We start from the raw sequence: 56363 nt of genomic DNA on the forward strand, positions 1-56363 counted from the left end.
GATCACCTCCTTAATCGAAGACATCAGCGTCTTCATGAGCATCCACACGAATTGCTTGATTTATATATGTAATGCGATTGGGTCTACACCCAAGTGATAATTGGGTCTGTAGCTCAGTTGGTTAGAGCGCACCCCTGATAAGGGTGAGGTCGGCAGTTCAACTCTGCCCAGACCCACCAATTTTATCTTACCCTGCGTTATTTAAAGCCTCGTTTAGTTTGACTAAACTTCGCCTTTAAATGCCTTGGTTAACATAAAATTCAGTGTATAAACACTGTCAGTTATCAGATGGGGTAACGGTTCTTCAATACGTTGTATTGGGGCCATAGCTCAGCTGGGAGAGCGCCTGCCTTGCACGCAGGAGGTCTGCGGTTCGATCCCGCATGGCTCCACCAATACATTACATGTAACTGTGACGAGAGATCAGAAATGAGTATTTCTTTGCTTGATTGAAATATTGATTTCTGATTTTTTAATCAGAACTGTTCTTTAAAAATTTAGGTATGTGATAGAAGTAAAAAAGACTAATTCATTACTTTCACTGGTAATGATTAGGCTAAGGTAAAATTTGCGAGTTCAAGCGAATTTTCGGCGAAAGTATCAAACCATTCACGACTGACTTTGAATAATCGCTGTGAAGCAGATTGTTTGGGGTTATATGGTCAAGTGAATAAGCGCATACGGCGGATGCCTTGGCAGTCAGAGGCGATGAAAGACGTGATAGCCTGCGATAAGCTTCGGGGAGGTGGCAAATAACCTTTGATCCGGAGATCTCTGAATGGGGAAACCCACCTAACATAAGTTAGGTATCTTGTACTGAATACATAGGTGCAAGAGGCGAACCCGGGGAACTGAAACATCTAAGTACCCGGAGGAAAAGAAATCAATTGAGATTCCCTTAGTAGTGGCGAGCGAACGGGGACCAGCCCTTAAGCTTCTTTAACGTTAGTAAAACACGGTGGGAAACGTGACCATAGTAGGTGATAGTCCTGTATACGAAAACGTTATAGAAGTGAAATCGAGTAGGACGGAGCACGAGAAACTTTGTCTGAATATGGGGGGACCATCCTCCAAGGCTAAATACTACTGACTGACCGATAGTGAACCAGTACCGTGAGGGAAAGGCGAAAAGAACCCCGGAGAGGGGAGTGAAATAGAACCTGAAACCGTATGCGTACAAGCAGTAGGAGCAGACTTTGTTCTGTGACTGCGTACCTTTTGTATAATGGGTCAGCGACTTATATTCAGTGGCAAGCTTAACCGAATAGGGAAGGCGTAGCGAAAGCGAGTCTTAATAGGGCGAATAGTCGCTGGGTATAGACCCGAAACCGGACGATCTATCCATGGGCAGGTTGAAGGTTGGGTAACACTAACTGGAGGACCGAACCCACTAATGTTGAAAAATTAGGGGATGACCTGTGGATCGGAGTGAAAGGCTAATCAAGTCCGGAGATAGCTGGTTCTCCTCGAAAGCTATTTAGGTAGCGCCTCATGTATCACTGCTGGGGGTAGAGCACTGTTTCGGCTAGGGGGTCATCTCGACTTACCAACCCGATGCAAACTCCGAATACCAGCAAGTGCGAGCATGGGAGACACACGGCGGGTGCTAACGTCCGTCGTGGAAAGGGAAACAACCCAGACCGTCAGCTAAGGTCCCAAAGTTATGGTTAAGTGGGAAACGATGTGGGAAGGCTTAGACAGCTAGGAGGTTGGCTTAGAAGCAGCCACCCTTTAAAGAAAGCGTAATAGCTCACTAGTCGAGTCGGCCTGCGCGGAAGATGTAACGGGGCTCAAACCATACACCGAAGCTACGGGTGCACTCTTTTGAGTGTGCGGTAGAGGAGCGTTCTGTAAGCCTGTGAAGGTGAGTTGAGAAGCTTGCTGGAGGTATCAGAAGTGCGAATGCTGACATGAGTAACGATAATGGGAGTGAAAAACTTCCACGCCGAAAGACCAAGGTTTCCTGCGCCACGTTAATCGACGCAGGGTGAGTCGGCCCCTAAGGTGAGACTGAGAAGTGTAATCGATGGGAAACAGGTTAATATTCCTGTACTTCTAACTATTGCGATGGAGAGACGGAGAAGGCTAGGCCAGCGCGGCGTTGGTTGTCCGTGTTTAAGGCAGTAGGCTGAGATCTTAGGCAAATCCGGGATCTTAAGGCCGAGAGCTGATGACGAGTCCTCTTATGAGGATGAAGTGGTTGATGCCATGCTTCCAAGAAAATCTTCTAAGCTTCAGATAGTTAGGAACCGTACCCCAAACCGACACAGGTGGTCGGGTAGAGAATACCAAGGCGCTTGAGAGAACTCGGGTGAAGGAACTAGGCAAAATGGCACCGTAACTTCGGGAGAAGGTGCGCCGGCTAGGGTGAAGGACTTGCTCCGTAAGCTCTGGCTGGTCGAAGATACCAGGCCGCTGCGACTGTTTATTAAAAACACAGGACTCTGCAAACACGAAAGTGGACGTATAGGGTCTGACGCCTGCCCGGTGCCGGAAGGTTAATTGATGGGGTTAGCGCAAGCGAAGCTCTTGATCGAAGCCCCGGTAAACGGCGGCCGTAACTATAACGGTCCTAAGGTAGCGAAATTCCTTGTCGGGTAAGTTCCGACCTGCACGAATGGCGTAACGATGGCGGCGCTGTCTCCACCCGAGACTCAGTGAAATTGAAATCGCTGTGAAGATGCAGTGTATCCGCGGCAAGACGGAAAGACCCCGTGAACCTTTACTATAGCTTTGCACTGGACTTTGAAGTTGTTTGTGTAGGATAGGTGGGAGGCTTTGAAACTGTGACGCCAGTTGCAGTGGAGCCAACCTTGAAATACCACCCTGGCAACTTTGAGGTTCTAACTCAGGTCCGTAAGCCGGATCGAAGACAGTGTATGGTGGGTAGTTTGACTGGGGCGGTCTCCTCCTAAAGAGTAACGGAGGAGTACGAAGGTGCGCTCGGGCCGGTCGGAAATCGGTCTAAGAGTATAAAGGCAAAAGCGCGCTTAACTGCGAGACCAACAAGTCGAGCAGGTACGAAAGTAGGTCTTAGTGATCCGGTGGTTCTGTATGGAAGGGCCATCGCTCAACGGATAAAAGGTACTCCGGGGATAACAGGCTGATACCGCCCAAGAGTTCATATCGACGGCGGTGTTTGGCACCTCGATGTCGGCTCATCACATCCTGGGGCTGAAGCCGGTCCCAAGGGTATGGCTGTTCGCCATTTAAAGTGGTACGCGAGCTGGGTTTAGAACGTCGTGAGACAGTTCGGTCCCTATCTGCCGTGGACGTTTGAGATTTGAGAGGGGCTGCTCCTAGTACGAGAGGACCGGAGTGGACGAACCTCTGGTGTTCCGGTTGTCACGCCAGTGGCATTGCCGGGTAGCTATGTTCGGAAACGATAACCGCTGAAAGCATCTAAGCGGGAAGCGTGCCTCAAGATGAGATCTCACTGGGATCTTGAATCCCCTAAAGGGCCGTCGAAGACTACGACGTTGATAGGTTGGGTGTGTAAGCGCTGTGAGGCGTTGAGCTAACCAATACTAATTGCCCGTGAGGCTTGACCATATAACACCCAAACAATTTGGGTCTGGTTGATACCAAACAAACGAAAATTTAGTTGAACTCAAAACACCGAATCAACTACTATTACATACCTAATTCGAAGGCACGACAAAGCCGAGGCACACCTGCCCAGCCCACAACGGACCTTCTAAAGAATTGCTTGACGACCATAGAGCGTTGGAACCACCTGATCCCTTCCCGAACTCAGTAGTGAAACGATGTATCGCCGATGGTAGTGTGGGGTTTCCCCATGTGAGAGTAGGTCATCGTCAAGCGCCAAACAAAAATCCCCTGTACGCACATCGCGACAGGGGATTTTTTTTGCCTGCCGTTTCTTATGCTTCTAAATGGCCTGCTTCTACTTATATTTATTGCTGTTGATGAGTCAAGTGACTTTGTAATTGAATAACATCAGAGTATGGCCTCTGAAATAGAGGGGTTAATTAGAAATTTGAGGCGAGCTTGCTGAGGTTTTTTATTCGCTTTCTTTTAAAGGGGCTAAAACTGCTGCTATAACGATTTTGTGCTTACCTTCTAAATGCATCAGTGTTCGATGTAGGTACTTGTGAAGAGGTTCTGCTCTGTTCTGGTGGCTCAGGTTGAAGGGTGGATATCATAGTTGCAGTTGAGTCATTGAAAAGCCAAATCAAGGAGGAAATCTTATACTCAGTAGTGCATGATGGGATAGCTTCTCATCCAATTGTGCTAGGCATGATTGCTACAGTAGATATTGGGACCGATGAAAAAACTATTTTTGATTATCTGGTATAACCGCTCAATTATGCCAAAGAGGCACTATGTGAGCGTTAATTACTGAGGCTGGTTTGGGTAATTAATTAAGGCGCTGGCGTTGATGCGTCAGGGCCTTAATTATTTTCAGGGCTTGCAGCGTATTAGTGAATGAAAATATGCTACTTTGCCATATTTATTTATGGCTAAGAATACATATGTTTCAGTTACTGCAGTTACTTAATGATGGTCAGTATCACTCTGGTGAGGCAATTGGTAAGCACCTAGGTATCTCTCGGGCGGCAGTCTGGAAGCGGATTGAAGCACTGGAGCTGAGCATGGGGCTGCCAGTTGAACGCTTGAAAGGTAAAGGCTATCGTCTACCACAGGGGCAATGGCTGCTCGATCAGGCATTGATTGAGCTGGCGGTAGCGATGCCGGTAACGGTGTATCAGAGCACTGACTCCACTAACCAAGCAGCAACCCATTTGCTGGCTAAACAAGCCGCGCCTTTTTTAGTATTGGCCGAGCAGCAAACTGCCGGCCGAGGCCGACGTGGGCGAGACTGGGTAAGTCCGCCGGCGCAAAATATTTATCTCAGTTTAGTGTGGCCTGTGAAACACAGCTTTGCCCAGTTAGAAGGTTTGAGCTTAGTCGTTGGCTTGGCGTTATATCGGGTCTTGAAGCAGCGATTGCCTGAGCTGGAGCTAGGACTTAAGTGGCCTAATGACTTACTGCTCAATGGTAGTAAGTGTGCTGGTATTTTGCTGGAAATCGTTGGTGATCCTTCAGACAAGTGTCATGTCATTATTGGTGTTGGTATTAATGTCAATATGCAGCAGGCTGAGATTGACCAAGCTTGGACTTCATTGCGTGAGGCAGGTCAGCAGTTACTAAATCGCAATCAGCTGGTGCAGCAGTTTATTGTTGAGCTGCAAGGCATGCTTGAGCAGCACTTTAGTCAAGGCTTTAGTGGTTTTCGAGAAGAGTGGCAGCGTGCCAATAGTTGGCAGGGGCAAGCTGTTAGTGTGTCAACCGCCAGTCAAGTGATTCATGGCCAGTTAGCGGGAGTAGCCGATACCGGGGGCTTGATCGTAACGCTAGACAGTGGTGAGCAGCGGGTATTTAGCGGTGGTGAAATCAGTTTGCGGAAACAACATGATTCTTGAGTTAGATTGCGGAAATACACGGGTAAAGTGGCGGCTATTAAATGCAGCCCAGACAGTCGTTGCCCGAGGTAGCCTAACGCCGAAACAGGCGGTTGAAAAAAGTTTGCCGGTAGCTGCTACGCAAATTAGCGCCTGTCGTATGGCGAGCGTGTGGCAAGAACCAGCAGTGGTTGAATATGCTGCAGCTATCGAGCGTTTAGGGATTCCGGTGCATTTGGCAAAATCTACAGCTGAATTAGCCGGAGTAAAAAACAGCTACGTGCACCCTGAGAAGTTAGGAGTTGACCGCTGGTTAGCTGCAGTAGCTGCTCATAGTCAATATCAGAGCCATTGTTTAGTGCTAGATTTTGGCACTGCAGTAACAGCTGATTTTGTCAGTGCCGCAGGCGTATATTTGGGCGGAGTAATTGCCCCAGGACTAGAGTTGATGCGTTCGACACTGATGCAAAAAGCTCAGCGATTGAATGTAGCTCTAGAAGAGCAAGCGCCCAATCTATTATTGCCGCAAACAAGCACTGCAGCAGGTATTGAGGCCGGAGTGCGGCAAATGATGAAGGGGTTCATTGCTCAGCAGTTAAGGGTTGCGGAGCAAACGTTCTTAGCAGAATTTAAGTTAGTGGTGGTAGGCGGTGATGCCGAGTTGCTAGCTGAGCTAGGGTTTGCAGCGATTCAGGCGCCTGACTTAGTGTTTGCAGGTCTCGCACTTGCTTGTCCCTTATCAATCTTGTAGTGATTTGGCGCACAAGCTGGGTCTAAGGCTTGTATATACGTTGGTTATGTATTGGTTTGTGGTTGGTGAATGCGGGGGTATTGTTTTAGTTGGGGAGTAGGTGCAGATTGGTTTGGTAATATGCATTCGTAGTTATTTCCCCAGCAGTTGGTTCAGCTGCATCGTTGCGGCAGCGTTTAGCAAATCTAGATGTAGCACACTGGTTGAGCATTAAGTTGATCAAACGCTAAGTTATCTAGTTTATCTTGCTGAAGAGGATACAGCAGGGGTACTTAAGGGCTATCGTTTGTGGCAAGACAGCCAGCTATGAAGAAGCATTGCGAATCAAGCAGCAGTTGAATCAGCAAGGAGTTGTTAAAACCTTGATTCGTGAGCGGGTCGAGCAGCAGTTATCCTGCTGGCTAAATGTTGATCAAAGAACACGGGCTTTATTGGATGCTGGCCTAGTTTTAGCGCTATTTCATGATTATCCCCAGATGAAACTCGGTCGAGTTATTGAATAATTGCAAAATAATTAAGATTAGGCTTGACAGATGATTGAAGTGAAGGCAATATAGCGCCCTGTAAATCGGAGGGGTTCCCGAGCGGCCAAAGGGATCAGACTGTAAATCTGACGTCTACGACTTCGAAGGTTCGAATCCTTCTCCCTCCACCATTTTCTAGCGAGTTGCAGTTGCGGGTATAGTTTAGTGGTAGAACCTCAGCCTTCCAAGCTGATGATGCGGGTTCGATTCCCGCTACCCGCTCCAAATTGCAAGTTGTTTAAAAGTATAGACGCTCATGTAGCTCAGTTGGTAGAGCACACCCTTGGTAAGGGTGAGGTCAGCGGTTCAACTCCGCTCATGAGCTCCATTCTCATAAAGGCAGATATAACTATATATCTGCCTTTGTGCTATCTAGCTATCTATAAAAGTGCTTTCTGAATACTAAAGGAGCGTATCAATGGCTAAAGAAAAATTCGAACGCAGTAAACCGCACTTAAACGTTGGTACTATTGGTCACGTTGACCACGGTAAAACCACGTTAACAGCTGCATTAACTCGTGTATGTGCTGAAGTTTTCGGTGGCGCAGGCTCTTCTAAGGGCTATGACCAAATCGATAACGCTCCAGAAGAGAAAGCACGTGGTATCACCATTAACACGTCACACGTAGAGTACGATTCTCCGACTCGTCACTACGCGCACGTTGACTGCCCAGGTCACGCCGACTACGTTAAGAACATGATCACTGGTGCTGCTCAGATGGACGGCGCTATTCTGGTTTGTTCAGCGGCTGATGGCCCTATGCCACAGACCCGTGAGCACATCCTGCTGTCACGTCAGGTAGGTGTTCCGTACATCGTTGTGTTCCTGAACAAAGCGGACATGGTTGACGATGAAGAGCTGTTAGAGCTAGTTGAAATGGAAGTGCGTGACCTGCTCAGCACTTACGATTTCCCAGGCGATGACACCCCAATCATCACCGGTTCTGCGTTAATGGCGCTGAACGGCGAAGATGAAAACGGCCTAGGTACTACTGCGGTTAAGACTCTGGTAGAAACTTTAGACGCGTACATCCCAGAGCCAGTACGTGCAATCGATCAGGCGTTCTTGATGCCAATCGAAGACGTATTCTCAATTTCAGGCCGTGGTACTGTAGTAACTGGTCGTGTTGAGCGCGGTATCGTTAAAGTAGGTGAAGAGATCGAGATCGTTGGTCTGAAAGACACCACTAAAACTACTTGTACCGGTGTTGAGATGTTCCGTAAACTGCTCGACGAAGGTCGTGCGGGTGAGAACTGCGGTATCTTACTGCGTGGTACTAAGCGTGAAGACGTTCAGCGTGGTCAAGTACTGGCTAAGCCAGGCACGATCAAGCCGCACACCAAGTTTGAAGCAGAAGTTTATGTTCTGTCTAAAGACGAAGGTGGTCGCCATACTCCGTTCTTCAAAGGCTACCGTCCACAGTTCTACTTCCGTACTACGGACGTAACTGGTAACTGTGAACTGCCAGAAGGCGTAGAAATGGTAATGCCAGGCGATAACGTTAAGCTAGAAGTTACTTTGATCGCGCCGATTGCGATGGAAGAAGGCTTACGCTTTGCAATTCGTGAAGGCGGTCGTACCGTAGGTGCGGGCGTTGTTGCGAAAATTATTGCTTAAGTAGTTGCTAATACTAGATTAGGTCTGTATCATGCGTGACCTAATCTAGCTACAGGCCACTAGCTCAATTGGCAGAGCGACGGTCTCCAAAACCGTAGGTTGGGGGTTCGATTCCCTCGTGGCCTGCCACTTTAACTCTAAAGTGGCTTTTTGAAACGGGATTCTGATTCATGAATGCAAAAGTTGAAGCTCAAGAACCCCGCTCCGATCTTATAAAGTGGATTGTTGTTGCGCTTCTGGTTGCAGTGGGAGTGGTAGGCAATTACTACTTTTCCGGAGAATCTGTTTTTTATCGTGCGATTGGTCTCGTTGTCTTAGCAGTTGCTGCTGGTTATGTGGCGCTTCAGACTGCAAAAGGACGTGCATTTGCCAAGTTGGCAAAAGAGTCGCGAGCAGAGATCCGTAGAGTTGTCTGGCCCACACGTCAAGAAACCACGCAAACTACTTTGATTGTAGTGGCTGTCGTATTAATTATGGCGCTGATCCTTTGGGGTATTGATACCTTTATTGGCTTCATCGTCTCGAAGATTCTAGGGTAGGTGCTCAGTGTCTAAAAGATGGTACGTTGTGCATGCCTACTCTGGTTATGAGAAGCATGTAATGCGCTCGTTGGCGGAGCGAATTGCTCTGCATGGCATGGAAGATCAGTTCGGTGAGATTTTGGTTCCTACCGAAGAAGTGGTCGAAATGCGTAATGGCCAGCGTCGCAAAAGTGAGCAAAAGTTCTTTCCAGGTTATGTCTTAGTACAGATGGAAATGAGCGAAGCGGCATGGCACTTAGTTAAAAGTACGCCACGAGTAATGGGTTTTATTGGTGGGACAGCTGATCGTCCTGCACCTATTACTGAGCGCGAGGCAGAAGCAATTTTGCGTCGAGTGGCAGACAGTGGTGACAAGCCAAGACCGAAAACATTGTTTGAGCCAGGTGAAACGGTACGTGTTAACGAAGGTCCGTTTGCTGACTTTAATGGTGTGGTTGAAGTGGTTAACTACGAGAAGAACCGCTTGCAGGTGGCAGTGTCTATTTTTGGACGCTCAACCCCAGTAGAGCTTGAGTTCTCTCAAGTAGAAAAAGTTTAGTAAAAAAGCACAGTATCCTACTGTGCTTTTGCTGTTTCGGCAGCGTATTAATAGGGGAGCCGTAAGGCGATCACCCATCTGGAGTAAAACATGGCAAAGAAAATTCAAGCTTATATTAAGCTTCAAGTAAAAGCGGGCCAAGCAAACCCGTCACCACCAGTTGGTCCTGCACTGGGTCAGCACGGTGTAAACATCATGGAATTCTGTAAAGCATTCAACGCTAAAACACAAAGCATGGAGCCAGGTTTACCGGTTCCTGTGATTATCACTGTGTACAGCGACCGTAGCTTTACTTTTGAAACTAAAAGTACTCCAGCTGCATTCTTATTGAAGAAAGCCGCAGGCGTTAACGCCGGTTCTGCGCGTCCAAACACTCAGAAAGTGGGTACTGTAACGCGTGCACAATTAGAAGAAATTGCTAAAGCTAAAGATGCTGACTTAACCGCAGCCGACTTAGAAGCAGCAGTTCGTACCATCGCTGGCTCTGCGCGCAGCATGGGTCTAAATGTGGAGGGCGTATAATGTCTAAAGTAACTAAGCGCCAAAAGGCCATTGCGGAAAAAGTAGAAGCGGGCAAAGTGTACGCGTTCGAAGATGCAGCCGCATTATTAGCTGAATTATCCACCGTTAAGTTTAAAGAGTCAGTTGACGTTGCGGTTAACCTAGGCGTTGATCCACGTAAATCAGACCAAGTAGTACGTGGTGCTACCGTATTACCAAATGGTACCGGTAAGACTGTACGTGTTGCTGTATTCACTCAAGGCCCAGCTGCTGAAGCGGCATTAGCTGCAGGCGCTGACAAAGTGGGTATGGAAGATCTCGCTGAAGAAATGAAAGCGGGCGACTTAAACTACGACGTAGTTATTGCCTCACCTGACGCTATGCGTGTTGTGGGTCAATTAGGTCAAGTATTAGGTCCACGTGGCTTAATGCCTAACCCGAAAGTGGGTACCGTGACTCCAGACGTAGCGACTGCAGTGCAGAATGCTAAGTCCGGTCAGGCGCGTTTCCGTACCGACAAAAACGGTATTATCCACGCAGCGATTGGTCAAATTGATTTTGAACCAGCAAAATTAAAGCAGAACGCAGAAGCATTATTAAATGAACTGCGTCGCTTAAAGCCAGCAAGTTCCAAAGGTATCTACATCAAGCGTATTACGCTGAGCAGTACTATGGGACCTGGTTTAATCATTGATGCGGCTTCTTTGTCCGATAAGTGATTTAACAATTTGGGGTCCCTGCTTAGCGGGGGCCGTCCAAGACCGTAGGTGGCATGCCTTAATAGTTAAGCCTACGTAGATGGTGCTCCCGGTTCCTTGAGAATCAGACACCAAACGCGCTCAAAGTAATTTGAGCATAAAGGTAATAAGCAGGAGTTAAACCCGTGGCAATTAGACTCGAAGACAAGAAAGCCATCGTCGCTGAAGTCAATGAGGCTGCTAAAGGTGCTCTGTCCGCTGTTGTGGCTGATGCCCGTGGCGTGACCGTTGGTGCAATGACTCAACTGCGTAAAGAAGCTCGTGAAGCCGGTGTTTATGTGCGTGTAGTACGTAACACTTTACTGCGTCGTGCAGTAGAAGGAACGGAGTACACCGTTCTGGCTGAGACCTTTACCGGTCCTACCTTGATTGCTTTCTCTAACGAACATCCGGGCGCAGCTGCTCGTATTTTCAAAGAGTTCGCTAAAGGTCAAGACAAGTTTGAGATCAAAGGCGCCGCGTTTGAAGGCAACTTTATCGCAGCTACCCAGATTGATGTGTTGGCAACTTTACCAACTTACGACGAAGCTATCTCCAAGCTGATGAGCGTTATTCAAGGCGCTACCAGCAAGCTGGCTCGTACTCTGGCGGCAGTTCGCGACCAAAAAGAAGCAGAAGCGGCATAAGCCTAACTGCACTTTTTGTAAATTATTTTTTGATTTTGATGGCGTTAAAGCGCTATCCCTACTATAGGAAGATAGAGTCATGGCTCTTACTAACGAAGATATCCTAAATGCAATCTCTGAAATGTCAGTGATGCAAGTTGTTGAACTGATCGAAGCAATGGAAGAGAAGTTCGGCGTAACTGCAGCAGCAGCTGTAGCAGCTGGCCCAGCGGCTGGTGGTGCTGAAGCAGCAGCAGAGCAAACTGAGTTCACCATCATGCTGTTAGAAGCAGGTGACAAGAAAGTTAACGTTATTAAAGCAGTACGTGAAATCACTGGTTTAGGCTTGAAAGAAGCTAAAGCAGTAGTTGACGGTGCTCCAGCTGCAGTTAAAGAAGACGTTGCTAAAGAAGAAGCTGAAGCAGCTAAAAAAGCGCTTGAAGAAGCGGGCGCTAAAGTCGAACTTAAGTAATTTCGACTTTGCGTTACAGCCAGCTCTTCGCAAGGCTGATGGCTGGTGGCAATTGCCACCGGCCTTTTTCCGTTCTAAAAGCTTAAAGCAAGTTAGACGGCTCCACCCCGTTGAGGGTGAGCAAACGAGTGGTTTTGCACGATTTTCTGGTTACTCACGTCGAGTAATCAATAAGCAGGTGACCAAGCTGGGGAACGCTAATGGCTTACTCATATACTGAGAAAAAACGTATCCGCAAGGACTTTAGCAAGCTGCAAAATGTCATGGATGTGCCTTATTTGCTGGCAATCCAATTAGACTCTTATCGCGAATTTTTGCAGGCAGGCGTGAGCAAGGAGCAGTTCCGCGACATTGGCCTACATGCGGCCTTTAAGTCTGTATTTCCAATCATGAGCTACTCGGGCAACGCGGCCCTTGAGTATGTTGGCTACCGTTTAGGTGAGCCAGCTTTTGATGTTAAAGAATGCTCTTTACGTGGCGTGACCTATGCGGCACCGCTACGGGTAAAAGTGCGCTTAATTATTTTTGATCGCGAATCAGCAAACAAAGCGATTAAAGACATTAAAGAGCAAGAAGTGTATATGGGGGAGATCCCCTTGATGACCGAAAACGGTACCTTTGTAATTAATGGTACTGAACGGGTTATCGTTTCTCAGTTACACCGGTCACCGGGCGTTTTCTATGATCATGACCGTGGTAAAACCCATAGCTCAGGTAAACTTCTTTATTCGGCACGAGTTATTCCTTACCGTGGTTCATGGTTAGACTTTGAGTTTGATGCAAAAGACTGCGTGTTCGTACGTATCGACCGTCGTCGTAAATTACCTGCATCGGTATTGCTGCGTGCTATTGGCTATAGTACGGAAGAAATCCTAGAAATTTTCTATGACACCAACGTATTCCATCTGTCGGCAGATGAAGGCTTTAACCTTGAGTTAGTGCCGGCCCGTTTACGTGGTGAAATTGCGGCCTTTGATATTAAAGACGATAAAGACCAGGTAGTGGTTGAGCAGGGTCGTCGTATCACCGCGCGCCATATTAAACAGTTAGAAGCTGCAGGCATTAATAAGCTAGCAGTACCTGTTGAGTATGTGGTTGGCTTTACTACAGCAAAAGCTGTGATTCATCCAGCAACGGGTGAAATTTTAGTTGAGTGCAACACCGAGTTAACCCTTGAGCTGCTAGCAAAAATTGCTCAGGCCGGTGTGGTGCGAATTGAAACCTTGTACACCAACGAAATCGACTGTGGTCCATTCATTTCAGATACCCTGAAAATTGATACCACCAGCAATGAGTTGGAAGCACTGGTAGAAATCTACCGCATGATGCGCCCAGGCGAGCCGCCAACTAAAGAAGCTGCAGAAAACCTATTCAACAACTTGTTCTTTAGCTCTGAGCGTTATGACCTTTCAGCAGTTGGACGGATGAAGTTCAACCGTCGTATTGGCCGCGAAGAAATCGTTGGCGAAGGCGTGCTCAGCAAAGAAGACATCGTTGATGTATTAAAAACCTTAGTGGATATTCGTAACGGTAAAGGTATCGTTGATGATATCGACCACTTAGGTAACCGTCGTGTGCGCTGTGTAGGTGAGATGGCCGAAAACCAATTCCGTGTTGGTTTAGTGCGTGTCGAGCGTGCTGTTAAAGAGCGCTTATCGATGGCTGAAAGCGAAGGCTTAATGCCCCAAGACTTAATTAACGCTAAGCCGGTAGCGGCTGCGGTTAAAGAGTTCTTTGGTTCAAGCCAGCTGTCACAGTTTATGGACCAAAACAACCCGCTGTCAGAAATTACCCACAAACGTCGTGTGTCGGCGCTTGGCCCAGGTGGTCTGACCCGTGAGCGTGCAGGCTTTGAAGTGCGCGACGTACACCCAACCCACTACGGTCGTGTGTGTCCGGTAGAAACGCCGGAAGGTCCAAACATTGGTCTGATTAACTCGCTAGCAACCTATGCCCACACTAACGAATATGGCTTCTTAGAAAGTCCATATCGCATCGTTAAAGAAGGCCAGGTAACCGACGAAATCGTCTTTTTGTCAGCGATTGAAGAAACAGATCACGTCATTGCCCAGGCTTCTGCGGCAATGAACGAAGAAGGTCGTTTAACGGAAGAGTTAGTTACTGTTCGTCACATGAACGAGTTTACGGTGAAAGATCCTAGCGAAGTGACGCTAATGGACGTTTCGCCTAAGCAAGTGGTGTCAGTCGCTGCTTCTTTGATTCCATTCCTTGAGCACGACGATGCTAACCGGGCACTCATGGGTTCGAACATGCAACGTCAGGCAGTTCCAACTCTGCGCGCCGATAAGCCGCTGGTGGGAACCGGAATGGAGCGTAACGTAGCGCGCGACTCGGGTGTGTGTGAAGTTGCCCGCCGTGGTGGGGTGATTGAGTCAGTTGACGCCAGCCGGATTGTGGTTCGGGTCAATGATGATGAAGTTGAAGCCGGTGAAGCAGGGGTAGATATCTACAACCTGACCAAATACACCCGCTCTAACCAAAATACCTGTATTAACCAGCGCCCGTTAGTGAGCAAAGGTGATCAGGTGCAACGTGGCGATATTATGGCCGATGGTCCTTCCACCGATATGGGTGAGTTGGCACTGGGTCAGAATATGCGCGTGGCCTTTATGCCGTGGAATGGTTACAACTTCGAAGACTCCATCCTCCTTTCTGAGCGTGTGGTACAAGAAGACCGTTACACCACCATCCATATTCAAGAGCTGACCTGTATCTCCCGTGATACCAAGTTAGGTGTGGAAGAAATCACCTCGGATATTCCGAACGTGGGTGAAGCTGCACTGAATAAGCTGGATGAAGCCGGTATTGTGTACGTCGGTGCTGAAGTTGAAGCCGGTGATATTCTGGTGGGTAAAGTTACACCTAAAGGTGAGACCCAATTAACCCCAGAAGAAAAACTGCTCCGTGCCATCTTTGGTGAAAAAGCCAGTGAAGTAAAAGACACTTCATTGCGAGTGCCGACCGGTACTAAAGGTACAGTGATTGACGTTCAAGTATTTACCCGTGATGGGGTTGAGCGTGACTCACGGGCGATCGAAATTGAAAATGCCCAGCTTGATGAGATCCGTAAAGATCTGAAAGAAGAGTTCCGTATTGTTGAGCAGGCCACCTTCGAGCGTTTACGCAGCCACTTAGTGGGCGCTAAAGCCGATGGCGGTGCGGGTGTGAAAAAAGGCACCGAGCTTAGCGACGAAATTTTAGATGGTATCGAGCACAGCAACTGGTTCAAGTTGCGCATGATTGACGACGAGCTGAATGAGCAACTGGAAAAAGCCCATGCTTACTTAGTTGATCGCCGTAAATTACTGGATGAGCGTTTTGAAGATAAAAAACGCAAGTTACAACAGGGCGATGACCTCGCTCCTGGTGTACAGAAAGTAGTGAAGGTGTACTTAGCAATTCGTCGTCGCATTCAGCCAGGCGACAAGATGGCCGGTCGTCACGGTAACAAAGGTGTGGTCTCAGTCATTATGCCGGTAGAAGATATGCCGCACGATGAGAATGGCGTACCGGTTGATATCGTGTTGAACCCGCTGGGTGTACCGTCGCGGATGAACGTCGGACAGATTTTAGAAACGCACTTAGGTTTAGCCGCCCATGGTTTAGGCGTCAAGATCAACCGTATGCTTGAAGAGCAGCGCGAGATTGCAGAAATGCGTGACTTCCTGGATCAGGTCTATAACAAAGTGGGTGGCTCGGTGGAAGATCGCGTCGACCTTAATCAGTTGAGCGATAAAGAAATCGTTGATTTGGCGAAAAACCTACGCGCTGGTGTGCCTATGGCAACCCCAGTGTTTGATGGTGCTGAAGAGCCTGAAATCAAAGCTATGTTGCGTTTAGCCGATTTACCCGATAGCGGTCAAATGCGCTTATTTGACGGCCGTACAGGTAATGCCTTCGATCGTCCGGTAACTGTCGGTTACATGTACATGCTCAAACTCAACCACTTAGTGGATGACAAGATGCACGCACGTTCAACGGGCTCGTACAGCTTGGTTACTCAGCAGCCGCTGGGTGGTAAGGCACAGTTCGGTGGCCAGCGATTCGGTGAGATGGAGGTGTGGGCACTTGAAGCATACGGTGCAGCATACACACTTCAAGAAATGCTCACAGTTAAGTCGGATGACGTAAACGGCCGTACCAAAATGTATAAAAACATTGTGGATGGCGATCACCGTATGGAGCCTGGCATGCCAGAGTCCTTCAACGTACTGATCAAAGAAATCCGCTCGCTCGGTATTGATATTGAGCTAGAAACCGAATAATACCTGCGCACCACAGGAGCGGGAGCGAATCCCGCTCCTTGCTCCACTTGGAGGAAAGGCCTTGAAAGATTTATTGAATCTATTAAAAAACCAGAGCCAGAATGAAGAGTTCGATGCGATTAAAATTTCGCTCGCCTCACCAGAACTGATTCGCTCCTGGTCATTTGGTGAAGTTAAAAAGCCAGAAACCATCAACTATCGTACGTTCAAGCCAGAGCGTGATGGGTTATTCTGTGCCAAAATTTTTGGTCCGGTTAAAGACTATGAGTGCTTGTGCGGTAAGTACAAGCGTTTGAAGCACCGCGGCGTTATTTGTGAGAAGTGCGGTGTTGAAGTGGCCCTATCTAAAGTTCGTCGTGAGCGTATGGCCCACATCGAACTGGCCTCGCCGGTTGCGCATATTTGGTTCTTGAAGTCCTTACCTAGCCGTATCGGTTTGTTATTGGATATGACACTGCGTGACATTGAGCGTGTGCTGTATTTTGAAAGCTACGTGGTGATTGATCCGGGTATGACTACCTTGGAGAAAAACCAGCTGCTCAATGACGAACAGTACTTTGAAGCCTTAGAAGAGTTTGGTGATGACTTTGATGCCCGCATGGGTGCTGAAGCTATTCGCGAACTGATGATGCAAATTGATCTGGACTACGAGATTGAGCGTCTGCGTGAAGAAATTCCGCAAACCAACTCTGAGACCAAGATCAAGAAACTTTCTAAGCGCTTAAAGCTGATGGAAGCCTTCCACGCCTCAGGTAATAAGCCTGAGTGGATGATCCTGACAGTGCTGCCGGTATTACCGCCAGATTTACGCCCACTGGTACCCTTGGATGGTGGTCGTTTTGCGACCTCAGATTTGAACGATCTGTACCGCCGGGTAATTAACCGTAACAACCGCTTAAAGCGCCTGTTAGATTTAGCTGCACCTGACATTATCGTACGTAACGAAAAACGTATGCTGCAAGAGTCAGTGGATGCGCTGTTAGATAACGGTCGTCGTGGTCGTGCGATTACTGGTAGCAACAAGCGTCCGCTTAAGTCCTTAGCTGATATGATTAAGGGTAAGCAGGGTCGTTTCCGTCAGAACCTGTTAGGTAAGCGGGTTGACTACTCGGGCCGTTCGGTAATTACCGTAGGACCTACCTTACGTCTGCACCAGTGCGGTCTACCGAAAAAAATGGCGCTTGAGCTATTTAAGCCTTTTATCTTCGGTAAGCTAGAAGAGCGTGGTTTAGCGACCACCATTAAAGCGGCGAAGAAAATGGTTGAGCGTGAGCTGCCAGAAGTATGGGACGTGTTAGCTGATGTGATTCGCGAGCACCCAGTACTGCTAAACCGTGCACCAACACTGCACCGTTTAGGTATTCAGGCATTTGAGCCGGTACTGATTGAAGGTAAAGCGATTCAGTTGCACCCCTTAGTGTGTGCGGCCTATAACGCTGACTTCGACGGTGACCAGATGGCGGTTCACGTACCACTGACCTTAGAGGCTCAGTTAGAAGCCCGTGCGTTAATGATGTCAACCAACAACATCTTATCGCCTGCAAACGGTGAGCCGATTATCGTTCCTTCCCAGGATGTGGTATTGGGTCTGTACTACATGACCCGTGAAGCAGTTAACGCCAAAGGTGAAGGCCGAATTTTTGCTGACTTGCAAGAAGTTGACCGCGTGTATCGCGCAGGTGAAGCTTCACTGCACGCAAAAGTTAAGGTGCGGATCACCGAAGCTGAGAAAAACGAGCAAGGTGAACTGGTCTATACCACTCATTTAGTGGATACCACGGTCGGTCGTGCATTGTTATTCCAAATCGTGCCGGATGGTCTTCCTTTTGCTTTGGTTAACCAAAGCATGAAAAAGAAAGCGATTTCTAACTTAATTAACCAGTGCTACCGCAGCGTTGGCTTAAAAGAAACCGTAATCTTTGCTGACCAGTTAATGTACGCCGGTTTTGCTTACTCCACTATTTCTGGAGTATCGATTGGGGTGAATGACTTTGTCATCCCTGATGAGAAAGCCGAGATCATTAACGCTGCGATTGATGACGTTAAAGAAATTGAAGATCAGTACGCCTCGGGTCTAGTTACTCAGGGTGAGAAGTACAACAAGGTAATTGACCTGTGGTCTAAAGCCAACGACGAAGTGTCCAAGAAAATGATGGCTAACCTCTCTAAAGAGAAGGTGGTTGATCGTGATGGCAACGAAGTTGAGCAAGAGTCCTTCAACTCCATGTATATGATGGCTGACTCGGGCGCGCGTGGTTCTGCGGCGCAGATTCGTCAGCTAGCTGGTATGCGTGGTCTGATGGCAAAACCTGATGGTTCGATTATTGAAACACCAATTACCGCTAACTTCCGTGAAGGTCTAAACGTACTGCAGTACTTTATTTCTACTCACGGTGCGCGTAAAGGTCTGGCAGATACCGCGTTGAAAACCGCTAACTCCGGTTACCTTACCCGTCGTCTGGTTGATGTGGCCCAAGACTTAGTAGTAACAGAAGTAGATTGCGGCACTGATAAGGGTCTATTAATGACTCCGCACATTGAAGGCGGTGACGTTGTAGAGCCATTAGGTGAGCGTGTACTTGGTCGGGTGGTAGCTCAAGATGTACTGGATCCGGCCAGCGATGAAGTATTGGTTCCAGCTGGAACGCTAGTGGATGAGCACTGGGTTGAGTTTATTGAAGCCAACAGTATCGATGAGATTTTAGTACGCTCACCGATCACCTGTGACACGCGTCACGGTATTTGTTCGTCCTGTTACGGTCGCGATCTAGCTCGTGGTCACATTGTTAACATGGGTGAGGCGGTTGGGGTTATTGCAGCTCAGTCAATTGGTGAGCCGGGTACCCAGCTAACCATGCGTACCTTCCACATTGGTGGTGCGGCGAGCCGAACTTCAGCGGTGGATAGCGTACAAGTTAAAAACGGCGGTACCGTACGCTTGGTAAACGTTAAGCACGTAACCCGTGAAGACGGTAACCTAGTATCGGTGTCGCGTTCAGGTGAGTTGGCGATTGCCGATGAGTTTGGTCGCGAGCGCGAGCGTTATAAGCTGCCATACGGTGCGGTTATCTCGGTTAAAGAAAACGACAAAGTGGCAGCGGGTGCGATTATCGCGAAATGGGATCCGCACACCCACCCAATCGTTTCTGAAACCACCGGTATCATTCAGTTTGTAGGTATGGAAGATGGTATTACCATCAAGCGCCAAACGGATGAGCTCACTGGTTTAAGTAACATTGAGGTACTGGATCCGAAAGATCGTCCGGCGGCCGGTAAAGAGTTGCGCCCAGCCATTAAGCTGGTCGACGAGCAAGGTAATGACTTGCTGTTACCTGGCACTGACGTTATTGCCCAGTACTTCTTACCTGCCCATGCGTTGGTTAACTTAACCGATGGTGGCCGGATTAATATTGGTGACGTAGTTGCCCGTATTCCGCAAGAAACTTCAAAAACCCGTGATATTACGGGTGGTCTGCCCCGCGTGGCTGACTTATTTGAAGCTCGTCGTCCAAAAGAAGCGGCGATTCTGGCGGAAATCAGCGGTACTATTTCCTTCGGTAAAGAAACTACCACTAAGCGTCGCTTAGTGATTACACCTACCGATGGTAGCGAGCCATATGAGGAGCTAATCCACAAGTGGCGTCACCTGAACGTATTCGAAGGGGAGCAAGTAAACCGTGGGGAAGTTATTTCCGACGGCCCAAGCAATCCGCACGATATTTTACGCCTGTTAGGTGTTAGTGCATTAGCGCGCTACATCGTGACTGAGATCCAAGAAGTTTACCGCCTGCAAGGGGTAAAAATTAACGATAAGCACATCGAAACCATCCTGCGTCAGATGCTGCGTAAAGTTGAGATCTTGGACTCAGGTGATTCTAGCCTGATCAAAGGTGATCAAGCGGAATACACCCAGGTATTGGAAGAAAATGAGCAGTTAGAAGCGAAAGATCGTTTCCCTGCCAAGTATGAGCGCGTGCTGTTAGGTATTACCAAAGCGTCCTTGTCAACTGAGTCGTTTATCTCTGCCGCATCGTTCCAAGAAACGACGCGCGTATTGACTGAAGCTGCAGTGACAGGTAAGCGCGACTACTTACGTGGACTGAAAGAAAACGTAGTTGTCGGCCGCTTGATTCCTGCTGGTACGGGTTTGGCTTATCATGCTGAGCGTAAAAACCAGCGTGCGCTAGACAGTGGTAATGTGAGTGCTAGCGATGTAGAAGCAGCACTGACAGAGGCGCTGAACTTAGCAGAATAGTGATTATTGCTCAGTAAAAAGAGTGGTAATTAACTTGACTGGGTACAAGAGTCTCATTAGACTCTTGTACCCTTGATTTTGGCTGAATTTTATTTGGCCATTTTTTCGTGTCGAAAGACAACAGTGGAGCAAATAGATGGCAACAATTAACCAGCTGGTGCGTAAGTCGCGCAAGCGTATCGTCGAAAAAAGCGACGTACCTGCGCTACAAAACTGCCCACAGCGTCGTGGAGTATGTACTCGTGTATATACCACTACGCCTAAAAAACCTAACTCAGCACTCCGTAAAGTGTGCCGTGTACGTTTAACTAACGGCTACGAAGTCGCTTCTTACATCGGTGGTGAAGGCCACAACTTGCAAGAGCACAGCGTTGTGTTAATCCGTGGTGGACGTGTTAAAGACTTACCGGGTGTGCGTTATCACACCGTACGTGGTTCTTTAGATACTTCTGGAGTTAAGGATCGTAAGCAAGGCCGTTCTAAATACGGTGCTAAGCGTCCTAAGTAGTAATCATTTTTTAATATCGAGTCGATAAGAGTAAGGTCGGGCGCTGTAACAGGAGTCCCGAGCTAACCTGAAGACCGTTTGAGGGCTTATCAATGCCAAGACGTCGCGTAGTCGCAAAGCGTGAGATCCTAGACGATCCAATGTACGGAAGTCAGATCCTCGCTAAATTTATGAACCACGTTATGGAAAGCGGTAAAAAAGCCGTTGCCGAGCGTATTGTTTATGGTGCATTAGACACCGTTAAAGCACGTAAAAACAGTGAGCCACTGGAAATCTTCGAGAAAGCACTCGAGGCCATCGCTCCGCTGGTCGAAGTAAAGTCCCGCCGCGTTGGTGGTGCGACTTACCAAGTTCCTGTTGAAGTGCGTCCATCTCGTCGTAACGCGCTAGCCATGCGTTGGTTAGTTGAAGCTGCGCGCAAGCGTGGTGAGAAATCTATGGCGCTACGTTTAGCAGGCGAACTGCTAGATGCTTCAGAAGGTAAAGGCGCTGCTGTTAAGAAGCGTGAAGACGTTCACCGTATGGCGGAAGCGAACAAAGCCTTCTCGCACTACCGCTTCTAATCTAGCGAGGAACCTATTGTGGCTCGTACAACACAAATTAACCGCTACCGTAACATCGGTATCTGTGCTCACGTAGACGCGGGTAAAACCACAACTACCGAGCGTATCCTGTTCTACACGGGTGTTAACCACAAGATGGGTGAAACCCACGATGGTGCTAGTACCACAGACTGGATGGCGCAAGAGCAAGAGCGCGGTATTACTATTACTTCTGCGGCGGTCACTGCTTTCTGGCAGGGTTCGCAAAAGCAGTATGACAACTACCGTGTTAACGTAATTGACACCCCCGGCCACGTTGACTTCACCATTGAAGTTGAGCGTTCGCTGCGTGTACTCGATGGTGCTGTGGTTGTATTCTGTGGTTCTTCAGGTGTTGAACCGCAGTCTGAAACCGTATGGCGTCAAGCAAACAAGTACGGTGTTCCACGTATCGTTTACGTGAACAAGCTAGACCGTCAAGGTGCTGACTTTAAACGCGTTGTAGCGCAAATTAAACAGCGCTTAGGTCACACGCCAGTGCCTATTCAGTTACCTATCGGTTCTGAAGAGAACTTCGTAGGTCAAGTTGATTTAATCAACATGAAAGCCTACTACTGGAACGACAACGACATGGGCATGACCTTCCGTGAGGAAGAAATCCCTGCCGAAATGCTTGCTGAAGCAGAAGAGTACCGTTCTAACCTAGTGGAAGCTGCGGCTGAAGCTAACGAAGAATTAATGGATAAGTACCTTGAAGAAGGTGAGCTGTCTATTGAAGAAATCAAAGCCGGTCTGCGCGCGCGTACTATTGCGTGTGAAATCGTACCTGCGGTTTGTGGTTCTTCGTTCAAGAACAAAGGTGTGCCATTAGTACTTGACGCCGTGATCGACTACTTACCAGCGCCGGATGAAATTCCTGCGATTAAAGGTGTTGATCCACGTGACGAAGAGAAAACTGGTGAGCGTAAGTCAAGCGATAGCGAGCCATTTGCTGCATTAGCGTTCAAAATTGCTGCTGACCCATTCGTGGGCACTTTAACCTTCGTTCGTGTTTACTCGGGTGTTCTGTCTTCCGGTGACTCAGTTCTGAACTCAGTTAAAGGTAAGCGTGAGCGCGTAGGTCGTATGGTGCAGATGCACGCTAACGATCGTCAAGAGATTAAAGAAGTGCGCGCGGGTGATATCGCAGCACTGATTGGTATGAAAGACGTGACCACAGGTGAAACTCTGTGTGACATGGATAACCCAATCATTCTTGAGCGTATGGAGTTCCCAGAGCCTGTTATCTCGGTAGCGGTTGAGCCAAAAACTAAGGCTGACCAAGAGAAAATGGGTATCGCTCTTGGCCGTTTGGCACAAGAGGATCCATCGTTCCGCGTTAAGACTGACGAAGAAACTGGTCAAACCATTATTTCTGGTATGGGTGAGCTTCACCTAGACGTACTGGTTGACCGTATGCGTCGTGAGTTTAACGTTGAAGCAAACATTGGTAAGCCTCAAGTTGCTTACCGTGAAACAATCCGCAACAGCTGCGAAATCGAAGGTAAGTTCGTTCGTCAGTCTGGTGGTCGTGGTCAGTTTGGTCACTGTTGGATTCGTTTCGCCCCTGCTGACGAAGGTCAGGAAGGGTTGGAGTTCCACAACGAAATCGTTGGTGGTGTAATTCCAAAAGATTACATTCCTGCGATCCAGAAAGGTATCGAAGAGCAGATGAAAAACGGTGTGGTAGCCGGTTATCCTCTGATCGGTCTGAAAGCGACAGTTTTCGACGGTTCGTACCACGATGTTGACTCCAACGAAATGGCGTTTAAGATCGCTGCGTCTATGGCAACAAAACAGCTTGCACAAAAAGGCGGTGCTGTGTTACTAGAGCCAGTGATGCAGGTTGAAGTTGTAACGCCAGAGGATTACATGGGTGACGTGATGGGAGACTTGAACCGTCGCCGCGGCCTGATTCAGGGTATGGATGACAGCCCATCAGGTAAGGTAATTCGCGCAGAGGTTCCTTTAGGAGAGATGTTTGGTTACGCTACCGACGTTCGCTCCATGTCACAAGGTCGCGCGAGCTACTCTATGGAGTTCTCAAAGTACGCAGAAGCACCAGCGAACATCGCTGATGCGATTGTTAAAAAACAAGATTGATCCCGCCCATTAAGTAAGAGGTTACATATCGTGGCTAAGGAAAAATTCGAACGCAGTAAACCGCACTTAAACGTTGGTACTATTGGTCACGTTGACCACGGTAAAACCACGTTAACAGCTGCATTAACTCGTGTATGTGCTGAAGTTTTCGGTGGCGCAGGCTCTTCTAAGGGCTATGACCAAATCGATAACGCTCCAGAAGAGAAAGCACGTGGTATCACCATTAACACGTCACACGTAGAGTACGATTCTCCGACTCGTCACTATGCGCACGTTGACTGCCCAGGTCACGCCGACTACGTTAAAAACATGATCACTGGTGCTGCTCAGATGGACGGCGCTATTCTGGTTTGTTCAGCGGCTGATGGCCCTATGCCACAGACCCGTGAGCACATCCTGCTGTCACGTCAGGTAGGTGTTCCGTACATCGTTGTGTTCCTGAACAAAGCGGACATGGTTGACGATGAAGAGCTGTTAGAGCTAGTTGAAATGGAAGTGCGTGACCTGCTCAGCACTTACGATTTCCCAGGCGATGACACCCCAATCATCACCGGTTCTGCATTAATGGCACTGAACGGCGAAGATGAAAACGGCCTAGGTACTACTGCGGTTAAGACCCTGGTAGAAACTTTAGACGCGTACATCCCAGAGCCAGTACGTGCAATCGATCAGGCGTTCTTGATGCCAATCGAAGACGTATTCTCAATTTCAGGCCGTGGTACTGTAGTAACTGGTCGTGTTGAGCGCGGTATCGTTAAAGTCGGTGAAGAGATCGAGATCGTTGGTCTGAAAGACACCACTAAAACTACCTGTACCGGTGTTGAGATGTTCCGTAAACTGCTCGACGAAGGTCGTGCGGGTGAGAACTGCGGTATCTTACTGCGTGGTACTAAGCGTGAAGACGTTCAGCGTGGTCAAGTACTGGCTAAGCCAGGCACGATCAAGCCGCACACCAAGTTTGAAGCAGAAGTTTACGTTCTGTCTAAAGACGAAGGTGGTCGCCATACTCCGTTCTTCAAAGGCTACCGTCCACAGTTCTACTTCCGTACTACGGACGTAACTGGTAACTGTGAGCTGCCAGAAGGCGTAGAAATGGTAATGCCAGGCGATAACGTTAAGCTAGAAGTTACTTTGATCGCGCCGATTGCGATGGAAGAAGGCTTACGCTTTGCGATTCGTGAAGGCGGTCGTACCGTAGGTGCGGGCGTTGTTGCGAAAATTATTGCTTAAGCAATGAATCAGCAAGAAGCCTCCTTTATGGGGGCTTTTTGTGTTTATAGTTGACATGCTGGTAATGCAAGATTAAAATTGCGCCTCCTTTTGCTTCGTGATTGCACGTGGCAGGGAAATACTAGGAGTCTGAGGTCAAAATGCAAAATCAACAAATCCGTATCCGGTTGAAGGCTTTTGACCATCGCCTGATCGATCAATCAACCCAGGAAATCGTAGAAACTGCGAAACGTACTGGTGCTCAGGTGCGTGGTCCGATCCCGCTCCCTACTCGTAAGGAACGATTCACTGTTCTGGTTTCTCCGCACGTTAACAAAGACGCGCGTGACCAGTATGAGATTCGTACTCATAAGCGTGTGCTGGACATCGTTCAGCCAACAGATAAAACTGTTGATGCTCTTATGAAGCTCGACCTTGCAGCGGGTGTGGAAGTACAAATTAGCCTCGGCTAAGTCATACAGCGACTTACGTCGTGTAACGCTCTGCAATGGGCGGCCATAGCGGGTGAAAGCCCCGTACACTCATGAGGTTTTAAAGCATGACTATTGGTGTAGTCGGTCGTAAATGCGGCATGACCCGTATTTTCACCGAAGAAGGTGTCTCGATTCCGGTGACTGTAATTGAAGTCGAACCGAATCGCGTGACCCAATTCAAAACAGAAGAGACTGACGGTTATCGTGCCGTACAGGTGACTTACGGCGTACGTCGTGACTCACGTGTTACTAAAGCACAGAAAGGTCACTTCTCTAAGGCTGGCGTTGCAGCTGGTCGTAAAGTGGTTGAGTTCCGTCTGGAAGAAGGCGAATACCAAGCCGGCGATCAAGTAACTACCGAGTTATTTGAAGCAGGTCAAAAGGTAGACGTTACTGGCCAGTCTAAAGGTAAGGGCTTTGCCGGTACCATTAAGCGCTGGAATTTCCGCGGACAAGACAACACACACGGTAACTCCGTATCTCACCGTGTCCCTGGTTCTATTGGTCAGTGCCAAACTCCAGGTCGCGTATTTAAGGGTAAAAAAATGTCTGGTCATATGGGCGCTGAGCGCGTGACCGTGCAATCCCTTGAAGTGGTGCGTGTTGATGCTGAGCGCAATTTACTATTAGTTAAAGGTGCTGTACCAGGCGCTACTGGTAGTGATGTGATTGTGCGTCCGGCAGTCAAGGCTCGCGGTTAAGAGAGGAATGCCGAAAATGCAATTAAATGTTAATGGCGCCCAAGCTATCGAAGTTTGTGAGCGTACTTTTGGCGCTGAGTTTAACGAGACACTAGTACACCAAGCAGTTGTTGCTTACATGGCTGGTGGTCGTCAAGGCACTAAAAAGCAAAAAACACGTTCCGAAGTTTCTGGTGGTGGCCGTAAGCCATGGCGTCAGAAAGGAACTGGTCGTGCCCGTGCAGGTAGTATCCGTAGCCCAATCTGGGTTGGCGGTGGTGCTACATTTGCTGCGCGTCCACAAGATCATTCGCAAAAACTAAACAAGAAAATGTATCGCGCTGCGATGCGTTCTATTCTTGCAGAATTGGTTCGTCAAGAGCGCTTAGTCGTTGTTGAAGAATTTGCAGTTGATGCGCCCAAAACTAAAGGCTTACTCACTAAGTTAGAAGCTTTAGGTTTACAGGACGTACTGATTGTTTCCGATTCAGTTGAGCAGAATCTGTACTTAGCTGCACGCAACCTACCACACGTAGATGTGCGTGACGTACAAGGTTCTGATCCAGTGAGCCTAATTGCATATGACAAAGTCTTAATGACTGTCTCTGCAGTTAAGAAGTTTGAGGAGATGCTAGGATGAACCAAGAACGCGTATTCAAAGTGCTACTTGGCCCGCACATCTCTGAAAAGGCCACTATGTTAGCTGACGGTAAAAGTCAGTTCGTTTTCAAAGTTGCAGTCGATGCAACTAAGCTGGAAATCAAGACCGCTGTTGAACAACTGTTCGAGGTTAAAGTAGCTAACGTTACTACCGTTAAAGTAAACGGTAAGACTAAGCGTACTGCTCGTGGTTTAGGCAAGCGTAGCGACTGGAAAAAAGCGTACATTGCGCTGCAGCCAGGCCAGGATCTCGATTTCATCAGCGCTGCTGAGTAAGCTAGAGGTGCATCATGGCAATTGTTAAATGCAAACCGACTTCCGCTGGACGCCGTTTCGTCGTTCGCGTAGTCAACAAGGAGTTGCATAAAGGCGCTCCTTACGCACCACTGCTCGAGAAAAAATCGAAGACTGGTGGTCGTAACCATAATGGCCGTATTACTACCCGTCATATCGGTGGTGGTCATAAGCAACATTATCGTTTGGTCGATTTCCGTCGCAACAAAGATGGCATCCCAGCTATCGTTGAGCGCTTAGAATACGATCCAAACCGTACCGCACACATTGCACTATTAAAGTACTTAGACGGCGAGCGTCGCTATGTATTAGCCCCTAAAGGTGTTAGTGCCGGTGAGCAATTAATGTCGGGCGCACACGCTCCGATTAAAGCGGGTAACTGCTTACCTTTACGTAACGTACCAGTAGGTTCTACGGTTCACGCGATTGAGTTAAAACCAGGTAAGGGCGCGCAAATTGCACGTTCAGCTGGTACTTCAGCGCAAGTTGTTGCCCGTGAAGGCAACTACGTGACCCTGCGTTTACGTTCAGGTGAGATGCGTAAAGTTCTCGCAGATTGCCGTGCAACATTAGGCGAAGTTTCAAACCATGAGCACTTCTTGCGCTCCTATGGTAAAGCTGGTGCGAAGCGTTGGGCGGGTGTTCGTCCAAGCGTTCGTGGTGCTGCTATGAACCCTGTAGATCACCCACACGGTGGTGGTGAGGGTCGTACTTCTGGTGGTCGTCACCCGGTTACTCCGTGGGGCAAGCCAACGAAGGGTGCGAAAACTCGTACCAACAAGCGCACTACCAACATGATTGTTCATCGCCGCAAGTAATTAGAGGGATAAACTAGTGCCACGTTCACTGAAAAAAGGTCCTTTTATCGATCTTCACCTCTTGAAGAAGGTCGAAACCGCGGTAGAGAAGAACGATCGCAAACCAGTAAAAACCTGGTCGCGCCGCTCTATCATTCTGCCGCAAATGGTGGGTTTAACCATCGCAGTACATAACGGTCGTCAACACGTTCCCGTTCTCGTGAGCGAAGATATGGTTGGCCATAAACTCGGCGAATTTGCTGCTACTCGTACCTATCGTGGTCACGTAGCAGACAAGAAAGCCAGACGCTAAGGAGTAAGTAAGATGGAAGTAGCTGCTAAGTTATCCGGCGCTAGCATTTCCGCTCAGAAAGCTCGCTTGGTCGCTGACCAAATTCGCGGGAAGAAAGTGGGTGAAGCGCTTAACTTGTTAGCCTTCAGCAGCAAAAAAGCTGCTGTGCTTTTCAAGAAAGTTCTTGAGTCGGCTGTAGCCAACGCAGAGCATAACGAAGGCGCTGATATCGACGATTTAGTCGTATCAACTGTTTTCGTTAACGAGGGTCGTTCTTTGAAACGTATCATGCCACGCGCTAAAGGCCGTGCAGATCGTATCATCAAGCGCTCTTGCCATATCACTGTCAAGGTTGCCGACAAGTAACGGAGTTGATCAGATGGGTCAGAAAGTACATCCCGTTGGCATACGCCTGGGAATCGTCAAAGATCACACGTCAGTCTGGTATGCAGACCGCAAAGATTATGCGGATTATCTGAATGCTGACTTAGAAGTACGTGCGTATCTTTTAGACAAACTAAAAAACGCGTCCGTGAGCCGTGTCGACATCGCTCGTCCAGCTCAGACTGCACGCATTACTATCCACACTGCGCGTCCTGGTATTGTTATCGGGAAAAAAGGTGAGGATGTAGAAAAACTGCGTCAGGACCTGACCAAGAAAATGGGTGTGCCTGTGCACATCAATATCGAAGAGATTCGTAAGCCAGAGCTCGATGCGATGCTGGTTGCTCAGAGCGTTGCTCAGCAATTAGAGCGTCGTGTAATGTTCCGTCGCGCAATGAAGCGTGCGGTGCAGAGCGCAATGCGTCTTGGTGCTAAAGGTATCAAGATTCAGGTAGGCGGTCGTCTTGGTGGTGCTGAAATCGCACGTTCGGAGTGGTATCGCGAAGGCCGTGTGCCGTTGCACACGTTGCGCGCAGATATCGATTATGCCACCTATGAAGCTCATACTACGTATGGTGTTTTAGGCGTAAAGGTTTGGATCTTTAAGGGCGAGGTCATCGGTGGCCAGCACGAAGAACTAAAACCTGTTGCACCAACACCGCGTAAGAAAGCTGGACGATAAGGAGTACGCCACATGTTACAGCCAAAGCGTACGAAGTTCCGCAAGATGATGACAGGCCACAACCGTGGTCTAGCACAACGCGGCAGCAAGGTTAGCTTCGGTGAGTATGCTTTAAAAGCTACTGGCCGCGGTCGCCTAACAGCACGTCAGATTGAAGCAGCGCGTCGTGCGTTGACCCGTCACGTTAAGCGTGGTGGTAAAATCTGGATCCGTGTTTTCCCCGACAAGCCAATTACCAAGAAGCCTCTTGAGGTTCGTATGGGTAAAGGTAAAGGTTCTGTTGAATATTGGGTAGCCCTAATTCAGCCGGGCAAGGTCCTATACGAAATTGAAGGTGTGTCCGAAGAACTCGCGCGTGAAGCATTTGCTTTAGCCGCTGCGAAGTTACCTATCGCTACCTCCTTTGTTAAACGGACGGTGATGTGATGAAAGCTAACGAACTTCGTGAAAAATCAGTAGAGCAGTTGAATGAGCAGTTGCTCGAATTACTGCGCGATCAGTTCAACCTGCGTATGCAGAAAGCAACTGGTCAGTTAGGGCAGTCACACCTGCTCACACAAGTTAGACGCGACATTGCGCGCGTTAAAACTGTGCTCAACCAGAAGGCAGGTAATTAATCATGGCTGAAGCTCAGAATGTAGTCCGCACGCTAACCGGTCGTGTTGTTAGCGATAAAATGGACAAAACCATTACTGTATTGATTGAGCGTCGCGTTAAGCACCCAATCTTTGGTAAATATCTTAAGCGTTCGACCAAACTGCACGCCCACGATGAAACCAACCAATGCCGTATCGGCGACAAAGTCACTATTCGTGAAACTCGTCCGGTAGCTAAGACTAAGTCTTGGGCATTAGTTGAAATCGTTGAACGCGCAGAAGTGGTCTAAGGGCCTAGGGTCGGAGAAATTATATGATTCAGACTCAATCTATGCTCGATGTGGCCGATAACAGCGGCGCGCGTCGTGTAATGTGCATCAAGGTCCTAGGCGGTTCACACCGCCGCTATGCTGCAATCGGTGACATCATTAAGGTTACCGTTAAGGAAGCAATTCCACGCGGCAAAGTGAAAAAGGGCCAAGTAATGACCGCTGTTGTTGTGCGTACCCGTCATGGTGTACGTCGCGCAGATGGTTCCATCATTCGTTTCGATGGCAACGCTGCTGTTCTTTTGAACACTAAGCAAGAGCCAATCGGAACACGTATCTTCGGGCCAGTGACGCGCGAACTTCGTACTGAGAAGTTCATGAAAATCGTTTCACTCGCACCCGAAGTACTGTAAGGAGTAGCCGTCATGCAAAAGATTCGTCGTGACGACGAGGTCATCGTCATTGCCGGCAAGGATAAGGGCGAAAAAGGTAAAGTACTAAAAGTGCTGGCTGATAATCGCGTAGTAGTGGCTGGCGTTAACTTAGTTAAACGCCACACTAAGCCTAATCCAATGCTCGGAACTCAAGGCGGTATCGTCGAGAAAGAAGCGCCATTGCACGTTTCTAATGTGGCTATTTTTAACGCAGAAACTAACAAGGCTGATCGCGTTGGTTTTAAAGTTGAAGACGGCAAAAAGATTCGTGTCTTCAAATCCACTCAAAAGCCAGTTGGCGCTTGAGATAAATAGGTGAAATGATGGCACGATTAAAAGATTTATACCGTAACGAACTTGCACCACAGCTTAAAGAAGAACTTAAGCTAGCTAACGTGATGGAAGTTCCACGTATTACTAAAATCACTCTGAACATGGGTTTAGGTGAAGCCGTTACCGATAAGAAAATTATCGATAACGCAGTGGCTGATCTAGAAAAAATCACCGGTCAAAAGCCTGTGGTCACCTATGCGCGCAAATCTATCGCTGGTTTTAAAATCCGTGATGGTTGGCCGATCGGGGTTAAAGTAACTTTACGTAACGATCGTATGTACGAGTTCTTAGACCGTCTGCTAAGTATCTCTTTACCACGTGTACGTGACTTCCGTGGCCTGAACGGTAAATCGTTCGACGGTCATGGTAACTACAGCATGGGTGTAAAAGAGCAGATTATCTTCCCAGAAATCGACTACGATAAAATCGATGCGCTACGTGGTTTAGATATTACTCTAACTACATCTGCGCGTAACGATGATGAAGGCCGTGCGTTACTCAAGGCTTTCAAATTCCCGTTCCGTAACTGAGGATTAGCAAATGGCTAAAATGGGCATGAAAAACCGTGAGCTGAAGCGTCAGCGCACGGTCGCTAAATTCGCTGAAAAGCGTGCAGCGCTCAAAGCAACCATCGCCAATCCGAACTCCACCGCTGAAGAGCGTTGGGACGCGCAGGTTGCTTTACAAAAGCAACCGCGTGATGCAAGCCGTTCACGTTTACGTAACCGCTGCCGCATCACTGGCCGTCCGCACGGTGTATACCGTAAGTTCGGACTAGGCCGTAACAAACTTCGTGAAGCTGCAATGCGCGGTGATGTACCAGGTTTAGTTAAGGCTAGCTGGTAATTTAACAACTGAAACTATTTCAGTTTGTTGAAAAAATGATCAAGCCCCTTCATTGGGGCTTGATTCGTTTTTACTATTTCATTTACAATGCCTGACTCGCAACAAGACCGAGGGTTTTGTGTGCGTGTTTCTAATGGTCGTGAGACCTCAATCTTTTCAGGAGCTACAAGCCCATGAGTATGCAGGACCCGTTAGCTGATATGCTAACTCGTATCCGTAATGCCCAGATGGCTGAGAAATCCGTAGTTACCATGCCTTCTTCAACACTGAAAGTCGCTGTTGCGAACGTGTTAAAAGAAGAAGGTTACGTAGCGGATTATCAGATCAGCGGTGACGCGAAACCTCTGCTTTCCATCGAACTAAAGTATTTCGAAGGCCGTCCGGTCATCGAAGAGTTACAGCGCGTAAGCCGTCCTGGTCTGCGCCAGTACAAAGCTGCTGGTGAATTGCCGCAAGTCCGTGGCGGACTGGGTGTAGCGATTGTTTCCACCAATAAAGGTGTGATGACTGATCGCGCCGCGCGTGCTGCCGGTATCGGTGGCGAAGTTCTTTGCAGTGTATTCTAAGGGGATCAAGCATGTCTCGCGTTGCTAAAAATCCCGTTAAGCTACCTGCTGGCGTAGAACTTAAACTCGCTGGCCAACAGCTTTCGGTAAAAGGTGCTAAAGGCGCTTTAGAATTGACTATTCACCCAGCCGTTGAGGTTTCTCAAGAGGATGGCGAGTTACGTTTTGCAGCTCGCAGTGGTGATCAACAGTCACGTGCTATGGCCGGTACTACCCGTGCCTTAGTAAACAATATGGTAGTGGGTGTAAGCCAAGGCTTTGAGCGTAAGCTACAACTAGTTGGTGTAGGTTACCGTGCGCAAGCTAAAGGTAGTGTGCTTTCACTCGCATTAGGTTTCTCTCACTCAATCGAGTATGAGCTGCCAGAAGGCGTAACCGCAGAAACTCCAAGTGCTACTGATATCGTGATTCGCGGTATTGATAAGCAAGTACTTGGTCAAGTAGCGGCAGAGATTCGCGATTACCGTCGCCCAGAGCCATACAAAGGCAAGGGTGTACGTTACGCTGAAGAAAACGTACTTCGTAAAGAAGCTAAGAAGAAGTAGGGCCTAGCAAAATGACCGACAAAAAAGTTTCAAGACTGCGTCGCGCTCGCAAAGCACGCCTGAAAATGCAAGAACTGCAAACAGTTCGTCTTTGCGTGTATCGCTCTTCGCAGCACATTTACGCCCAAGTGATTTCTGCTGACGGCGGTAAAGTATTAGTTCAAGCTTCTACTTTAGATAAAGAACTGCGCGATGGCGCAACAGGTAACATCGAAGCGGCCAAGAAAGTTGGCCAATTAGTTGCCGAGCGTGCTAAAGCGGTAGGAGTTGCCAAAGTGGCTTTTGACCGTTCTGGCTTCAAGTACCACGGCCGTGTGAAAGCATTGGCTGATGCTGCTCGTGAAGGCGGGCTGGAGTTTTAAGTTATGGCAAATCACGAGCAAAAACGCGATAACCGCGAAGATAGCCGCGACGAAGGCTATATCGAAAAATTAGTGCAAGTTAACCGTGTTGCTAAAACCGTAAAAGGTGGTCGTATCTTCACTTTCACCGCGTTAAGCGTAGTGGGTGATGGTAAAGGTCGCGTAGGTTTTGGCCGTGGTAAGTCACGTGAAGTCCCTGCAGCCATTCAAAAAGCAATGGAAGCAGCACGTCGCAACATGATCCAAGTGGATCTGAACGGTGTAACTTTGCAGTACCCAATTAAATCTGTTCACGGTGCTTCACGCGTTTACATGCAACCTGCTTCGGAAGGTACGGGTGTAATTGCTGGCGGTGCAATGCGCGCTGTTTTAGAAGTGGCTGGTGTTCAAGACGTACTCGCTAAGTGCTACGGCTCTACGAATCCAATCAACGTTGTTTACGCAACGTTCAAGGGTCTGAAAAATATGCAGTCCCCTGATTCAGTAGCAGCTAAGCGTGGCAAGAGTGTCGAGGAGATTCTCTAACCATGTCTCAAGCAACTGTTAAAGTGACTCTAGTTAAGAGCACAAACGGCCGTTTGGCTAATCATAAAGCCTGCGTACGTGGCCTCGGTCTACGTCGCATTGGTCACACCGTAGAGGTTCTGGATACTCCAGAAAACCGCGGCATGATCAATAAAGCTTATTACTTACTCCGTGTGGAGGGCTAAGCCATGCAATTGAACGATTTACGTTCTGCACCTGGTGCTCGCCGTGAGAAACTTCGCTTAGGCCGTGGTATCGGTTCTGGTCTAGGTAAAACTGCTGGTCGTGGTCACAAAGGTTTGACTTCACGTTCAGGCGGTAAAGTTGCTCCGGGCTTCGAGGGTGGTCAACAGCCTCTGTACAAGCGTTTACCTAAGTTTGGTTTTACCTCACGTATGGCGCTTGTGCGTGCTGAAATCCGTACTTCTGAACTTGCAAAAGTGGAAGGCGACGTTGTTTCTTTGCAAACTCTGCGTGAAGCAAACCTGATTAACGCTAGCGTTAAGCGCGTTAAAGTTATGCTGTCAGGTGATGTGACTCGTGCAGTAACTTTGCAAGGCATCGGGGCTACCAAAGGTGCCCGTGAAGCTATCATCGCAGCAGGCGGTAAGATCGAGGAATAAATGGCTAAGCAAGGTGCTCTCTCAGCGTTAGGTGGCGGCGGATTATCCGAGCTTTGGGCTCGTTTGCGCTTTCTATTCATGGCGATTATCGTTTATCGAATTGGTGCGCATATTCCGGTACCAGGAATTAACCCCGAACGACTCGCTGATCTGTTTCGACAGAACGAGGGAACCATTCTCAGTCTATTCAATATGTTCTCAGGCGGTGCGCTAGAGCGTATGTCTATTTTTGCCTTGGGGATCATGCCGTATATTTCGGCGTCGATCATCATGCAATTAATGACAGCGGTTAGCCCACAGCTTGAGGCGTTGAAGAAAGAGGGTGAAGCTGGTCGTCGTAAGATTAGCCAGTACACCCGTTACGGCACCTTGGCGTTGGCTTTGGTTCAGGCATTTGGTATGTCTATGGGCTTGGCCGGTCAAGGTGTTACTTTCGCAACCGACTTCAGCTTCTACTTTACAGCGATCACTACCTTTGTAGCGGGCGCAATGTTTATGATGTGGCTGGGTGAGCAAATTACTGAGCGTGGTATCGGTAACGGCATTTCGATGCTGATTTTTGCTGGTATTGTGGCAGGTTTGCCGTCGGCGATAGGACAATCTTTTGAATCTGCGCGTCAAGGAGACATTAACATTTTCGCCTTAATGGCGATCGGTTTGCTTGCCGTTGCGATTATTGGTTTCGTTGTGTTTGTGGAGCGTGGTCAGCGTCGTATCGCTGTGCATTACGCAAAGCGTCAGCAAGGCCGCAAAGTGTTTGCAGCACAGCAAAGTCACTTACCTTTAAAAGTTAATATGGCTGGGGTTATCCCTGCTATTTTTGCGAGCAGTATCTTACTGTTCCCGGCTTCTTTAGGTCAGTGGTTTGGTCAGTCTGAAGGCATGGGTTGGTTAGCTGATCTGTCACAAGCATTAGCGCCTAACCAGCCGTTAAACATTATTCTGTTTACCGCAGGGATTATTTTCTTCTGCTTCTTCTATACAGCTTTAATGTTTAACCCGAAAGATGTTGCGGAAAACCTTAAGAAATCTGGTGCGTTTATCCCAGGTATCCGTCCCGGTGAGCAATCAGCACGCTACATTGATGGCGTACTTACTCGCTTAACGGTGTTCGGTTCCTTATACATGACGGCCGTATGTTTGTTGCCGCAGTTTCTTGTGGTGGCGGCAAACGTTCCGTTCTATCTTGGCGGGACCTCGCTGTTGATCGTTGTTGTGGTTGTAATGGACTTCATTGCTCAAGTACAATCGCACCTCGTTTCTAACCAGTACGATTCCCTGATGAAAAAAGCAAACCTGAAGGGCTATGGCAGCGGCATGATCCGCTAAGCACTAGTTCGTAAGGTTGGAGGAGTGGGTAATGAAAGTTCGTGCATCAGTAAAGAAACTATGCCGTAACTGTAAGATCGTACGTCGCGACGGTGTCGTACGTGTGATCTGTAAAGCAGAACCGCGTCACAAACAGCGCCAAGGCTAATTTGTGTTTGCGTCAATAATCTAGCAGCTAGTGCGCTGCTAGGTTGATTAATGATTATTACAGCGTTAAACTCTTGCGCCCTTTCTTGGCTTCCGGGGCTCAGGTAGCTGTCAATTGGAGTTTCACTGAATGGCCCGTATTGCAGGCGTTAACATTCCGGATAACAAGCATACTGTTATCTCGCTGACCTACATCTACGGTGTAGGACGCACAACTGCACAGAAAATCTGTGCCGCGACTGGCATTGCTCCAGAAGCGAAAATTAAAGATCTAAGCGAAGAGCAGTTGGATCAATTACGTGGTGAAGTAGCTAAGTTAACTACTGAAGGTGACTTACGCCGCGAAATTAACATGAATATCAAACGCTTGATGGACTTAGGTTGCTACCGTGGTATTCGCCATCGTCGTAGCTTACCACTTCGCGGTCAGCGCACTAAAACTAACGCGCGTACTCGTAAAGGTCCACGCAAACCAATCCGTAAATAATCGTATTGGTTTCTAGATAGGAATTTGATCATGGCTAAACCAGCTGCTCGTGCTCGTAAAAAAGTAAGAAAGACGGTGGTTGATGGCATCGCCCACATCCACGCTTCTTTCAACAACACAATTGTTACTATTACTGACCGTCAAGGTAATGCTCTGTCTTGGGCAACCTCAGGTGGTTCAGGATTCCGTGGTTCGCGTAAAAGTACGCCGTTCGCTGCGCAGGTTGCTGCTGAGCGTGCGGGTCAAGCGGCCCTCGAATTTGGTTTGAAAAACTTAGAAGTTAACGTTAAGGGCCCAGGTCCTGGACGTGAGTCTGCAGTTCGTGCGTTAAACGGCTGCGGCTACAAAATTTCTAGCATTACAGATGTGACGCCTATTCCGCACAACGGATGCCGTCCACCTAAAAAACGTCGCGTGTAATCAAGGAGACAGTGAAAAATGGCTCGTTACATTGGTCCAAAATGCAAACTGTCTCGTCGTGAAGGCACAGATCTTTTCTTGAAAAGTGGTGCGCGCGCGATTGAGTCAAAATGCAACTTAGAAACCGCACCTGGTCAACATGGCCAACGTCGCACTCGCTTATCTGAGTACGGCTTACAGTTGCGTGAAAAACAAAAAGTACGTCGTATTTACGGTGTACTAGAACGCCAATTCCGTGGCTACTACAAAGAAGCAGCGCGCCGTAAAGGTGCAACCGGTGAAAACCTGCTGCAATTGCTGGAATCACGTTTAGATAACGTGGTATACCGCATGGGTTTTGGTGCAACTCGCGCTGAGTCCCGTCAACTGGTTTCGCACAAAGCGATCACCGTAAATGGTAAGACGGTAAACATTCCATCTTTCCAGGTACAACCAGGTGATGTAGTGGCTGTTCGCGAAAAAGCGAAAAACCAATTACGTATTTCCCAGGCTCTCGAACTTTGCGCCCAACGCGGTCGCGTAGAGTGGGTTGAGGTGGATACTGCGAAGAAAGAAGGTACGTTCAAAAGCGTTCCTGCTCGTAGCGATTTATCAGCCGACATCAACGAAAGCCTGATTGTCGAGCTCTACTCCAAGTAAGGGCTAGAAAATAGGTGTATCCATGCAGATTTCGGTAAATGAGTTTCTAACCCCACGTCAAATTAATGTTGATCAGGTTAGTCCAACCCGCGCCAAAATTACGCTCGAGCCGCTCGAGCGTGGTTTTGGACATACTTTAGGCAACGCGTTACGACGCATTTTGTTGTCTTCAATGCCCGGCTGTGCAGTGGTAGAAGTCGAAATTGACGGTGTGTTGCACGAGTACAGTGCCATTGAAGGAGTGCAGGAAGACGTCATCGAAATCCTGCTCAACCTCAAAGGCTTGGCCGTGATTATGCACGGACGTGACGAAGCCACCCTAAGCCTGAGCAAAAAAGGGCCGGGTGTGGTGACTGCTGCCGATATTCAGTTGGATCATGATGTTGAAATCGTCAATGGCGACCACATCATTGCCCATTTAGCTGACAAGGGTGAGTTAAACATGAAGTTGCGTATTGCGCGTGGTCGTGGCTATCAGCCAGCCGACGCACGTACGCAAGACGACGATGAAAGCCGTTCAATCGGCCGTCTACAACTTGATGCGTTATACAGCCCGGTTCGCCGTGTGGCATATGTGGTAGAAAATGCTCGTGTTGAGCAGCGTACTGACTTAGATAAGTTAGTCATCGACTTAGAGACCAATGGCACTTTAGATCCTGAAGAAGCCATTCGTCGCAGCGCAACTATTCTTCAGCATCAATTGGCTGCTTTCGTTGATTTACAAAGCGAAGAGCCAGTTGAAGAAGAGAAACCAGAAGACGAGATTGATCCTGTCTTACTGCGCCCTGTGGATGATTTAGAGTTAACCGTGCGTTCCGCTAACTGCCTCAAAGCAGAAAGCATCTACTATATTGGTGATCTGATTCAGCGCACCGAAGTAGAGTTACTGAAAACGCCAAACCTCGGTAAGAAATCTTTAACTGAAATTAAAGACGTTCTGGCTGAGCGTGGTTTATCTCTGGGTATGCGCCTCGACAACTGGCCGCCTGCAAGTCTGAAGAAAGACGACAAGGCCACGGCCTGATCGTCATTACCACCAACGAGAGAGTTTGGTAAGGAATTGAATCATGCGTCATCGTAAAAGTGGCCGTCACCTAAGCCGTACTAGCGCCCACCGCAAGGCTATGTTCCAGAACATGGCTGTGTCGCTGTTCGAGCATGAGTTGATCAAAACCACATTGCCTAAAGCTAAAGAATTGCGCCGCGTAGCCGAGCCGCTGATCACTTTAGCCAAAGAAGACAGTGTTGCTAATCGTCGTTTAGCCTTTGACCGTACTCGCTCGAAAGAAGCGGTAGGCAAGTTATTCAACGATTTAGGTAAGCGTTATGCAACCCGTCAGGGTGGATACCTGCGCATCTTAAAGTGCGGTTTCCGTCCAGGTGACAACGCACCTATGGCTTATGTGGAGCTGGTTGACCGTCCGGTAGCTGGTGAAGTAGAAGCAGAATAAACCTTAGGGTTTATTTAAAAAAGCCGAGCCTAGTGCTCGGCTTTTTTGTGGCTAATCATATTTGATCAAAGGTGAAGGATGCAGGGCTTAAAGCGCAAACTGGTGTATGTCAGCTTATTTGAAACCATTGCCATAGTACTGACCATGTTGCTGTTAATGCTGCTAGGGCATGATTCTGCGCACTCTGGCGCGGTGTCGGTGGTGATTTCAGTGATTGCGGTGGTATGGAATCTGATTTGGAATTACAGCTTTGAAGCCTGGGAAAGGCGGCAAACAGTTAAAGGTCGGAGTATTCGACGCCGATTGGTGCATGCAGTGGGCTTTGAGTCGGGTCTGGCCTTGATGACGATTCCCTTATTGGCTTGGTGGCTTTCGATTGGGGTATTTGAAGCTTTGGCCTTGGATATTGGCTTGTTGTTGTTCTTTTTGTTGTATACCTTTGTCTTTAACTGGGGCTTTGATCGAATCTTTGGTTTGCCAGAATCGGCCCTGTGATTTAGCTTAGGTGCAGTTAGTCAATGATGTGAGGAGCGGCAGATGAGTAAAAAAATTGCAGTGATTTTATCCGGTAGTGGTGTGTATGACGGCAGTGAGATTCACGAGGTAGTGCTGACCCTGCTTCGTTTAGATCAATTAGGCGCTACGGTGCAGTGCTTTGCTCCTGATATTAAGCAACACCATGTCATTAATCATCTAACCGGCGAAGAGATATCAGAGACGCGCAATGTGTTGCTTGAGTCGGCTCGCATCGCCCGGGGCAATTGTAAAGCGGTGACGGAATTAACGGCCGCTGAGTTTGATGCAGTGATTTTACCCGGTGGCTTTGGCGCGGCAAAAAACCTATCAGACTTTGCCTTTAATGGCGCCAATTGCACGGTAGAACCAGCCACCTTGGCTGCGGTACAAAGCTTTGTGGCTGCTGGTAAGCCGGTGGGGTTAATGTGTATTGCTCCGGCCTTAGCGGCTAAGTTTTTTGGACAGGGCGTGCTGTGCACCATTGGTACCGATACCGCCACCGCCGAGGCACTAGAGCAAATGGGTGCCCAGCATCAAACCTGCACGGTAGATGCGTTGGTGATTGATGAAAAAAATAATCTAGTAACCACTCCAGCTTATATGTTGGCAGAAAACATCAGCCAAGCGGCTGAGGGTATTTTTTCTTTAGTGGAAGAGATTGTAAAGAGGGTCTAAATAAATAATTAACACTCCACTAGTAAGTGCAAGAGTGGAGTGTTAGCTTGAAAGTTTGGTAGTAATAATTTTATTCTGAGTTAGTGTGGCGACAGTTTGATGGGAAAAAAGTGTTCATATCTGGTGATTCTAGAGTACATATCCATACAATAGGTCCACTGTAGTTGGACTCTGATGATGTGTCCATAATTTTTGTAGTTGCATCATTTCTGTAAGGTATTAGCATGACTTTTTTATCATCTAAAGAGCTAATACTCGTTCCTGTAATAGTAATGCTTATTTGTCCAGGATTACTATTATCACCGATTACTAAAGACTTCACATATCGTGACTGATTAGTCCCTTCTTGATTTTCCGTGAGTCCTACTTCCTGATTGTTTTCTGGTAATTTTCCTTCGGTTTGAAAGTATTCTGTTACTGCTAATTTGGCAAAAGATGTTAAAGAGAGCACTTCGGCCATTTTAGTACGATTCGTATAGTTCTGGTAAGAAGGTAGTGCAATTGCTGCCAAAATACCAATTATTGAAACTACAATCATTAGCTCAATTAGAGTGAACCCTTTTTGTGTTGATATATGCATGACTAAACTCCATTTTATTACATGAGAAGTACATCGTATACAGACTGGTTAAGTATAGTGGGATCTTTAAAAAAAACTAAAATTTATAGGGTAAACGAAGGTCTAGTCCGTGAAAAATATGTGGGGATTTTTAGATACTATAATTTGTTAACTGCTGAGCGCATTTAAGAAAATTTAATAAATAATATAAGCTAGAGATTCTATGTTGCAGCTTTTATTTTTAGACTTGTGCACAGTTAAACAATTTTTTGTTAAAGGGTAGGCTATTAAATGGAGTTATCAAGCGGCTTAATAGGTATGGCAGGACAAATTGTCAAATTAGGTTTGGCAGACTATAAAAAGGTTTTAAATTCTGTTGCAGATGCTAGGCTGGCGGGCCAGCCAATTATTTCTTGGCTAGTGCATAATAAAATTGTCACTTCTCGGGAAGTGATGACATTAGCTACAAGCCAATTTGGAGTAGCTAGTTTTGATTTAAGCTGTTTTAAAATAAAATTACTGAGTAAAGATTTACTTAGTGAAAGAATTGTTCGTAAACACCGAGTATTACCTTTAGCTAAGCGAGGCAATCTGCTTTATGTTGCCTTGGCAGACCATGGAGATCAGCTTGTACTTAATGAAATAAAATTTACGACTGGCTGTGCTGTTGAGCTAGTCGTAGTAGAGCAAGATAAATTGGATCTGCTTATTGAGCAACTTTATGACAGCTTGCTTGAGAGTTTTGAAAGTCTGGCTGATGAAGTCTTAGAAGAGTCTGAGTATATTGAAATACAAAATGAGCTAATAATAGATGCTATAGATGAGGCTCCTATAGTTAAATTTGTAAATAGTATATTATTGCGTGCTATTAAAATAGGTGCTTCAGATTTACATTTTGAACCCTATGAAAATAGTTATAGAGTTCGCTTTCGTACTGATGGGATATTGCATGAAGTAAGCAAGCAGCCTGTAGGTTTACGTGATCGGATCTCTACACGGCTCAAGGTTATGGCTAGCATTGATATTTCTGAGCGTCGTAAACCACAAGACGGAAGAATTAAACTAAAGGTATCATCGGTAAAGTCTATAAATTTTCGAGTTAATACTTTACCTACTTTATGGGGTGAAAAAATTGTGCTAAGGATTTTAGATTCTGATAGTACAAAACTAGGAATTGACTCGTTAGGCTATGAGTCAGCACAAAAAAAGCTTTATTTAGAAGCTTTAGATTTACCCCAAGGTATGATTTTAGTGACTGGGCCTACTGGCTCGGGTAAAAGTGTATCTTTATATACAGGAATCAATATTATCAACACTGTAGAACGTAACATTTCTACTGCAGAAGATCCTGTGGAAATCTGTTTGGAAGGGATTAATCAAGTTAATGTTAACTTCAAGCAAGGAATGGATTTTGCACAAGCTTTGCGTGCTTTTTTACGACAGGATCCTGATGTAATAATGATTGGAGAAATTCGTGACTTAGAAACTGCAGAAATTGCAATTAAGGCGGCACAAACTGGACACATGGTAATGTCAACTTTACATACAAATAGTGCTGCAGACACTCTTACACGTCTACGTAATATGGGAGTAGCAGCCTTTAATTTAGCTATTTCGATTAATTTAATCATTGCCCAACGGTTAGCTAGACGTTTATGTAATATATGTAAGTCTGTTAAGAAAATACCAGTTGATGTTTTATTGCAGGAGGGTTTTAGCTTAGAGCAAGTAGGCACTTTTAAGGTATATGAGGCTGTTGGCTGTGATAAGTGTAATGCGGGATATAAAGGGCGAATTGGAATTTATGAAGTGGTGAAAATTACACCTACATTACAAGCTATTATTATGGAAGGGGGGAATCCTATTGAAATTAACCAACAAATACGTAAAGAAGGTTTTAATGATCTACGCACTTCAGCGTTAGAGAAGGTAATTCAGGGAGTTGTTAGTTTAGAAGAGGTGAATCGAGTAACTAAGGATTAATAAACATGGAAATTAAGAAGTCGCCTAAAAGCTATATGTATGTTTGGCATGGTAAAAGCAGGCAAGGGAATAAGTTAAGTGGTGTTATTAATTCGCATGATATTAATATTGTAAAGGCTCAGCTAAGAAAGCAGGGAGTTCTGCATGCTAAGGTGAAAAAGAAAGGTATCACCTTTGGTCGCGATAAAAAAATTAAATCCATGGACATAACCGTCTTTACTCGGCAAATGGCCACCATGATGCAAGCCGGGGTGCCTTTATTACAGTCGTTTACCATTATTATTGAAGGCTTAGACAATTCCAATATGCGTAAATTACTAGAAGCTGTGCGTAATGATATTGCTGGGGGTAGCAGTTTTGCAGGAGCTTTACGCAAACACTCACTATATTTTGATGAGTTGTACTGCAATTTAGTGGCCTCAGGCGAAACGTCGGGAGCTTTGGAAACTTTGCTTGATCGAGTAGCGACCTATAAAGAAAAGTCAGAGGCGCTTAAATCTAAAATTAAAAAAGCCATGAACTACCCGATTGCTGTAGTGGTGGTGGCAGCTGTTGTGACGAGTATTTTGCTATTAAAAGTGGTACCACAGTTCCAGGAGATCTTTGAAGGTTTTGGGGCTGAATTGCCTGTATTTACGCAATTGGTAATTGGTATTTCAGAGTTGCTGCAAGAGTATAGTTTATATGTGCTGATAGGCTTAGTACTGTTACTTTATGCTGCTCGTAGGACGTTGCGCCTATCAGAGCAGTTGCGCAATCGTGCGGATAAAATACTGCTAAAAATGCCGATAATAGGTGATATTTTATATAACTCTGCTGTGGCTCGTTATGGGCGCACCTTAGCTACAACCTTCTCAGCCGGCGTACCTTTGGTTGATGCGTTAGATTCAGTTTCTGGGGCAACGGGTAACGTGGTTTTTAAAAACGCAGTGCAGCAAGTAAAAGCCGATGTATCTACCGGTGTGCAGTTACACACTTCAATGATGTCGAGCGGAGTATTTCCTCCTTTAGCACTGCAACTGACTGCCATTGGTGAAGAGTCAGGTGCGCTAGATACCATGCTAGAAAAAGTTGCCACTCACTATGAAGCCGAGGTAGATAACGCGGTAGATGGTTTAACTGCGTTACTAGAGCCAATCATTATGTCAGTGCTAGGAGTATTAATTGGTGGGCTAATTATTGCCATGTACCTGCCAATCTTCCAGATGGGTAACGCGGTTTAAACTATGAATGATTGGGTAATGGTATTAGAGCAGCCTGCAGTATTTATCACCTGCGCCTTGGTGCTGGGGCTGTTGGTAGGCAGCTTTTTAAATGTGCTGGTGTATCGTCTGCCAAAAATGCTGCAGGCCGACTGGCAACAACAAGCCAAAGAGATTCTAGCCGAAGCCCAGCCAGAAACGGCCGTAATCCCAGAGCTTGATTCCGCGAAACCACGTTTTAACTTATTGGTACCACGCTCAGCCTGTCCCCATTGCCAGCATGTGATTAAGCCATGGGAGAATATTCCACTGCTTAGCTGGCTGGCGCTTAAAGGCAAGTGCTCGGGTTGCCAGCAAGCCATTAGTAAACGCTACCCATTTGTGGAACTGGCCAGCGGCATTTTATCGGCAGTGGTGGCCTGGAAACTTGGCTTTGGCCTACCGGCTATGGCTATGTTGCTGTTGACCTGGGGGCTACTGGCGATGAGCCTGATTGATGCCGATCACCAACTGCTGCCCGATATTTTAGTGCTGCCGCTGCTTTGGCTGGGCTTACTGCTCAATACCCAAGCGATGTTTGTCAGCTTAAGTGATGCGGTATTGGGAGCTGCTATCGGTTATCTAAGCCTGTGGAGTATTTACTGGCTATTTAAGCTGATTATGGGCAAAGAAGGCATGGGCTACGGTGATTTTAAGCTGCTGGCGATGCTGGGCGCTTGGGGCGGCTGGCAAGTCTTACCGCTAACAATTTTGCTGTCTTCGTTAGTAGGCGCAGTTTTGGGTATTATTATTTTGCGCTTACAAAAAGAAGGCATGGAAAAACCCATTCCCTACGGCCCTTACCTCGCTTTCGCCGGCTGGATCGCCTTACTCTGGGGCAACCAAATCACCCAAGCTTATTTAGGGTTTGCGGGGCTCTGAGTTTTACCTCCAATCGTCGTGCCGGACTTGATCCGGCATCTGGTGCAGGTTGTGTGGTGCTGCCATGGGTCCCGGGTCGAGCCCGGGAAGACGGTGGGAGGAGAGCGGTTTAATACCTATCGAGCGTGAGCTGATCCTCTCAACTCCGTCGTGAGCAGTTAACCTCAACCATCACGCCATATTTCACCCCAAACATCGTGTGCACTTAACCTTAAACACCGTGTGGGCCCCCTAAAACGTCGTGTTGGACTTTACCCCTTAATCGTCGTGCCGGACTTGATCCGGCATCTGGTGCAGGTTATGTGATGCTGGCATGGGTCCCGGGTCAAGCTCGGGAAGACGGTGGGGGGAGTGGGTAGATATCCACAAAAAAAGCGAAGCACCGGTTAAGGTGCTTCGCTTAGGTGGACTGCCAGTAATGGGTTGCGCAGTTATGGCGCCATCATCATTAACGGTAAGAAGTCCATCATGTTGAAATCGACAAACTCGGTGCCTTTGGCGTCTAGGGTAAAGGTGGGTTTGCCGAAGTTGCTGTAGTCAATCAGCACATTCAAGTTCACGGTTTCGCCTTCTAGCTCAAACGAGTACTTGGCTTCTTGGTGGATTGGCTGTTGTTTATCGTTGAGATACAGCAGGGTGTGTAGCTGGTAAGCTTCGCCGGCTTGTTCGGCTAGGGCTTGCTCGATGTTAGGCAGCAACTCGGCTTTGTCTTCGGCGCTGATTTTGTTGCTGGCTTTTACTTTGTCGACAATCAGCTGATTCATTTGCTGATTCATCGCTTTGGCGTCTTCAGCATCTAAGGTCAGTTCAACAAGGGCCGCCGCTTTTAAAGTTTTAGCCTTTTCGTTGTCGGTGATTTTCTTAAACTTATCTTCGGCTACGGTTTTGCTGGCTTCAATTGAGCTGCTCATCAGAATGCTGATTAATTCGATGGCGGCATCTTTTTTAGCTAAGGCTTCCGGCGGCAGGTTTAAGTCGGCGCTGGTGATGCGGGTGATTTTATTTTCATACTTGTTCAGTGCGGCGTATAGGCCTTGGTCAAGCATGGCGGCCATTGGCACAACGCTGCTGCCATCAATTAGCAGGTGCTCTTGTTTTACATCAATCAGCACTGGCAGTTTGATTTGCATGATCGGCATGGAAATTTCAGGACGAATTTCGTACTTCAGTGCGCTGTTATCGGCAGCACCAGCCATGGTAAAACGGATCGACTGCAGCATAGGCTCTTCTAAGCCAGTCATGGTGCCGCTGAGATTAAAGTCATACTTAGAATCTTTAGCTACGGTGTACTCCATAGCTTTGTTGTACAGCTCTTTGGCCGGTAAATCGGCTGCTTTGTCAGCGCCGCAAGCAATTAATAAGGCACTGAGACCCGCCACTAACAGCGGTTTAGAGCGAGACAGGGTAGAACGATTAAACATAAGGGAAGTTCCTTGGTAAGCGCTGCAGAGGATTGCTACAGCGTCGCAATAGAGAAGCAAGCAGGCGAGTGGAGGATGGTAAACCAATCACGCTAAACACCACTCTTCGATGCTTCGAAGGCTCTGGAGCTGCGCAGTTTAGCGAGTTCGGCGACTAAACAGAAGAAAAATTACACCGCGGTTCCTGCGGCGTGACCGCTGGCCCAAGCCCATTGAAAGTTAAATCCGCCCAGCTGTCCGGTTACGTCTAAAACTTCGCCAATAAAGTACAAGTTAGCTTGTTTCAGTGATGCCATGGTTTTGGAGGAAACTTCGCGGGTATCGACGCCACCTAGGGTCACTTCGGCGGTGCGATAGCCTTCGGTACCGGCAGGAATCAGCTGCCAGCCATTTAACCAAGTGCCTATCTGTTGCAGTTGTTTTGGGCTAAGTTGTTTCAGCGGCAGGTTACTAAAAAACTGCTCACACAGAAGCTGCGCCATCTTTTTAGTAAAGCGCTCGGCTAACAGAGTTTTTAATTCTAGGTTAGGCCGGCTGTGTTGTTGCTCGGTTAGCCAAAGCGTGGCATCGCGATCGGGCAGCCAGTTAATTGCTAGGGCATCACCCATTTGCCAAAATGATGAGATTTGCAGCATCACTGGGCCACTTAAGCCGCGATGGGTAAATAGCAGATCTTCAGTAAAGGACTTGCCATTACAGCTAACCTGGCAATCGCTCACCGAGGTGCCCGACAGCTCAACACACAGCTGTTTTAGTTGCCCATCGGTAATGGTAAAGGGCACTAAACCGGCGCGCCGTGGCAGCAGCTGATGGCCAAATTGCTCGGCTACTTGATAGCCAAAGCCGCTGGAGCCAAGGGTCGGAATTGATAAACCACCCGTGGCAATCACCAGTGAGCGGCAGTGATACTGGGCCGCGCCTAGGGTTTTATGTTCGGTGTCTAGGCTAAAGCCGTGCTCAGTGGCGTGAATCTTAAGGATGCGGGTATCCAATTGCAGGGTGACGTCAGCGGCGGCGCATTCATCAAGCAAGAGATTTAAAATGGCGCTGGCTTTACCGTCGCAAAATAACTGGCCCAGTTTTTTTTCATGGTGCGCCACCTGATGTTTATCAATCAGCGCTAGAAAATCCCACTGGGTAAAGCGCGCTAAGGCCGACTTACAAAAGTGTGGGTTATGGCTAATAAAATGACTGGCCTCGGTATAGAGGTTAGTAAAGTTACAGCGCCCACCGCCTGACATCAGAATTTTTTTGCCAGCTTTGTTGGCATGATCCAGTACCAGTACTGACTTACCGCGATGCCCCGCGGTTTGCGCACACATTAAACCCGCTGCTCCGGCTCCTAAGACAATGACATCGACGACTTTGGACGGCAGGCTCATGGGGTAGCAACCAACACATATTGCCCGTTTAACTCAGCAGCTAACTGGCCATCGGCGGTAAACACTTGGCTGGTTAAAGACAGACGCGCCCGTTGGCGGCGCTGATAGGTGTGAACAAACTTATCCCAAGCTTCGTTGCTTGGGCCTTGGCAGCGAATTTGGATATCTGAATTGGCGGGTGCTGGATAACGGATGTCACCGGCCTGTACCACCACTTCACCGTTAGTAATCCCAGCTTCTTGCAGGCGTAAATGTAACCAGCCCCAGCCGGCTAACACCGCTGCGCAATATAAGCTGCCACCGAAAATGGTGTTTTTATGGTTTTTATTGGCCGCTAAGGGTAATTGCAGTTCGAGGCAGTGCTGGTGCCAGCTCAGCACCTTTACGGCTAAGGCTTCAGTTAGAGGAATATTCTGACGAAAGACAGTTTCGAGTTCACGGCAGAGTGCTTGCATGCTTAAACCTAGCAAATCAATGGTAAAGAATAGCTATTGTAAAGAAATAACGGGGTCCTGGGCGAACTCGGCGCATCTTTTTAGTCCAACGCTTAGGGCCACCGCCAAGGCCATAGTTCAACCGAAGCACAATTTCTGTTAAATATCTGCTCTAAAGCCAAGGCTTGGGTGTGGTAAGCTTAGGCAATTTTTAAGCAAACTCATGTTTTATCTACAGCTACTGGGATGCTGGGTAAAATCAGCCCTAGACCTGAATTAATAGCTGTTTTTTATCTAAGTGGACTATGCCATAGGGAGACCTTCGAATTGAATGCTGCAGCTACCAATAGTTTCTTTTTTATCGGCGGATTACTGGTTGCTGTCAGTATTTTGGTGAGTTCGGTTTCGTCACGGGTTGGGATTCCGATCTTAGTGATTTTCATGGGCGTGGGCATGATGGCTGGTACCGATGGAGTCGGTGGCATTGTGTTTAATGACTATTCGCTGACCTATTTTATTAGTAACTTAGCACTGGCAGTGATTTTGCTCGATGGCGGTATGCGCACTCGGGTGGCTACCTTCCGCGTTGCACTATGGCCGGCGTTATCGTTATCGACCTATGGCGTCGTAGTAACGGCGGTGCTAACTGGGGTAGCGGCTTCTTGGCTGTTTAATCTGACCTGGTTAGAAGGCCTGCTGATTGGCGCCATTGTGGGCTCGACCGATGCCGCAGTGGTGTTTAATCTGCTTAATGGTAAAGGCTTAAATGAGCGGGTGGGATCGACTCTAGAGATTGAGTCGGGCAGTAACGACCCGATGGCGATGTTTTTAACCGTCTCCTTAATTGGCATGTTGGTAGCCGGTGAGACCAGTTTTAGCTTAGATTTTTTAATTAGTTTGGTACGCCAATTTGGGCTGGGCACTTTATTAGGTTTAAGTGGCGGCTGGTTGTTGTTACAAGTAATTAATCGCTTAACCATTGCTGATGGTTTGTATCCGCTATTGGCAGTTAGCGGCAGCATCATGATTTATGCCTTTGCCGGCGAAGTCGGTGGCAGTGGGATTTTAGCAGTGTATGTCTGCGGCATGGTGCTGGGTAACCGGCCGATTCGTAACCGCCATGGCATTTTGCACATGTTTGATGGTTTGGCTTGGCTGAGTCAAATCGGCATGTTTTTGGTGCTGGGCTTACTGCTTACGCCCCATGAGTTACTCCCGATTGCGTTACCGGCATTATTGCTGTCGCTGTGGATGATTTTAGTGGCGCGGCCAGTGGCGGTGTTTACTGGTTTACTGCCATTTAGAGGCTTTAACCTACGCGAGCGCCTGTTTATTTCGTGGATTGGTTTGCGTGGTGCGGTACCGGTCATTTTAGCGGTGTTCCCATTGGTGGCTGGCTTGCCTAATGCCCAGCTATTTTTTAACGTTGCCTTCTTTATTGTGTTGGTTTCGCTCTTGTTGCAAGGTTCTACGCTGCCTTGGGCCGCGCGCAAAGCACGGGTTGAGGTGCCGCCGGTACCTTCACCCATTTCCCGTGCCGGTTTAGAGATTTATCCCACCAGTCAGTGGGAGTTATTTGTGTATCGTTTAGGTCGCGAAAAATGGTGTATTGGTGCGCCTTTGCGTGAGTTAAAAATGCCGGAAGGAACTCGTATTGCGGCTTTATTTAGAGATAACTGTTTGCTACACCCGAGCGGTTCTACCCGTCTTGAGGCGGATGATATTTTATGTGTGATTGGCCATGAAGAGGATTTATCGGCCCTAGGCAAGCTATTTATTAAAGCCCCTGAACGCGGTTTGGATATGCGCTTCTTTGGTGATTTTGTGCTGGAGGGCGATGCCGAACTGGGTGATGTGGCGGCCATCTATGGCTTGAAACTAGAAAAGCTCAGCCCACACCTGACCTTGCGTGAATTTATTACCCACGCTGTAGGTGGCGAAGCGGTGGTCGGCGACCAAATTGAATGGCAGGGCTATACCTGGACAGTTGCGCAGATGGAAAATAACAAAGTGCGCAAAGTGGGTTTAAAGTTTCCCGACGGCAAAAAACCTGAGCTTGGCTTTTAGTTGGGCTAGCAGGTAGAAAATCAGCATTTCAAAATTAAGAGGCAATCAGGCTATGGCGTTGCAGCAGAGTACTCATTTTAATTCGAGTTATCCGTGGCTGCGGCGCTGTTGGCTAATAGCACTGATTTTTTGCCTAGGTTGTTGCACCTTACTGCTACAGCCAACTGTGCAGGCAGCGGAGTTAAGCGCTGAGCAGGTGCAGCAAGAGCTAGATGATTTAGATAGCCGTAAGTTAACTGAAACCGAGCATGCAACGGTACAGCAACTGCTTGAGCAAACTTTAAGCTGGCTGAAAACCCGTGATGACTATGTGCGCGCGCAACAGCAATTGAGTCAACAGCTAGCCACTGCCCCCGAGCAAATTCGCCAAGCCGAGCAAGCCTTGCAGCGTTTTGTTCCGCAATCGGCTGAACGTTTTGCTGAGGCCCATAGTAATCAATCGATTGCTGAGCTTGAACAAGCCCTTGAGCAAACCAATCAGCAGCTCAATGCCTTACAAAAACAGCTCAGTGATGCCAATAGCTTAGTGATTACTACCCAAACGCGACCCGAGCGCGCACAGGCAGAAGTCACCAGTATTCAAGCGCGCATTCAAGAAATTAACACCCAGTTAAAGGCTAAAGAAGCAGCCAAAACCAGTTCGCCCGAGCGTCAAGAGCTATTACAGGCTGAGCTGCAAGCGATTCAGGAGCAAAGCAAGTTACGCCGTGCTGAGTTAGATGCCAATAACCAATTGCAGGAACTGGGCAGTGTACAACGGGATTTGTATCGCGCGCAGCTGACCGAGGTTGAGCAGCAGGTAGCAGTACTGCAAGAGCTGGTTAATACCCATCGTCAGCGTGAATCCCAGCAAGCGGTAGAAGAGTTATCGCTGGAAATTAGCCAAGCGGGTACGGATACACTCTTGGTGCGTGAAGGACGGTTGAATTTGCAGTTGTCGGATTACTTATTAATGGTGACCGAACGGCGCAATGATCTGACCCAACGTAACCTTAAGGTGCGCCAGCAGTTAGAAACCGTACAGCAAACCGATCAAGCCCTGGAAGAGCAAATTAGTGTCCTGCAAGGCAGCTTGTTGCTGGCAAAAATTTTATATCAGCAGCAGCAGGCGCTGCCTTCGGTGAGTTTTGATCGTACCTTAGCCGAGCAAATTGCGGATATGCGTTTATATCAGTTTGAGCTACGGCAATTTCGGGAAAAAATTCGCGAGCCCGAGCGGTATGTGGATAAGTTACTTGGGGTGACCAGTGATCCGAGCGAAAATGCAGAATTACGCGGCAAGCTACTGGACACCATCAAAACCCGTAATCAATTGCTAGATAAGCTAAGTAAAGAATTAAACGCACTACTGAGTGAAGCGATTAATTTACAGCTTAACCAAAAGCAATTAAAAAACTTATCCGATAGTTTGCGTGCCACCTTAGCTGAGCAAATGTTTTGGATTCCCAGTAATAAGCCGTTGGATGCTAGCTGGTTACAGCATTTCCCTGAAAATGCGCTGAAACAGCTAGAGCACTTACCGCTGCAAGCGGCATGGCAGGGCGTTTGGCAGGCTTGGGTAGCTATGCCGTGGTTATTTATCGGGCTGGCCGCGGTAGTTGTGGTGTTGTTGGCGCTACGGCCAAAACTCAATGCCTATGTGCAAAAAAGTAATCAAGACATTGGCCACTTTCGCTTAGACGGCCAGCTGCATACGCCCAAAGCGTTATTAATTACCATGCTCTATGCGCTTCCGGTTAGTTTACTCTTGGCTGGTGCCGGCTGGGGTTTGGGTTATCAGGCGGAAGGGGTGAATCGCTATCTTGGCGAAGCCTTGTTAGTTATGGCCCAGGTGTGGCTAGTGTTTAGTACGTTAGCTCGCATTTTAAAGCCCCACGGCATTGCTGAGGTTCATTTTCGCTGGCTTCCCAGTGAAAATACCTTTGCTCGAAAACAGGTGCGTGGGCTATTAGTGGTCATGCTGATGATGCTTCCGGTAGTGATTGTGGCGCAATATCAGCCAGCCATTTTAAGTGAAGATGTGTTGGGGCTAAGCACCATGCTAGTGGGCTTGGTCCTGTTGAGTGTGGTAATGACGCGCTTGATTTTGCACTCGTATCGCGGCAGCGCGCCCAATGCCTTTAAGCGCTTTTTAGGTTTAGTGGTAGCAATGGCACCATTAGGCTTAGTGATTGCCACCAGCTTAGGCTACTACTACACCAGTTTGAAACTTACTGGTCGGCTGTTTGGTACTTTATCTTTGTTTGTCGTGTGGTTGGTTTTAGAGGCCACGGTCGTGCGAGGTTTGGCAGTGGCAGCGCGGCGTTTAGCCTGGCAGCGCTCGGTTAATAGTAAAGTCAATCAGCCCCATGAAAGCAGTGAAGTGCCTGAGGTTGTGGCTGAGCCACAATTGGATATTAGCCAGATCAATGAGCAGTCATTACGTTTAGCACGGCTAATTTTATGGGGTGGCTTTTTTATCTCGTTGTATTGGTTGTGGGCCGATTTATTATCAGTATTTACTTATTTGGATAACATCAGCCTGTATCAAAACACTAGCGGCAGTGGTGATGCAGCAGTGACTGAGGTGGTTAGTTTAAGGGACGGCATTAATGCGCTGTTATTTGCCGCCGTGACCTTTATTTTGGCCCGTAACTTGCCCGGTTTATTAGAAGTTATGCTGTTGTCGCGGATGAAGCTGGCTCAGGGTAGCTCCTATGCCACTACCACCTTACTGTCTTACTGTATTGTGGCCACCGGTACGGTAGCTACCTTAGCCTCTTTAGGCGTGAGCTGGGATAAGCTGCAATGGTTGGTAGCGGCTTTATCCTTAGGTTTGGGCTTTGGTTTACAAGAAATTTTTGCCAACTTTGTCTCGGGGATCATTATTTTATTCGAGCGTCCGGTACGTATTGGCGATTTGGTGACCATCCGTAATATTTCAGGCACGGTGAGTCGGATTCGGATTCGCGCCACCACCATTACTGATTTTGATCGCAAAGAGCTGATTATTCCCAACAAGGTGTTTGTGACTGACCAGCTGATGAACTGGTCATTAAGCGATACCGTGACGCGACTGGTGGTAAAAATTGGCTTGGCTTATGAAACAGATCTGGTGCTGGCGCGTAAGCTAATGCAGCAGGTGCTGCAAGAAAATCAGCGCGTATTACGCGACCCAGAGCCAGGAATTTATTTTACTGGGATTAGTGCCAGCACCTTTGATTATGAGCTGCGTTACTATGTGCGTGACCTAGGTGATCGTAGCTCATCAATGGACGAAATTCTCACTCGCTTGGTATTAGCCTTTCGCGATAATAATATCGATATGGCATTTAATCAGCTGGATGTCTTTATTAAAAATCAGCACAGCGAGACAGAAACTCATCTTGCTAGCACCCAGCTAGCAACTGGCGCCGCGGGTTCGCCTGCTAGCGAACCGCCGAGAACCGGGCAGAGCAGGGCTTAGTTGGTGACGGAGAGAGGCTGGCACTCAATGACTAAGTCCAAGCTATGGCTGGCGCCGGGTGCCAGGTTTAGGCAATCATCCCAGATATTGGCGGTTTCAATGCACAGCATTCGCTGCCAAGCCGCCGGATCAAATTGTGACAGCTGTTGTGCTTTATCGGGTCCTGGATTCCACACCACGACCGAGTGACTATGCTGGCTATGCAGTCGAATACGGCGTTGCCACAACTTATCCACAATCTGCAAGGTGCTAGCTGGCTGTAAGTAAATGCGGTCGGTTTCATCATCTAAACGTAATACCCCTGTTTGCTGACGGGTTTGCCAGTGCTCTAAGGTTTCAATGTAGTGGCAGTTTTCTAAGCCAGTAACTTCTACCTGCTGAATCGCACTGACCGCAAAATAGCTATGCAGCGCTTGGCTAAGGTGTAGTTGCTTTGGCCCTAGGTTATCGGTAGTGAGTTGCAGGCTTAAGTGCTCGGTAGTTAATACCACTTCTAGGGTTAAGCGTGCGGCGTGGGGCCAATCGGCTAAGGGCGCAGTTTGGGTATCTAACTGCAACACTAAGCGGGCGCTATCTGCGGTGGTGGCTTGGCTGAGCAGTTGCCAGCGTTGCAAACGGGCTAAGCCATGAAACGGCGCTTGGGCATGGGTCATCTGTTGCACCGCTTGTGGATTGCGCTCAATAGCACCAAACCATGGCCAACAGATCGGAATACCGCCGCGGGCACTGCTGTTGGAGTGAAATTTGGCTAAATCACTGAGCCAAATAATCGGTGCTTGCTCGGCTAGCTGATAGGTTAAAATCTGTGCACCCTGTGCACTAATTTGCAGCTGGGCAGGGCCCACACTTAACTGCCAGCTAGGCAGCTTGGCAAAGTGGGTTGGGATTATGCGTGGGCTCATTCGCGAGTACTCATCAAAATCAATGGGGTGTGGATAAAAAAGCCGTAAATCCATGACTGGATTTACGGCTTTCAGCTAGCAAAGAATAGAACTTAAGAGCCGTACACTTTTTCAGGTAACCAGGTAATGATTTCAGGCCAAATATAGGCGACTACCAACATGGTCAGCTGAATGGCAATAAAGGGTAAAACCCCTTTGTACATTTGAATCGTTGGCACTGAAGCAGGGGTTACCCCACGCAGATAGAACAGCGAAAAGCCAAACGGCGGGGTTAAGAAGGAGGTTTGCAGGTTCATCGCAATCATTACCCCCAGCCACACCGGATCTAGCCCCATGCCAAGTAATACTGGGCCGACAATCGGAATGACCACAAAGGTAATTTCAATAAAGTCAAGAATAAAGCCCAGTAAGAAGATCACCAGCATCACCAAGAAGAAGGCGCCGAGCACACCACCAGGTAGGCTATTGAAAATATCGTGGATAATATCTTCACCACCAAAGCCACGGAATACTAGCGAGAACAGCGAAGCACCAATCAGAATCAAAAACACCATGGCGCTGATTTCAGCGGTGCTAAAGCACACTTCTTTAATTCGCTCGAGGGATAAGCGGCGTTTCGCTAGGGCAAGTAAAATCGCTCCAATCGCACCCACTGAGGCCGCTTCAGTAGGCGTAGCAACACCGGCTAGAATCGAACCTAATACCGCAACCATAAGTACCAGCGGGGGCAGTAAGGCTTTAAATAACTTGCCCCAGTCTAGGTGGCCCAACTCTTCTTGGCTGAGTGCCGGTAGTTTTTTCGGTTGAAAAATCGCCACCCCAATTAAGTACAGAATATACAGCGCAACCAGTAAAAAACCGGGAATTAATGAACCAATAAACAGATCACCCACCGACACTGTTTTCGGCGAGAAAATACCCATGTTGGTCTGTGCTTGTTGATAGGCGTTACCTAAGACATCGCCTAACAGCACTAAAATAATCGACGGTGGGATAATTTGCCCTAGGGTACCGGTGGCCGCGAGGGTACCAGTCGCGACCGCAGGATCATAGCCGCGGCGGAGCATAGTGGGTAAGGCCAGTAAGCCTAAGGTCACCACTGTCGCCCCGACCACACCAGTACTGGCGGCGAGCAAAGCGCCGACCACGCACACCGAAATTGCTAGACCACCGCGTAGGGTGCCAAATAAGCGCGACATTGATTCCAGTAAATCTTCGGCTACCCGAGACTTTTCCAACATCACACCCATAAACACAAACAAGGGTACCGCCAGCAGCGTTTGGTTATTCATGATGCCGTATAAACGACTAGGTAATGAGCCCATAAAGCCCATATCAAAAATACCCATCAGCATGCCAAGCATGGCAAACAATAGAGACACACCGCCTAGCACGAAGGCTACGGGATAACCCGCCATCAGGGTTAAACAGATAGCAATAAATAACAGCAGCGCCATTAACTCAGTCATGTTGCACCTGCGCAAATGGCACGCGGCCAGAGAGTTGGAAAAGGTAACGAATAAAATCAGCTAAGCTTTGTAAAATCAGTGAGCTAACCAGCAAAATAATGATCGACTTTTGCAGGTAAACATAAGCAAGACCGCCCGCTTCGCCAGATTTTTCCATAATTGCCCAAGAGTGCACCACATACGACCAACTGTTCCAGGCTAAAAATAAGCATACCGGTAGCAGCAACAATAGATTACCGAGGGCATCAATGGTGGCCTTTTTACGGGGTGAAAAGTTTTGGTAAAAAATATCCACCCGCACGTGGGCATTACGTTGCAAAGCCCAGGCAGCTGTGCCCATAAAGGTGAGGGCATGGGCATACATCACCGCCTCTTGTAACGCGGTAGCGCCGATGCCAAAGGCATAGCGCAGCAACACCACAGTGGCGATGCCAAACACTAAAAACAACACAAGCCAAGCACAGGCTTGGCCTAGCCGGCGATTAAGCGCGGTGATTAGCTCGGAAATTGCGAGCAACCAGTGAGAAGGGGAACTCATAGTCAACCTTGTTCTGAATAACGACAAATAAGTCGGCAATTCTAAGCTGTGTGGCAAAAAATAACCATGCTCAGACAAAATATCCGCAAAAATACTGCATCAGCCTGTGTATAAGCTGAGGATTTATTGGCTAAGCCCCCTAGTTTATAGGTTGTAGCCAAGTGGTTAAAAAATAGTCAGTCACTTTGCTTAATACCCAATAATCGCTCATCAAAGTGTGGATAACTTGGGAGCAAAATCAGCTAAGGCTGATACTACGTGGCTTTGTGTTCAGTGGTTAAAAAATCAGCAAAATCTAGGCTGCGTTTAAGTGAAAA

General features: G+C 47.8%; 58 protein-coding genes, 6 tRNA genes and 3 rRNA genes (1 of these 67 only partly in view). 60 read left to right on the forward strand and 7 right to left on the reverse strand.

Annotated elements, in window-relative coordinates:
- The 55 genes from AKN87_RS09870 to elbB all read left to right on the forward strand — a co-directional run.
- Positions 1–13: ribosomal RNA gene (locus AKN87_RS09870) — 16S ribosomal RNA — on the forward strand; it begins 1533 nt to the left of the window's first position.
- Positions 14–102: 89 nt separating this feature from the next.
- Positions 103–179 (forward strand) — tRNA-Ile (locus tag AKN87_RS09875).
- 140 nt (positions 180–319) lie between these two features.
- Positions 320–395, forward strand: a tRNA-Ala gene (locus AKN87_RS09880).
- A gap of 265 nt (positions 396–660) precedes the next feature.
- Positions 661–3552: ribosomal RNA gene (locus AKN87_RS09885) — 23S ribosomal RNA — on the forward strand.
- Between the two features lie 156 nt (positions 3553–3708).
- Positions 3709–3824, forward strand: a 5S ribosomal RNA gene (rrf, locus tag AKN87_RS09890).
- Together the 16S, 23S and 5S rRNA genes with 2 tRNA genes alongside form the textbook arrangement of a ribosomal RNA operon.
- A 672-nt stretch (positions 3825–4496) precedes the next feature.
- Positions 4497–5447: a bifunctional biotin--[acetyl-CoA-carboxylase] ligase/biotin operon repressor BirA gene (gene birA, locus AKN87_RS09895; RefSeq protein WP_053103332.1), complete on the forward strand. Its 951-nt coding sequence runs from the start codon at positions 4497–4499 to the stop codon at positions 5445–5447.
- The gene (locus tag AKN87_RS09900) at positions 5437–6177 is read left to right on the forward strand and encodes a type III pantothenate kinase (protein ID WP_053103333.1); all 741 of its coding nucleotides are present in this window, start codon (positions 5437–5439) and stop codon (positions 6175–6177) included. The genes birA and AKN87_RS09900 overlap by 11 nt, the downstream gene beginning before the upstream one ends.
- Positions 6178–6494: 317 nt before the next feature.
- Positions 6495–6680 carry a hypothetical protein gene (locus AKN87_RS09905; protein ID WP_053103334.1) on the forward strand — a complete coding sequence of 62 codons (186 nt, stop codon included), beginning with the start codon at positions 6495–6497 and terminating at the stop codon, positions 6678–6680.
- A 67-nt stretch (positions 6681–6747) separates the two neighbouring features.
- Positions 6748–6832: transfer RNA gene (locus AKN87_RS09910), tRNA-Tyr, on the forward strand.
- Between the two features lie 20 nt (positions 6833–6852).
- Positions 6853–6926, forward strand: a tRNA-Gly gene (locus AKN87_RS09915).
- A 27-nt stretch (positions 6927–6953) separates the two neighbouring features.
- Positions 6954–7029 (forward strand) — tRNA-Thr (locus AKN87_RS09920).
- A 90-nt stretch (positions 7030–7119) separates the two neighbouring features.
- Complete coding sequence (gene tuf / locus AKN87_RS09925) at positions 7120–8319, forward strand: elongation factor Tu (RefSeq protein WP_053103335.1); 1200 nt, start codon at positions 7120–7122, stop codon at positions 8317–8319.
- 53 nt (positions 8320–8372) lie between these two features.
- Positions 8373–8448 (forward strand) — tRNA-Trp (locus AKN87_RS09930).
- 41 nt (positions 8449–8489) lie between these two features.
- Positions 8490–8858, forward strand: coding sequence for a preprotein translocase subunit SecE (gene secE, locus AKN87_RS09935; RefSeq protein ID WP_053100961.1), 369 nt, complete (start codon positions 8490–8492; stop codon positions 8856–8858).
- A gap of 7 nt (positions 8859–8865) precedes the next feature.
- The gene (gene nusG, locus AKN87_RS09940; protein ID WP_053100962.1) at positions 8866–9399 is read left to right on the forward strand and encodes a transcription termination/antitermination protein NusG; all 534 of its coding nucleotides are present in this window, start codon (positions 8866–8868) and stop codon (positions 9397–9399) included.
- Between the two features lie 90 nt (positions 9400–9489).
- Positions 9490–9921, forward strand: coding sequence for a 50S ribosomal protein L11 (gene rplK, locus AKN87_RS09945; protein WP_053100963.1), 432 nt, complete (start codon positions 9490–9492; stop codon positions 9919–9921).
- Positions 9921–10619, forward strand: a complete 699-nt coding sequence (gene rplA, locus AKN87_RS09950) for a 50S ribosomal protein L1 (RefSeq protein WP_053100964.1) — start codon at positions 9921–9923, stop codon at positions 10617–10619. Before rplK ends, rplA begins: the two co-directional genes overlap by 1 nt.
- Positions 10620–10783: 164 nt before the next feature.
- The gene (gene rplJ, locus AKN87_RS09955) at positions 10784–11284 is read left to right on the forward strand and encodes a 50S ribosomal protein L10 (protein ID WP_053100965.1); all 501 of its coding nucleotides are present in this window, start codon (positions 10784–10786) and stop codon (positions 11282–11284) included.
- 79 nt (positions 11285–11363) lie between these two features.
- Positions 11364–11735 carry a 50S ribosomal protein L7/L12 gene (rplL, locus tag AKN87_RS09960; protein WP_053100966.1) on the forward strand — a complete coding sequence of 124 codons (372 nt, stop codon included), beginning with the start codon at positions 11364–11366 and terminating at the stop codon, positions 11733–11735.
- Between the two features lie 200 nt (positions 11736–11935).
- On the forward strand, positions 11936–16021 hold the full coding sequence (gene rpoB, locus AKN87_RS09965) for a DNA-directed RNA polymerase subunit beta (RefSeq protein ID WP_053103336.1): 4086 nt from the start codon (positions 11936–11938) through the stop codon (positions 16019–16021).
- A 61-nt stretch (positions 16022–16082) separates the two neighbouring features.
- Positions 16083–20276 (forward strand): DNA-directed RNA polymerase subunit beta', encoded by a 4194-nt coding sequence (gene rpoC / locus AKN87_RS09970; RefSeq protein WP_053103337.1) that lies wholly within the window; start codon positions 16083–16085, stop codon positions 20274–20276.
- A gap of 136 nt (positions 20277–20412) precedes the next feature.
- On the forward strand, positions 20413–20784 hold the full coding sequence (gene rpsL / locus AKN87_RS09975) for a 30S ribosomal protein S12 (protein ID WP_053100970.1): 372 nt from the start codon (positions 20413–20415) through the stop codon (positions 20782–20784).
- A 92-nt stretch (positions 20785–20876) separates the two neighbouring features.
- Positions 20877–21347, forward strand: a complete 471-nt coding sequence (gene rpsG, locus AKN87_RS09980) for a 30S ribosomal protein S7 (RefSeq protein ID WP_053100971.1) — start codon at positions 20877–20879, stop codon at positions 21345–21347.
- Between the two features lie 18 nt (positions 21348–21365).
- Positions 21366–23468, forward strand: a complete 2103-nt coding sequence (fusA, locus tag AKN87_RS09985) for an elongation factor G (protein WP_053100973.1) — start codon at positions 21366–21368, stop codon at positions 23466–23468.
- Positions 23469–23498: 30 nt separating this feature from the next.
- The gene (gene tuf / locus AKN87_RS09990; RefSeq protein WP_053103335.1) at positions 23499–24698 is read left to right on the forward strand and encodes an elongation factor Tu; all 1200 of its coding nucleotides are present in this window, start codon (positions 23499–23501) and stop codon (positions 24696–24698) included.
- A gap of 140 nt (positions 24699–24838) precedes the next feature.
- Positions 24839–25150, forward strand: coding sequence for a 30S ribosomal protein S10 (gene rpsJ, locus AKN87_RS09995; protein ID WP_003186070.1), 312 nt, complete (start codon positions 24839–24841; stop codon positions 25148–25150).
- Between the two features lie 86 nt (positions 25151–25236).
- Positions 25237–25872, forward strand: a complete 636-nt coding sequence (gene rplC / locus AKN87_RS10000) for a 50S ribosomal protein L3 (protein WP_053100975.1) — start codon at positions 25237–25239, stop codon at positions 25870–25872.
- A gap of 16 nt (positions 25873–25888) precedes the next feature.
- On the forward strand, positions 25889–26491 hold the full coding sequence (gene rplD, locus AKN87_RS10005; protein ID WP_053101978.1) for a 50S ribosomal protein L4: 603 nt from the start codon (positions 25889–25891) through the stop codon (positions 26489–26491).
- A complete protein-coding gene (gene rplW, locus AKN87_RS10010) occupies positions 26488–26787 on the forward strand; it encodes a 50S ribosomal protein L23 (RefSeq protein ID WP_053100976.1) in 300 nt (99 codons plus the stop codon). The genes rplD and rplW overlap by 4 nt, the downstream gene beginning before the upstream one ends.
- Before the next feature lie 14 nt (positions 26788–26801).
- The gene (gene rplB, locus AKN87_RS10015; protein ID WP_053100977.1) at positions 26802–27623 is read left to right on the forward strand and encodes a 50S ribosomal protein L2; all 822 of its coding nucleotides are present in this window, start codon (positions 26802–26804) and stop codon (positions 27621–27623) included.
- Between the two features lie 16 nt (positions 27624–27639).
- Entirely contained in the window at positions 27640–27915 is a 276-nt protein-coding gene (gene rpsS / locus AKN87_RS10020; protein ID WP_053100978.1) for a 30S ribosomal protein S19, read from the forward strand.
- A 12-nt stretch (positions 27916–27927) separates the two neighbouring features.
- The gene (rplV, locus tag AKN87_RS10025; protein ID WP_053100979.1) at positions 27928–28260 is read left to right on the forward strand and encodes a 50S ribosomal protein L22; all 333 of its coding nucleotides are present in this window, start codon (positions 27928–27930) and stop codon (positions 28258–28260) included.
- A gap of 13 nt (positions 28261–28273) precedes the next feature.
- Positions 28274–28960: a 30S ribosomal protein S3 gene (gene rpsC / locus AKN87_RS10030; RefSeq protein ID WP_053100980.1), complete on the forward strand. Its 687-nt coding sequence runs from the start codon at positions 28274–28276 to the stop codon at positions 28958–28960.
- Between the two features lie 12 nt (positions 28961–28972).
- Positions 28973–29386 carry a 50S ribosomal protein L16 gene (rplP, locus tag AKN87_RS10035; protein WP_053100981.1) on the forward strand — a complete coding sequence of 138 codons (414 nt, stop codon included), beginning with the start codon at positions 28973–28975 and terminating at the stop codon, positions 29384–29386.
- Positions 29386–29577, forward strand: a complete 192-nt coding sequence (gene rpmC, locus AKN87_RS10040) for a 50S ribosomal protein L29 (RefSeq protein ID WP_053100982.1) — start codon at positions 29386–29388, stop codon at positions 29575–29577. Before rplP ends, rpmC begins: the two co-directional genes overlap by 1 nt.
- 2 nt (positions 29578–29579) lie before the next feature.
- Positions 29580–29846, forward strand: coding sequence for a 30S ribosomal protein S17 (gene rpsQ / locus AKN87_RS10045; protein WP_053100983.1), 267 nt, complete (start codon positions 29580–29582; stop codon positions 29844–29846).
- Positions 29847–29869: 23 nt separating this feature from the next.
- The gene (gene rplN, locus AKN87_RS10050) at positions 29870–30238 is read left to right on the forward strand and encodes a 50S ribosomal protein L14 (protein ID WP_053100984.1); all 369 of its coding nucleotides are present in this window, start codon (positions 29870–29872) and stop codon (positions 30236–30238) included.
- Positions 30239–30250: 12 nt separating this feature from the next.
- Positions 30251–30565 carry a 50S ribosomal protein L24 gene (gene rplX / locus AKN87_RS10055; RefSeq protein ID WP_053100985.1) on the forward strand — a complete coding sequence of 105 codons (315 nt, stop codon included), beginning with the start codon at positions 30251–30253 and terminating at the stop codon, positions 30563–30565.
- A gap of 17 nt (positions 30566–30582) precedes the next feature.
- Positions 30583–31122, forward strand: coding sequence for a 50S ribosomal protein L5 (gene rplE, locus AKN87_RS10060; protein ID WP_053100986.1), 540 nt, complete (start codon positions 30583–30585; stop codon positions 31120–31122).
- Positions 31123–31132: 10 nt separating this feature from the next.
- Positions 31133–31438: a 30S ribosomal protein S14 gene (gene rpsN / locus AKN87_RS10065; protein WP_053100987.1), complete on the forward strand. Its 306-nt coding sequence runs from the start codon at positions 31133–31135 to the stop codon at positions 31436–31438.
- Positions 31439–31611: 173 nt separating this feature from the next.
- Positions 31612–32004, forward strand: coding sequence for a 30S ribosomal protein S8 (rpsH, locus tag AKN87_RS10070; protein WP_053100988.1), 393 nt, complete (start codon positions 31612–31614; stop codon positions 32002–32004).
- 11 nt (positions 32005–32015) lie between these two features.
- Positions 32016–32549, forward strand: a complete 534-nt coding sequence (gene rplF, locus AKN87_RS10075; RefSeq protein ID WP_053100989.1) for a 50S ribosomal protein L6 — start codon at positions 32016–32018, stop codon at positions 32547–32549.
- An 11-nt stretch (positions 32550–32560) separates the two neighbouring features.
- Positions 32561–32911 carry a 50S ribosomal protein L18 gene (gene rplR / locus AKN87_RS10080; RefSeq protein WP_053100990.1) on the forward strand — a complete coding sequence of 117 codons (351 nt, stop codon included), beginning with the start codon at positions 32561–32563 and terminating at the stop codon, positions 32909–32911.
- Positions 32912–32914: 3 nt separating this feature from the next.
- On the forward strand, positions 32915–33436 hold the full coding sequence (rpsE, locus tag AKN87_RS10085; RefSeq protein ID WP_053100991.1) for a 30S ribosomal protein S5: 522 nt from the start codon (positions 32915–32917) through the stop codon (positions 33434–33436).
- A gap of 2 nt (positions 33437–33438) precedes the next feature.
- Positions 33439–33621 carry a 50S ribosomal protein L30 gene (gene rpmD / locus AKN87_RS10090; RefSeq protein WP_053100992.1) on the forward strand — a complete coding sequence of 61 codons (183 nt, stop codon included), beginning with the start codon at positions 33439–33441 and terminating at the stop codon, positions 33619–33621.
- 3 nt (positions 33622–33624) lie between these two features.
- A complete protein-coding gene (gene rplO / locus AKN87_RS10095; RefSeq protein WP_053100993.1) occupies positions 33625–34059 on the forward strand; it encodes a 50S ribosomal protein L15 in 435 nt (144 codons plus the stop codon).
- Complete coding sequence (secY, locus tag AKN87_RS10100; RefSeq protein ID WP_053100994.1) at positions 34060–35388, forward strand: preprotein translocase subunit SecY; 1329 nt, start codon at positions 34060–34062, stop codon at positions 35386–35388.
- 31 nt (positions 35389–35419) lie between these two features.
- A complete protein-coding gene (rpmJ, locus tag AKN87_RS12150; protein ID WP_027590520.1) occupies positions 35420–35536 on the forward strand; it encodes a 50S ribosomal protein L36 in 117 nt (38 codons plus the stop codon).
- Positions 35537–35665: 129 nt separating this feature from the next.
- Positions 35666–36022 (forward strand): 30S ribosomal protein S13, encoded by a 357-nt coding sequence (rpsM, locus tag AKN87_RS10105; protein WP_053100995.1) that lies wholly within the window; start codon positions 35666–35668, stop codon positions 36020–36022.
- A gap of 30 nt (positions 36023–36052) precedes the next feature.
- Entirely contained in the window at positions 36053–36442 is a 390-nt protein-coding gene (rpsK, locus tag AKN87_RS10110) for a 30S ribosomal protein S11 (RefSeq protein WP_053100996.1), read from the forward strand.
- Between the two features lie 18 nt (positions 36443–36460).
- On the forward strand, positions 36461–37081 hold the full coding sequence (gene rpsD, locus AKN87_RS10115; protein ID WP_053100997.1) for a 30S ribosomal protein S4: 621 nt from the start codon (positions 36461–36463) through the stop codon (positions 37079–37081).
- A gap of 22 nt (positions 37082–37103) precedes the next feature.
- The gene (locus tag AKN87_RS10120) at positions 37104–38105 is read left to right on the forward strand and encodes a DNA-directed RNA polymerase subunit alpha (protein WP_053100998.1); all 1002 of its coding nucleotides are present in this window, start codon (positions 37104–37106) and stop codon (positions 38103–38105) included.
- 43 nt (positions 38106–38148) lie between these two features.
- The gene (rplQ, locus tag AKN87_RS10125; RefSeq protein WP_053100999.1) at positions 38149–38532 is read left to right on the forward strand and encodes a 50S ribosomal protein L17; all 384 of its coding nucleotides are present in this window, start codon (positions 38149–38151) and stop codon (positions 38530–38532) included.
- A 78-nt stretch (positions 38533–38610) separates the two neighbouring features.
- Entirely contained in the window at positions 38611–39027 is a 417-nt protein-coding gene (locus AKN87_RS10130; RefSeq protein WP_053103338.1) for a PACE efflux transporter, read from the forward strand.
- Positions 39028–39069: 42 nt separating this feature from the next.
- Positions 39070–39723 (forward strand): isoprenoid biosynthesis glyoxalase ElbB, encoded by a 654-nt coding sequence (gene elbB, locus AKN87_RS10135; protein ID WP_053103339.1) that lies wholly within the window; start codon positions 39070–39072, stop codon positions 39721–39723.
- A 70-nt stretch (positions 39724–39793) separates the two neighbouring features.
- On the opposite strand, the gene AKN87_RS10140 is transcribed toward elbB, so the two are convergent.
- Positions 39794–40303: a pilin gene (locus AKN87_RS10140; protein WP_053103340.1), complete on the reverse strand. Its 510-nt coding sequence runs from the start codon at positions 40301–40303 to the stop codon at positions 39794–39796.
- A gap of 270 nt (positions 40304–40573) precedes the next feature.
- Between AKN87_RS10140 and pilB the strand changes: the two genes are divergently transcribed.
- Genes pilB through AKN87_RS10155 form a run of 3 tightly spaced genes read left to right on the forward strand, consistent with a single transcriptional unit; the run spans position 40574 to position 44388 of the window.
- The gene (pilB, locus tag AKN87_RS10145) at positions 40574–42265 is read left to right on the forward strand and encodes a type IV-A pilus assembly ATPase PilB (RefSeq protein ID WP_053103341.1); all 1692 of its coding nucleotides are present in this window, start codon (positions 40574–40576) and stop codon (positions 42263–42265) included.
- 5 nt (positions 42266–42270) lie between these two features.
- A complete protein-coding gene (locus AKN87_RS10150) occupies positions 42271–43488 on the forward strand; it encodes a type II secretion system F family protein (protein WP_053103342.1) in 1218 nt (405 codons plus the stop codon).
- Positions 43489–43491: 3 nt separating this feature from the next.
- Positions 43492–44388, forward strand: coding sequence for a prepilin peptidase (locus AKN87_RS10155; protein WP_053103343.1), 897 nt, complete (start codon positions 43492–43494; stop codon positions 44386–44388).
- Between the two features lie 431 nt (positions 44389–44819).
- Here the strand turns inward: AKN87_RS10155 and AKN87_RS10160 are convergent, their stop codons facing one another.
- The 3 genes from AKN87_RS10160 to AKN87_RS10170 all read right to left on the reverse strand — a co-directional run bounded on the left by AKN87_RS10160 (position 44820) and on the right by AKN87_RS10170 (position 47646).
- Entirely contained in the window at positions 44820–45809 is a 990-nt protein-coding gene (locus tag AKN87_RS10160) for a hypothetical protein (protein ID WP_053103344.1), read from the reverse strand.
- Positions 45810–45979: 170 nt separating this feature from the next.
- Positions 45980–47191 carry a BaiN/RdsA family NAD(P)/FAD-dependent oxidoreductase gene (locus AKN87_RS10165; protein WP_053103345.1) on the reverse strand — a complete coding sequence of 404 codons (1212 nt, stop codon included), beginning with the start codon at positions 47189–47191 and terminating at the stop codon, positions 45980–45982.
- On the reverse strand, positions 47188–47646 hold the full coding sequence (locus tag AKN87_RS10170; RefSeq protein ID WP_053103346.1) for a YiiD C-terminal domain-containing protein: 459 nt from the start codon (positions 47644–47646) through the stop codon (positions 47188–47190). Before AKN87_RS10170 ends, AKN87_RS10165 begins: the two co-directional genes overlap by 4 nt.
- Positions 47647–47952: 306 nt before the next feature.
- Between AKN87_RS10170 and AKN87_RS10175 the strand changes: the two genes are divergently transcribed.
- Together AKN87_RS10175 and mscK are read left to right on the forward strand one after the other, a co-directional pair.
- Positions 47953–49692: a potassium/proton antiporter gene (locus tag AKN87_RS10175; protein ID WP_053101010.1), complete on the forward strand. Its 1740-nt coding sequence runs from the start codon at positions 47953–47955 to the stop codon at positions 49690–49692.
- Between the two features lie 52 nt (positions 49693–49744).
- On the forward strand, positions 49745–53137 hold the full coding sequence (gene mscK / locus AKN87_RS10180) for a mechanosensitive channel MscK (RefSeq protein WP_053103347.1): 3393 nt from the start codon (positions 49745–49747) through the stop codon (positions 53135–53137).
- On the opposite strand, the gene AKN87_RS10185 is transcribed toward mscK, so the two are convergent.
- The 3 genes from AKN87_RS10185 to AKN87_RS10195 form a co-directional block, all read right to left on the reverse strand.
- On the reverse strand, positions 53134–54039 hold the full coding sequence (locus tag AKN87_RS10185; protein WP_053103678.1) for a D-hexose-6-phosphate mutarotase: 906 nt from the start codon (positions 54037–54039) through the stop codon (positions 53134–53136). The two genes, mscK and AKN87_RS10185, sit on opposite strands and share 4 nt — an antisense overlap.
- A 92-nt stretch (positions 54040–54131) precedes the next feature.
- Positions 54132–55508 (reverse strand): TRAP transporter large permease, encoded by a 1377-nt coding sequence (locus AKN87_RS10190; RefSeq protein WP_053103348.1) that lies wholly within the window; start codon positions 55506–55508, stop codon positions 54132–54134.
- Positions 55501–56046 (reverse strand): TRAP transporter small permease subunit, encoded by a 546-nt coding sequence (locus tag AKN87_RS10195; RefSeq protein ID WP_053101014.1) that lies wholly within the window; start codon positions 56044–56046, stop codon positions 55501–55503. Before AKN87_RS10195 ends, AKN87_RS10190 begins: the two co-directional genes overlap by 8 nt.
- Between the last annotated feature and the right edge of the window lie 317 nt (positions 56047–56363).

Source organism: Thiopseudomonas alkaliphila, from assembly GCF_001267175.1.
In the GTDB taxonomy this organism is placed as follows: Bacteria; Pseudomonadota; Gammaproteobacteria; order Pseudomonadales; family Pseudomonadaceae; genus Oblitimonas; species Oblitimonas alkaliphila.

Coding starts and splice junctions, on each gene's coding strand:
- secE (WP_053100961.1), top strand. CDS start 8,490: ATGAATGCAAAAGTTGAAGCTCAAGAACCCCGCTCCGATCTTATAAAG.
- elbB (WP_053103339.1), top strand. CDS start 39,070: ATGAGTAAAAAAATTGCAGTGATTTTATCCGGTAGTGGTGTGTATGAC.
- rplP (WP_053100981.1), top strand. CDS start 28,973: ATGTTACAGCCAAAGCGTACGAAGTTCCGCAAGATGATGACAGGCCAC.
- AKN87_RS10195 (WP_053101014.1), bottom strand. CDS start 56,046: ATGAGTTCCCCTTCTCACTGGTTGCTCGCAATTTCCGAGCTAATCACC.
- rpmC (WP_053100982.1), top strand. CDS start 29,386: ATGAAAGCTAACGAACTTCGTGAAAAATCAGTAGAGCAGTTGAATGAG.
- rplO (WP_053100993.1), top strand. CDS start 33,625: ATGCAATTGAACGATTTACGTTCTGCACCTGGTGCTCGCCGTGAGAAA.
- rplX (WP_053100985.1), top strand. CDS start 30,251: ATGCAAAAGATTCGTCGTGACGACGAGGTCATCGTCATTGCCGGCAAG.
- AKN87_RS10170 (WP_053103346.1), bottom strand. CDS start 47,646: ATGCAAGCACTCTGCCGTGAACTCGAAACTGTCTTTCGTCAGAATATT.
- AKN87_RS10185 (WP_053103678.1), bottom strand. CDS start 54,039: ATGAGCCCACGCATAATCCCAACCCACTTTGCCAAGCTGCCTAGCTGG.
- rplR (WP_053100990.1), top strand. CDS start 32,561: ATGACCGACAAAAAAGTTTCAAGACTGCGTCGCGCTCGCAAAGCACGC.
- rpsN (WP_053100987.1), top strand. CDS start 31,133: ATGGCTAAAATGGGCATGAAAAACCGTGAGCTGAAGCGTCAGCGCACG.
- rplC (WP_053100975.1), top strand. CDS start 25,237: ATGACTATTGGTGTAGTCGGTCGTAAATGCGGCATGACCCGTATTTTC.
- rpmD (WP_053100992.1), top strand. CDS start 33,439: ATGTCTCAAGCAACTGTTAAAGTGACTCTAGTTAAGAGCACAAACGGC.
- rpmJ (WP_027590520.1), top strand. CDS start 35,420: ATGAAAGTTCGTGCATCAGTAAAGAAACTATGCCGTAACTGTAAGATC.
- rpsQ (WP_053100983.1), top strand. CDS start 29,580: ATGGCTGAAGCTCAGAATGTAGTCCGCACGCTAACCGGTCGTGTTGTT.
- birA (WP_053103332.1), top strand. CDS start 4,497: ATGTTTCAGTTACTGCAGTTACTTAATGATGGTCAGTATCACTCTGGT.
- rpsL (WP_053100970.1), top strand. CDS start 20,413: ATGGCAACAATTAACCAGCTGGTGCGTAAGTCGCGCAAGCGTATCGTC.
- AKN87_RS10155 (WP_053103343.1), top strand. CDS start 43,492: ATGAATGATTGGGTAATGGTATTAGAGCAGCCTGCAGTATTTATCACC.
- rplW (WP_053100976.1), top strand. CDS start 26,488: ATGAACCAAGAACGCGTATTCAAAGTGCTACTTGGCCCGCACATCTCT.
- AKN87_RS10190 (WP_053103348.1), bottom strand. CDS start 55,508: ATGACTGAGTTAATGGCGCTGCTGTTATTTATTGCTATCTGTTTAACC.
- rpsE (WP_053100991.1), top strand. CDS start 32,915: ATGGCAAATCACGAGCAAAAACGCGATAACCGCGAAGATAGCCGCGAC.
- rpsG (WP_053100971.1), top strand. CDS start 20,877: ATGCCAAGACGTCGCGTAGTCGCAAAGCGTGAGATCCTAGACGATCCA.
- AKN87_RS09900 (WP_053103333.1), top strand. CDS start 5,437: ATGATTCTTGAGTTAGATTGCGGAAATACACGGGTAAAGTGGCGGCTA.
- rpsC (WP_053100980.1), top strand. CDS start 28,274: ATGGGTCAGAAAGTACATCCCGTTGGCATACGCCTGGGAATCGTCAAA.
- rpsK (WP_053100996.1), top strand. CDS start 36,053: ATGGCTAAACCAGCTGCTCGTGCTCGTAAAAAAGTAAGAAAGACGGTG.
- rpsH (WP_053100988.1), top strand. CDS start 31,612: ATGAGTATGCAGGACCCGTTAGCTGATATGCTAACTCGTATCCGTAAT.
- rplK (WP_053100963.1), top strand. CDS start 9,490: ATGGCAAAGAAAATTCAAGCTTATATTAAGCTTCAAGTAAAAGCGGGC.
- rpsM (WP_053100995.1), top strand. CDS start 35,666: ATGGCCCGTATTGCAGGCGTTAACATTCCGGATAACAAGCATACTGTT.
- rplD (WP_053101978.1), top strand. CDS start 25,889: ATGCAATTAAATGTTAATGGCGCCCAAGCTATCGAAGTTTGTGAGCGT.
- rplQ (WP_053100999.1), top strand. CDS start 38,149: ATGCGTCATCGTAAAAGTGGCCGTCACCTAAGCCGTACTAGCGCCCAC.
- AKN87_RS10160 (WP_053103344.1), bottom strand. CDS start 45,809: ATGTTTAATCGTTCTACCCTGTCTCGCTCTAAACCGCTGTTAGTGGCG.
- rplA (WP_053100964.1), top strand. CDS start 9,921: ATGTCTAAAGTAACTAAGCGCCAAAAGGCCATTGCGGAAAAAGTAGAA.
- AKN87_RS10150 (WP_053103342.1), top strand. CDS start 42,271: ATGGAAATTAAGAAGTCGCCTAAAAGCTATATGTATGTTTGGCATGGT.
- tuf (WP_053103335.1), top strand. CDS start 7,120: ATGGCTAAAGAAAAATTCGAACGCAGTAAACCGCACTTAAACGTTGGT.
- rplB (WP_053100977.1), top strand. CDS start 26,802: ATGGCAATTGTTAAATGCAAACCGACTTCCGCTGGACGCCGTTTCGTC.
- rpsD (WP_053100997.1), top strand. CDS start 36,461: ATGGCTCGTTACATTGGTCCAAAATGCAAACTGTCTCGTCGTGAAGGC.
- rplN (WP_053100984.1), top strand. CDS start 29,870: ATGATTCAGACTCAATCTATGCTCGATGTGGCCGATAACAGCGGCGCG.
- secY (WP_053100994.1), top strand. CDS start 34,060: ATGGCTAAGCAAGGTGCTCTCTCAGCGTTAGGTGGCGGCGGATTATCC.
- rplF (WP_053100989.1), top strand. CDS start 32,016: ATGTCTCGCGTTGCTAAAAATCCCGTTAAGCTACCTGCTGGCGTAGAA.
- AKN87_RS10165 (WP_053103345.1), bottom strand. CDS start 47,191: ATGAGCCTGCCGTCCAAAGTCGTCGATGTCATTGTCTTAGGAGCCGGA.
- rpsJ (WP_003186070.1), top strand. CDS start 24,839: ATGCAAAATCAACAAATCCGTATCCGGTTGAAGGCTTTTGACCATCGC.
- rpoB (WP_053103336.1), top strand. CDS start 11,936: ATGGCTTACTCATATACTGAGAAAAAACGTATCCGCAAGGACTTTAGC.
- mscK (WP_053103347.1), top strand. CDS start 49,745: ATGGCGTTGCAGCAGAGTACTCATTTTAATTCGAGTTATCCGTGGCTG.
- rplL (WP_053100966.1), top strand. CDS start 11,364: ATGGCTCTTACTAACGAAGATATCCTAAATGCAATCTCTGAAATGTCA.
- AKN87_RS10120 (WP_053100998.1), top strand. CDS start 37,104: ATGCAGATTTCGGTAAATGAGTTTCTAACCCCACGTCAAATTAATGTT.
- rplE (WP_053100986.1), top strand. CDS start 30,583: ATGGCACGATTAAAAGATTTATACCGTAACGAACTTGCACCACAGCTT.
- AKN87_RS10130 (WP_053103338.1), top strand. CDS start 38,611: ATGCAGGGCTTAAAGCGCAAACTGGTGTATGTCAGCTTATTTGAAACC.
- rplV (WP_053100979.1), top strand. CDS start 27,928: ATGGAAGTAGCTGCTAAGTTATCCGGCGCTAGCATTTCCGCTCAGAAA.
- AKN87_RS10140 (WP_053103340.1), bottom strand. CDS start 40,303: ATGCATATATCAACACAAAAAGGGTTCACTCTAATTGAGCTAATGATT.
- pilB (WP_053103341.1), top strand. CDS start 40,574: ATGGAGTTATCAAGCGGCTTAATAGGTATGGCAGGACAAATTGTCAAA.